This window comes from Streptomyces sp. NPDC059142, assembly GCF_042755665.1.
GTDB lineage: Bacteria > Actinomycetota > Actinomycetes > Streptomycetales > Streptomycetaceae > Streptomyces.
In genome coordinates this window covers 1-57671 of the sequence record NZ_JBHZDA010000009.1, presented here as the reverse complement: position 1 = coordinate 57671, position 57671 = coordinate 1, and the positions used below count along the sequence as shown (strand labels likewise).

At 73.9% G+C, this 57671-nt stretch carries 21 protein-coding genes (1 of these 21 running past the window's edge); all 21 read left to right on the top strand.

Going from position 1 to position 57671, the window contains the following annotated elements; translation table 11 throughout:
* Window positions 1–825, top strand: partial view of a crotonyl-CoA carboxylase/reductase gene (ccrA, locus tag ACFXPK_RS05620; protein ID WP_385071971.1) — the 3' portion only. Its footprint begins 549 nt before the window's first position; only the last 825 of its 1374 coding nucleotides appear in the window; its start codon lies off the left edge, out of view; the stop codon is at window positions 823–825.
* A 5-nt stretch (window positions 826–830) separates the two neighbouring features.
* Window positions 831–1841 carry a 3-oxoacyl-ACP synthase III family protein gene (locus ACFXPK_RS05615; protein WP_385071969.1) on the top strand — a complete coding sequence of 337 codons (1011 nt, stop codon included), beginning with the start codon at window positions 831–833 and terminating at the stop codon, window positions 1839–1841.
* Window positions 1838–2698 carry a 3-hydroxybutyryl-CoA dehydrogenase gene (locus ACFXPK_RS05610; protein WP_385071967.1) on the top strand — a complete coding sequence of 287 codons (861 nt, stop codon included), beginning with the start codon at window positions 1838–1840 and terminating at the stop codon, window positions 2696–2698. Before ACFXPK_RS05615 ends, ACFXPK_RS05610 begins: the two co-directional genes overlap by 4 nt.
* A gap of 161 nt (window positions 2699–2859) precedes the next feature.
* Complete coding sequence (locus ACFXPK_RS05605) at window positions 2860–4566, top strand: LuxR C-terminal-related transcriptional regulator (RefSeq protein WP_385071965.1); 1707 nt, start codon at window positions 2860–2862, stop codon at window positions 4564–4566.
* Window positions 4567–4657: 91 nt separating this feature from the next.
* Window positions 4658–4831, top strand: coding sequence for a hypothetical protein (locus ACFXPK_RS05600; RefSeq protein ID WP_385071962.1), 174 nt, complete (start codon window positions 4658–4660; stop codon window positions 4829–4831).
* A 152-nt stretch (window positions 4832–4983) separates the two neighbouring features.
* Window positions 4984–5556, top strand: a complete 573-nt coding sequence (locus ACFXPK_RS05595) for a response regulator transcription factor (protein WP_385002588.1) — start codon at window positions 4984–4986, stop codon at window positions 5554–5556.
* Between the two features lie 365 nt (window positions 5557–5921).
* Window positions 5922–15866 carry a type I polyketide synthase gene (locus tag ACFXPK_RS05590; RefSeq protein WP_385071959.1) on the top strand — a complete coding sequence of 3315 codons (9945 nt, stop codon included), beginning with the start codon at window positions 5922–5924 and terminating at the stop codon, window positions 15864–15866.
* A 24-nt stretch (window positions 15867–15890) separates the two neighbouring features.
* The gene (locus ACFXPK_RS05585) at window positions 15891–21473 is read left to right on the top strand and encodes an SDR family NAD(P)-dependent oxidoreductase (RefSeq protein ID WP_385072062.1); all 5583 of its coding nucleotides are present in this window, start codon (window positions 15891–15893) and stop codon (window positions 21471–21473) included.
* 43 nt (window positions 21474–21516) lie between these two features.
* Window positions 21517–32658 carry an SDR family NAD(P)-dependent oxidoreductase gene (locus ACFXPK_RS05580; protein ID WP_385072059.1) on the top strand — a complete coding sequence of 3714 codons (11142 nt, stop codon included), beginning with the start codon at window positions 21517–21519 and terminating at the stop codon, window positions 32656–32658.
* A complete protein-coding gene (locus ACFXPK_RS05575; RefSeq protein ID WP_385071956.1) occupies window positions 32655–42338 on the top strand; it encodes a beta-ketoacyl synthase N-terminal-like domain-containing protein in 9684 nt (3227 codons plus the stop codon). Before ACFXPK_RS05580 ends, ACFXPK_RS05575 begins: the two co-directional genes overlap by 4 nt.
* On the top strand, window positions 42335–46078 hold the full coding sequence (locus ACFXPK_RS05570; RefSeq protein ID WP_385071953.1) for an SDR family NAD(P)-dependent oxidoreductase: 3744 nt from the start codon (window positions 42335–42337) through the stop codon (window positions 46076–46078). Before ACFXPK_RS05575 ends, ACFXPK_RS05570 begins: the two co-directional genes overlap by 4 nt.
* A 59-nt stretch (window positions 46079–46137) precedes the next feature.
* Complete coding sequence (locus ACFXPK_RS05565; RefSeq protein WP_384996469.1) at window positions 46138–47010, top strand: 3-hydroxyacyl-CoA dehydrogenase family protein; 873 nt, start codon at window positions 46138–46140, stop codon at window positions 47008–47010.
* Window positions 47011–47098: 88 nt separating this feature from the next.
* A complete protein-coding gene (locus ACFXPK_RS05560; protein WP_384996466.1) occupies window positions 47099–47359 on the top strand; it encodes an acyl carrier protein in 261 nt (86 codons plus the stop codon).
* Between the two features lie 12 nt (window positions 47360–47371).
* Window positions 47372–48517: an acyl-CoA dehydrogenase family protein gene (locus tag ACFXPK_RS05555; protein ID WP_384996463.1), complete on the top strand. Its 1146-nt coding sequence runs from the start codon at window positions 47372–47374 to the stop codon at window positions 48515–48517.
* Window positions 48514–49584, top strand: a complete 1071-nt coding sequence (locus ACFXPK_RS05550; protein ID WP_384996460.1) for an HAD-IIIC family phosphatase — start codon at window positions 48514–48516, stop codon at window positions 49582–49584. The genes ACFXPK_RS05555 and ACFXPK_RS05550 overlap by 4 nt, the downstream gene beginning before the upstream one ends.
* A 31-nt stretch (window positions 49585–49615) precedes the next feature.
* A complete protein-coding gene (locus ACFXPK_RS05545) occupies window positions 49616–50374 on the top strand; it encodes a thioesterase II family protein (RefSeq protein ID WP_384996457.1) in 759 nt (252 codons plus the stop codon).
* A 229-nt stretch (window positions 50375–50603) separates the two neighbouring features.
* Complete coding sequence (locus tag ACFXPK_RS05540; RefSeq protein ID WP_384996454.1) at window positions 50604–51980, top strand: MFS transporter; 1377 nt, start codon at window positions 50604–50606, stop codon at window positions 51978–51980.
* Window positions 51973–53232 carry a hypothetical protein gene (locus ACFXPK_RS05535; protein ID WP_384996451.1) on the top strand — a complete coding sequence of 420 codons (1260 nt, stop codon included), beginning with the start codon at window positions 51973–51975 and terminating at the stop codon, window positions 53230–53232. Before ACFXPK_RS05540 ends, ACFXPK_RS05535 begins: the two co-directional genes overlap by 8 nt.
* A 304-nt stretch (window positions 53233–53536) precedes the next feature.
* Window positions 53537–54304: a DUF4097 family beta strand repeat-containing protein gene (locus ACFXPK_RS05530; RefSeq protein WP_385071947.1), complete on the top strand. Its 768-nt coding sequence runs from the start codon at window positions 53537–53539 to the stop codon at window positions 54302–54304.
* 75 nt (window positions 54305–54379) lie between these two features.
* Window positions 54380–55243: a TetR/AcrR family transcriptional regulator gene (locus ACFXPK_RS05525; RefSeq protein WP_385071945.1), complete on the top strand. Its 864-nt coding sequence runs from the start codon at window positions 54380–54382 to the stop codon at window positions 55241–55243.
* 12 nt (window positions 55244–55255) lie between these two features.
* Entirely contained in the window at window positions 55256–57460 is a 2205-nt protein-coding gene (locus tag ACFXPK_RS05520) for an MMPL family transporter (RefSeq protein ID WP_384996443.1), read from the top strand.
* The last annotated feature ends 211 nt before the right edge of the window (window positions 57461–57671 follow it).

The window sequence follows — 57671 nt, the reverse complement described above, 5'->3', positions numbered from 1 at the left end:
CAACTCATCCCCAAACCAGGCCACTTGACCTGGGAGGAGGCCGCCTGCAACACCCTGTGCGCCGGGACGGCCTACCGGATGCTCGTCGGGGAGCACGGCGCCAGGATCAAGCAGGGGGACGCCGTACTGATCTGGGGCGCCGCGGGCGGACTCGGCGCGTACGCCGTGCAGTTCGTCAAGAACGGCGGCGGCATTCCGATCGGCGTGGTCAGCTCGCCGGCCAAGGCGGAAGCCGTGCGCAAGCTCGGCTGCGACATCGTCATCGAGCGTTCCGAGATCGGCCTCGACGACGATCCGTCCGACGACCCGGCCCGGGTGATCGAGACGGGCAAACGGCTCGGCGCGATCATCCGCGGCCACATCGGGCGCGATCCGGACGTCGTCTTCGAGCATGTGGGACGCGCCACCTTCGGGATCTCGGTCTTCGTCGTACGGCGTGGCGGCACCGTCGTGACCTGCGGATCGAGCACCGGCTACCACCACGTCTTCGACAACCGCTACCTCTGGATGAAGCTGAAGCGGGTCATCGGCAGCCATATCGCCAACCTCCAGGAGCAGTGGGAGTGCGGCCGGCTCATCGACGCGGGACGCGTCGTGCCCACGATGTCCGCGCTCTACCCGCTGGCAGAGGTGGGCGAGGCGACCCGGCTCGTCCAGACCAACGCGCACCGGGGGAAGGTCGCCGTCCTGTGCATGGCGCCGGAACCGGGCCTGGGCGTCACCCGCCCCGAACTCCGCGCCCGGATCGGCGCGGAACGGCTCAACCCGCTGTGGATCCAGGGAAGTTCCGAGGTCTCGACCGACGCCGCGGCAGAGGAGAGGTGAGGGCGATGACACCACGTGCCATCGGGTTCCTGGGCACCGGCTCGTACGTACCCGAGCGTGAGGTGACCAACGACGAGATCGTCGCGATGGTCCCGGACATCACCGCCGAGTGGATCGAGCGGAAGACCGCCATCCGCTGCCGGCGGTACGCCGCCGAGGACGAGGCCACCTCCGACCTGGCGGCCAAGGCGGCGCTCGACGCGCTGGACCGGGCCGCTCTGACCGCCGACGACATCGACTACATCATCCTGTCGACCTCGACCGGAGACTTCCCGCAGCCCCCCACGGCCAGCATCGTCCAGCACCTCATCGGCGCCCACGACGCCGCCTGCTTCGACATCAACGCGGTGTGCGCCGGGTTCGTGTACGGCGTCGAGCTGGCCCGTGGGCTGGTGACCGCGCGCCCCGGCAGCCGCGCCCTGGTGGTCGGCGCCGACGTCTACTCCCGCATCCTGGACTACGACGACCGGCGCACCGCCGTACTGCTGGGCGACGGGGCCGGGGCCGTCGTCGTCGGCGAGGTCGCCGAGGGGTACGGGGTCCTCGCGCTCGACCTGAGCACCCACGGGGAGGCACAGGACCTCATCAAGGTGCACGCGGGCGGCAGCCGGACACCGACCTCCGAGCGGACCCTCGCGGAGGGCGGGCACTTCTTCACCATGCAGGGCCGGGGCGTCCGCGACTTCGTGATGGACAACGTGCCGCCCATGCTGGAGCGGCTGCTCGGCCGCGCCGGGGTCGGTGTCGACGAGGTCAACTGCTTCGTACCGCACCAGGCGAACGGCGTACTGCTCGGCGAACTCGTCAAGCGCAGCGGTCTGACGGGCGCGCACACCCATCTGATCGTCGAGAAGTACGGCAACGTGGGCAGCGCCTCCGTACCGGTGGCCCTGGACGACGCCGTCAGGTCGGGGGAGATCATCGACGGTGATCTGGTGCTGCTGTCGGCGTTCGGGGGCGGCATGTCCGCGGGCGCCTGCCTGCTGCGCTGGTCGCCCGCAGGGGGGCCGGCATGAGCGGTTTCGAGCGGATCGGCGTCGTCGGATGCGGGCTGATGGGCTCGGGGTTCGCCGAGGTCTGCGCCCGCGCGGGGCTGGGCGTGACCGTCGTGGTCCGCGGCGAGGACGCCGTGGACCGGGGCAGGGGACGGCTGGTGAACTCCCTCGAACGGGCCCGGCGCAGAGGGCGGATCGGCGAGAGCGAACGGGACGCCGCCCTGGAGCGGGTCTCCTTCTCCACCTCCCTCAAGGACCTGCGGGACCACGACTTCGTCCTCGAATCGGTCAGTGAACGCCTCCAGGACAAGCTGGAGGTCTTCGCGGAGCTGGACGAGATCGTCGAGAACCGGGACGCCGTCCTCGCGTCGAACACCTCCTCCATCCCCATCATGAAACTCGGGCGCGCCACCCGGGACCCGGGCCGGGTGGCCGGCGCGCACTTCTTCAACCCCGTCCCGATGATGCCGCTGGTGGAGCTGATCGGCTCGCTGCGGACCAGGCCGGAGACCCTGGAGCGGGTGGACGCCTTCGTCACCGGGCCGCTCGGCAAGGAAGTGGTACGGGGCCAGGACCAGCCGGGCTTCGTCGTCAACGCGCTGCTCGTGCCGTACCTCCTGTCGGCCGTCCGGATGCTCGAATCGGGCGCGGCCACCGCCGAGGCGATCGACCGGGGCATGGTGCTCGGCTGCGGCCACCCGATGGGGCCGCTGGCACTGATCGATCTGATCGGACTCGACACGATCGCGTCCATCGGTGAGTCCCTGCACGAGGAGCTGAAGGAGCCGCTGTACGCGCCCCCGCCGCTGCTGCTGCGGATGATCGAAGGCGGGTTCCTGGGCAAGAAGAGCGGCGAGGGCTTCCACCCCTACGCCTGAGACGGGCCGGTCCGCCCCAGGTCCGCCGCATCCCGTCCATGGACGGTTCGGCAACGGGGCGGGTACGAACGGGCAGTCGTCGTGCGGCGTGGTTGCCCCCGCGCACCCGGTGTGTTTCTCTGGCGGACGTTCCGGTCCGACGGGGGAGTGGGAGTTCACCGGTGCCCGAGGTGCGGCGCGCGTGCGTCACGACCGACCTGGACAGCCCCGGGGAACGCCTCGCCCGGCTGGGAGCGGCCCTCCGCCAGGGACACGATCCGTGGACCGTGCTCCGCCTCGCCGAACGGCTGATCACGGCGGGGCACGGAACGCGGACGCTCGCCGTCCTGGAGGAGTGGGAGAAGAGGCCGCCCGGAACACCGGGCGGCGCCCCGGGCGGTGGCCGGACGCGGGAGGACCTGCGCGCCGTACACGCCCTGATGCGCTGCGACCACCCGGGAATCGACGGGGCCCCGCCGCCACCCGCGCCCGGGGCGTGGGAGGAGGTCCGGGCCGCCGGGCCCGCCACGGCCGCCACCGCCGCACTGTCCGGCGCGCTGGCGGGGCTGCCCGCGTACGAGATCGCCCCGCGCGCCGAACACGCCCTCTCCGCGACGGAGTGGGGACGCCGATCCGCGCCCGCGGCCCTGCTGGCGATCCGGGCGCTGCTCCACGCGGACCGGCTCGCCACCGCCGCCACCTGGAGTCTGCGGCTGGCCCGCGAGGCCGACCGGGGCAACGCCCACGCCTGGCAGGCGGAGTTCCTGGTCCTGCTGGCCGTCGCCGAGTACCGGCAGGGCCAACTGCCCTCGGCCAGGGCCCACATCACCGCGGCCCTCGACACGGTACCGGCCGGGGAGGGCCGGCCGTGGCGACGGTCCGCGCTGCTGATGAGGAGCGGGATCGACGCGCTGATCGCCGGAGACGGAGCGGCCGGACACGGTGACGGGACCGCAGGCGTGGACGGGGACGGGAACGACTCCGGCCCGGGCGCCGATGACGGCGTCGGTGACGCCCGCGACGGCGTCGGCGACGCACGCGACGGCGCACCGGAGGGCGCGTCGCCCCCGACCGGTCTGCTCTGGGCCGATCAGCTCGCGCTCCGGGGCCAGTTGAGGCTGGCACGCGGCAGCACCGGTGCCGCGCTCGCCGACTTCCTGCGCTGCGGACGCGCCCTGCGCGCCTGGGACGTCGACCGTCCTACGGTGATCCGCTGGCGCTCGGGCGCCGCCCGCGCCCACGCCGCCCGCGCCGGGTTCGACGGCCTCTCCGCTCACGACGGCCTCTCCGTTTACGACGGCCTCCCCGGCCCCGGCCCGGCGGACGCGCTCGCCCTCGCGCTGGAGGAGGTGCGGCTCGCCCGCGCCTGTGCCGCGCCCCGGGCCCTGGGGATCAGTCTGCGCAGGGCCGCGTCCCTCGCCGACGCCCCCTTCCGGCTCGATCTGCTCCACGAGTCCGCCCGGTCGCACGAGATCGCCGGCGCCCGGCTGGAGTGGGCGCGCACCCTGTACGCCACCGGTACGGCGCTGCTGGCGGCGCGGGACAGGGGCGCCGCGCGCAAGGCGCTGGACCAGGCGGCCGAGGCGGCGGGGGAGTGCCGGGCGACGGCGCTGGCCGAGCGGATCCGTGTCACGCTCGGGGCGGCCGGTGGCGGGGGCCCGGGCGGCGGGGCGCCGGTCCCCGCCCGGCCGGACCCGCGTCCGCCGGACCCGCTGACGGTCAGTCAGCGGCGGGTGGCGCGACTGGCGGCGGCGGGCCGCAGCAACCGGCTGATCGCCGAGGAGCTGTCGCTCACGGTCTCCACGGTGGAGCAGCATCTCACCCGGATCTACCGGAAGCTCGGAATCAGGAACCGGGCCGAACTGGTCCGGTCCGGCTGCCCGCGGTGATCCCGTAACCGGAACCGTCGGCACGTTCCGCCGGCCGGACCGCCCGGAGGACCGCCCACCGGAACCGCACGACGACGGAACAATGTATTCCGTGGCCCCCGCGCCGGTGAATATCGTGGAGGAGGCGGGGGAGATCGCATTCGGTAACCTGTTTGGAAAATTGCTGTCGCAGTCGGTTCACATGGGGGAAGGTCCGCTGGTCGGCCGTGTGCGCGGGGGCATGGCCACGCCCCTCGGGATTCGCGTGATTTTTCCCTACAACTAGCCCTCGGCCGGGGCGGAGTCGAAAATTCCTGCGGTGAGCGTGCAAGCATATCGATGCGTGTAACGGTGCGTGCGGTGGAAGGACCATTCGACCTGGGGGGAACGTTGGGGTTAATACGAGTGGCGGTCCATGCGGAAGATCCCATCACATGCATGGGGCTGGTCGGTCCGATCGAGGCCAATCCGCATCTGGCTCTGAGCCAGTCGGAACCGGGGGTGGAGGCCGACGTCATGGTGGTGGCGGTGGAGACCGTAAATGCCGCCACCATGGACCTGCTGAGGAAGCTGTACACTACATCGAGCCGCTTCTGTCTGGTGGTCGACAATAGCTGGCACGCCGATTATTCGATGGCGGCAGAATATGGGGTGAGGGCGGTGCTCTGGCGCTCCGATTTCACTCCTGACAGGTTTGTTCATGTGATCCGTCTGGTCAATGAGGGATGGGCAGACTTTCCTTCGTCTTTACAGGGCGGATTGGTCGATCACGTGCGTCGCGTTCAATGCGACGTGCTCACTCCGAGAGGGCTCACCGCCTCCGGCCTTTCCGCCAGGGAGATCGATGTGCTGCGACTGGCGGCCGAAGGCCACGCCATCGCCGAGATCTCCCAGGAACTGTCCTACTCGGAGCGGACGATCAAGAACATCTTCTACGGTCTGATGAAACAGCTCAATCTCAGGAATCGGACCCATGTGGTGTCGTACGCCATCAGGGCCGGTCTGATCTGATCCGACCTGGTCCGGAGCCGACCTGATCCCGTGACGCACGGCTGAATCGCCTGCCCGCACCACTGCGGCGATTCAGCCGTTCCGGCATGCCCGGACCCCCGCCGAGCGGTGGGACATGGCCGGCGCGCCGGCCATGTGAAGGACGGACGAACGGTTCCGGGCCCGGCCCGCGATACATGGGCAACGTTGAGGTACGAACAGGCAGTCACCCCCGGCCGAGGTTGCCGCGCCGTCTCCCGTGGTGCTTGCCTGAGGGCCCGAACCGGGACCGCCCGTCATGGCGCGCACCGAACCGGTCGGCTGCCGAGGGGATCGGCATTCGCACACTCACGATCGGCGTTCACCCAGAACTGTCTGGAGCTGCGATGTCTGAGACACACCTGCCGCACGACGAGGCGATAGCCGTCGTCGGGCTCTCCTGCCGGCTGCCCGGAGCGGGCCGCCCCCGGGAGTTCTGGTCGTTGCTCCGCAGCGGGACGAGCGCCATCACACAGGTTCCGTCCGGACGGTGGAGCACGGCCCGCCACAGCGCGGGGGAGGGGCGGACGGAGGGGTTCGACCCGGACACACTGCCGGCGCCGCTGGCCGACGCGCGCTGGGGCGGATTCCTCGACGACGTCGCCGGCTTCGACGCGCGCTTCTTCGGGATCTCGCCCCGCGAGGCCGCCGCCATGGACCCGCAGCAGCGGCTTATGCTGGAGCTGGGCTGGGAGGCGCTGGAGGACGCGGGCCGGATACCGGCCGAGCTGCGCGGCAGCAGCACCGCGGTCTTCGTCGGGGCGATCTGGGACGACTACGCGCTCCTCAACGACCGCCATGGCCGGGACACTTCGGACCACCGCACGCTCACCGGGCTGCACCGGGGCCTCATCGCCAACCGGCTCTCCTACGTGCTCGGCGCGCACGGCCCGAGCCTCACGGTCGACTCCGGCCAGTCCTCCTCGCTCGTCGCCGTGCACCTCGCCTGTGCCAGCCTGCGCGCGGGGGAGTCCACGCTCGCGCTCGTGGGCGGTGTGAACCTCAACCTCGTGGCGGAGAGCGCGTTCACCGTCGCGCGGCTCGGCGCGCTCTCCCCGGACGGCCGGTGCTACACCTTCGACGCCCGCGCCAACGGGTTCGTACGCGGTGAGGGCGGCGCCATGGCCGTCCTCAAGCCCCTCTCCCGCGCGCTCGCCGACGACGACCGTGTCTACTGCGTCATCCGCGGCAGCGCCGTGAACAACGACGGACCCAGCACCACCCTGACCACGCCCAGCGCACAGGCCCAGAGCGCCGTGCTGCGCAGCGCGTACCGGCGCGCCGGAGTGGATCCGCGCGCGGTGCGGTACGTCGAGCTGCACGGCACCGGGACCAAGGTCGGCGACCCGGTCGAGGCGTCCGCCGTCGCCGCCGTGCTCGGCGCGGCGCGCACCGAGAGCGATCCGCCGGTGCTGCTGGGGTCGGCGAAGACCAACGTCGGCCATCTGGAGGGCGCCGCGGGCATCGTCGGCTTCCTCAAGACGGCGCTGGCGCTCAGCGAGGGCGAGATACCGCCCACGCTCAACTTCGCCGAGCCCTCGCCCGCGATCCCGCTCACCGAGTGGAAGCTGCGGATGGCACAGCACCTCACGCCCTGGCCGGACGGGGCGGAGGACGGTCAACGGCTCGCGGGCGTCTCGTCGTTCGGGGTCGGCGGCACCAACTGCCATCTCGTACTGGCCTCCGCACCGGCGGCCGGTGCGGCCCCCGTTCCCGTCGCCGCCCGGACACCCGACTCCGCCCCCGACTCCGACTCCGACGCCGAGTGCGGTGTGCTCCCGTGGGTGGTGTCGGCGCGCAGCGCGGCCGGCGTGGCCGCGCAGGCCGCCCGCCTCGCGGAGTTCGTGAAGGACCGTACGGAGAACGGTACGGCGCCGCGGCCCGCGGACATCGGGCTCTCCCTCACCACCACGCGCTCCGTGTTCGAGCACCGCGCGGTCGTCCTCGGGGAGAACCGCGACGACCTACTGGCCGCGCTCGACACCCTCGCGCGCGGGGGGCCCGGAGCCATGGAGTCCGGCCAGGTGATGACCGGGCGGGCCGGTACCGGCCGTACGGTCTTCGTCTTCCCCGGCCAGGGCAGCCAGTGGACCGGCATGGCGGACGAACTGCTGCGCTCCTCACCCGCGTTCCGCGCCCGGCTGGAGGAGTGCGCGGACGCGCTCGCCCCCCACACCGGCTGGTCCGTGCTGGACGTGCTGCGCGGCGCCGAGGGAGCGCCGTCGTACGACCGGGTCGATGTCGTGCAGCCCGTGCTCTTCGCCATGATGGTGTCGCTGGCCGCCGCCTGGAGCGCGCTGGGCGTGGAGCCCGACGCGGTGGTCGGGCACTCGCAGGGCGAGATCGCCGCCGCCTACGTGTGCGGCGCGCTCTCACTGGACGACGCCGCCCGCGTCGTGGCCCAACGCGCCGACGCCGTCCGTGTGCTGAGCGGTTCCGGCGGTATGGCGACGGTCCCGCTCCCCGCCGACGCGGTACGCGCGGACCTGGCCGCGTACGGCGACCGCCTCGGCATCGCGGGGATCAACAGCCCCGCGCGGACGACCGTCTCCGGGGAACCCGCGGCGACCGAGGAACTGGTGGCCGCCTACCGGGCCAAGGGGATCAGGGCCAGGACCATCCCCTCCGTGGACTACGCCTCGCACACCCCCAGGGTCGGGCCCGTCCGCGAGGAGCTGCTGGCCCGGCTCGCGCCGATCGAGCCCCGCGGCTCCGACATCCCCTTCTACTCGACGCTGACCGGCGGCCTGTTCGACACCGCCGGGCTCGACGCCGCCTACTGGTACGCGAATCTGTCCCGCACCGTACGGTTCGAGGACGCCACCCGCGCGCTGGCCGCCGACGGATACACCGTGTTCGTCGAGAGCAGCCCCCATCCGCTGCTGACCTTCAGCGTCGAGGAGACCCTGGGCGACACGGCGCTCGCGGTCGGCTCCCTCCACCGGGAGCAGTCCGGCCGCACCCGGATGCTGATGTCCCTGGCGCGGGCCCACGCGCACGGTACGCCGGTGGACTGGACGGCGTACTGGGCGGGCCGCGGCGCGCGCCGGGTCGACCTGCCCACGTACGCCTTCCAGCGCGAACGCCACTGGCTGGACACCACCACCACGGCGGTGGACACCCTGGTCGCGCCGGGCGCCCCCGCCCCGGACACACCGGTGGACAGCGGCACCACGCGCGGCACGGTGGACCGTACGCCCGCCTCCCTGGCCGGTCTCGTGCAGGGGGCGACCGCCGCGGTACTCGGCCATCTGCGCCCCGGATCGGTCGAGTTGGACCGTACGTTCAAGGATCTCGGACTGGACTCCGTGAGCGGAGCCGAACTCGGCCGCCGGCTCTCCACGGCCACCGGGCTGAACCTCCCCGCCGGCCTCATCTTCGACTGCCCCACCCCCGACCAGGTCGTCGCCCATCTGCGCGGCGCGCTCGGCGCGGCGGAGGGAGCGGCGGACACCGCGTCGTCGGACAGCGCTCCGGACACCCGGAAGGCGTACGCCGAACGGCCGGAGAGCGCAGCGCCGGACACCGACGAGCCCATCGCCATCGTCTCGATGGGCTGCCGCTACCCGGGGGACGTCCGCACCCCCGAACAGCTCTGGGAGCTGATCGCGGCGGGCGGCGAAGGACTGTCGGACTTCCCCTCCGACCGGGAGTGGGACCTCGACGGGCTCTACCATCCCGACCCCGCCCACGCGGGCACCTCGTACACCCGCAAGGGCGGCTTCCTGCACGACGCCACCCGGTTCGACGCCGGATTCTTCGGCATCTCGCCGCGCGAGGCGGCCTCCCTCGACCCGCAGCAGCGCCTGCTGCTGGAGGTGGCGTGGGAGACGGTCGAACGGGGCGGGATGGACCCGCGTGCGCTGCGCGGTGGACAGGTCGGTGTGTTCGTCGGCGCGATGGCCCAGGACTACGGGCCACGGATGCACGAGACGTCCGAGGGCACCGAGGGCGGCTTCATCCTGACGGGCACCACCTCCAGTGTGCTCTCGGGCCGCATCGCCTACGTCCTCGGCCTCGAAGGTCCCGCCGTGACCGTGGACACCGCCTGCTCGTCCTCGCTGGTGGCGCTGCACCTCGCGAGCCGCGCCCTGCGCTCGGGCGAGTGCGCGATGGCGCTGGCCGGCGGGGTCACGGTGATGTCGACCCCGGGGATCTTCGTCGAGTTCAGCCGGCAGCGCGGGCTCTCGGAGGACGGCCGCTGCAAGGCGTTCGCCGAGGGCGCCGACGGCACCGGATGGGGCGAGGGCGTCGGACTGGTGCTGCTGGAGCGGCTGTCGGACGCCCGGCGCCTGGGCCACCGGGTGCTCGGAGTGGTACGCGGCTCCGCCGTCAACCAGGACGGCGCGTCCAACGGACTGACGGCGCCCAACGGGCCCTCGCAGCGCCGGGTGATCCGGCAGGCGCTGGCGGACGCCCGGGTAGCGGCGTCCGAGGTCGACGTCGTGGAGGCACACGGTACGGGGACACGGCTGGGCGACCCGATCGAGGCGCAGGCGCTGCTGGCCACGTACGGGCAGGACCGCCCGGCGGACCGGCCGCTGCTGCTGGGCTCGGTGAAGTCGAACATCGGCCACACCCAGGCCGCCGCCGGGATCGCGGGCGTCATCAAGATGGTCCAGGCGATGCGCCACGGCGTCGTACCGCCCACGCTCCACGTCGACACCCCGTCCTCCCGCATCGACTGGTCGGCGGGCGCGGTGGCGCTGGCGACGGAGGAGACGGCCTGGCCCGCCACCGGACGCCCGCGCCGCGCCGCGGTCTCCTCCTTCGGCATCAGCGGCACCAACGCGCATCTGGTGCTGGAGGAGGCCCCCGACGCCGGGCCCGTGGCGCCGGGCCCGGCGGATCCCGGCCCCGGGGCCACCACCCGCGTATGGTCCGAGGAGGCCGGCCCGGCGACGGCGTGGGTGGTCTCGGGACGCGCCCCGGAGGCGCTGGCAGCCCGGAGCGGTCAACTGGCCTCCTGGGTACGGTCCCGACCCGATGCGGGCCCGGACACGGAGCCGACGGGCACCGAACCCGGGGAGGTGGCCCTCGCCCTGGCGACCGGCCGGTCCCACTTCGAGCACCGCGCGGTCGTCCTCGGCCAGGACACCGCGAGCCTGACGGCCGGCCTGGACGCCCTCACCGACGCGGCGGCGGCCCCCGGCGTGATCACCGGTGTCGCCGCGGGCGCCGGCACCGCCAGGACCGTGTTCGTCTTCCCCGGCCAGGGCCCCCAGTGGGCCGGCATGGCCGCCGGACTGCTGCGCGACTCACCGCTCTTCGCCGAACGGATGGACGCCTGCGCCCGGGCCCTGGAGCCCTACACCGACTGGCGGTTGCTCGACGTGCTGCGCGGGCGGCCCGGTGCGCCGGGGCTGGACCGGGTCGATGTCGTCCAGCCCGCGCTGTTCGCGGTCATGGTCGGCCTGGCCGCCCTCTGGCGCGCCCACGGCGTCGAACCCGACGCGGTGATCGGACACTCCCAGGGCGAGATCGCCGCCGCCCATGTCGCCGGCGCCCTCACCCTGGACGACGCCGCCCGGATCGTCGCCCTGCGCTCCAAGTCCCTCTCCCGGGTGGCCGGAACGGGCGGGATGGCGTCCGTACCGGTCTCCGCCGACCGGGCACGCGCCCTGATCGCCGGCCGGCCGGGGCTGCACCTGGCGGCGGTCAACGGTCCGGCCACCACGGTCGTCGCCGGTGACACCGACGCGCTCGCCGAACTCCTCGCCCACTGCGCGGCCCACGACATCGACGCCAAGGCGATCCCCGTCGACTACGCCTCCCACACCCCCCATATGGCGGTGCTGCGCGAGGAGTTGGCCGGGCTTCTGGAACCGGTGCGCCCCACCGCGGCCGACGTGCCCTTCTACTCGACCGTCACCGGCGGCCTGCTCGACACCACCGCGCTCACCGGCGCGTACTGGTACGAGAACCTGACCAGCCCGGTCCTCTTCCACTCCACCCTGCGCCAACTGGTCGACGACGGGCACGGCCTGTACGTCGAGACCAGCCCGCACCCCGTACTGATCCCCAGCATCCAGCACATCCTGCACGCCGCCGGTACCGACGGCGCCACCGACGGCCCCGGCGCGGTCGCCGTCGCGAGCCTGCGCCGGGACGCGGGCCGGTGGCCGCAGTTCCTGAACTCCCTGGCCACGGCGTACGCACACGGCGCGCCGGTGGAGTGGCGCCAGGCGCTCACCCGGCCCGGCGAGCCCGCCGCGCACCCGTCCGTGACGCCCGACCTGCCCACGTACCCCTTCCAGCGACAGCGCCACTGGCTCACCTCCGCGCCCGTCCTCACCGACGCGACCGGGCTCGGGCTCCAGAGCGCCGAACATCCCCTGCTGGCGAGCGCAAGCCATCTGCCCGACGGCACCTGGCACGCCACCGGCGTCCTGAGCACCGGCGCCACGCCCTGGCTGGCCGACCACGCCGTCACCCGCACCCCGCTGCTGCCCGCCACCGCGTACCTCGATCTCGCCCTCCACGCGGGCACCGCCACCGGCTGCCCGGCGCTGGAGGAACTGACCCTGCACGCACCGCTGATCCTCGACGGCGAGGCGCCCGTCCACCTCCACCTCACCGTGACACCGCCCGATCGGGACGCCGCCACGGAGGGCGGCGAGCGGCGGCGCGTCGAGATCCACTCCCGGCCGCGGACCACCGACCCGGGACGGCCCTGGACCCACCACGCCACCGGCACCCTCACCACCGCCGCCGGGGCGCCCGCCCCGGCCGGGACCGAGACGGAGGGCGAGGCGTGGCCGCCCGCCGGGGCCGAGCCGGTACCGGTCGACGGCCTCTACCCGGGGCTCGCGGAGCGCGGCTACGACTACGGTCCCGCCTTCCGCAACCTGCGGACCGCGTGGCGCCGGGGCACCACCCTGTACGCCGACGTACGCCTCGGGGCCGAAGCCGCCATCGGCGGCTTCGGGATCCACCCCGCGCTGCTGGACGCGGCCCTCCACGCGCTCTTCCTCACCCCCGGACACACCGGAGCGGCCGAGGGCGCCGGGGACGCCACGGGCGGGATCGAACTGCCCTTCTCCTGGGACGGCGTTCAGCTGCACGCCACCGACGCCGACACCCTCCGCGTCCATCTCACACCGACGGGCGACCACACCGTCCGGCTCACGGCGAGCGACCCGGCCGGCCGGCCCGTCGTCACCGTGGACACCCTCACCCTGCGGCACCTGGACACCGGCGGGCTGACCGCCGAACACGACATCCGGCGCTCCCTGTTCCAGCTCGACTGGCATCCGCTGCCGCTGGACGGACCGTCCCCGGCCACCGGGATACGGCACCTCGCGCTGCTCGGCGCCCCGGGCCCCGGCCTCGACACCGGCCCCGGCCCGTACGCGAACCTCCCCAGGACCTCCGGTCCCACCCTCACCCGCCACACGGACCTCGCCGCTCTCACGGCCGCACTCGACGCGGGCGTGGCGGAAGGTTCCCCGGAATCCGGCGCGGCCGTCCCCGACGTGGTGATCGCTTTCCTGCCCGCGCCCGAACCGGACGCGGAGAACGGCGAAGCGCCGAATGGCGAGGCGGAGAACAGCGCGGACGGGGACGGGAGCGGCGCGGGCCGGGGCCTGCCCGCCCGTACCGCGGGCCGCACCACCACCGTTCTGCGCCTGCTCCAGCATTGGCAGGCCACACCCCACTACGAGGCCGCCACCCTGGTCCTCGTCACCACCCACGCCGTCTCCACCTCTGTCGCGGGCGCCCCACCCGCCCACCTGGCCGACGCCGCCGTCTGGGGTCTGGTCCGGTGCGCGCAGACGGAGAACTCCGGCCAGTTCCTGCTGCTCGACACCGACCACCACCCCCTGTCCGCCGAGGCGCTGCCCACCGCGGTCGCCGCCGCCCTCGCCGCCGGGGAGAACCAACTCGCCCTGCGCGAAGGCCAGGCCGCCGTGGCCCGGCTCACCCCGGCGACCGCGGACGGCGCCCTCGTCCCGCCCACGGGCACCGACGACTGGCACCTTGAGGCGTCCGGCCGCGGCGGCACCCTCGACCAGGTGGTCCTGGCCGCTTCCGAGGAGCGCACCGGACCGCTGGGACCCCGGGAGATACGGATCGCCGTACGCGCCGCCGGACTCAACTTCCGTGACGTCATGGTGTCGTTGGGCCTCGTCCCGATCAAGGTGCCGATCGGCGGCGAAGAGGCGGGCACCGTCACCGAGGTCGGCGCCGAGGTCACCGCACTGGCCCCGGGGGACCGGGTGATGGGCATGTCCACCGTCGGCGGCATCGGCCCGGTCCGCGTCACCGACCACCGGCTGGTCACCCGTATCCCCGACGGCTGGTCCTTCACCCAGGCCGCCACCGTCCCCGCCGCCTTCCTCACCGCCTACCACGCCCTGACCGACCTCGCCCGGATCCGGCCCGGGGACAAGATCCTGATCCACACCGCCACCGGCGGCGTCGGCATGGCCGCCGTCCAGCTCGCCCGGCACTTCGGCGCCGAGATCTACGCCACCGCGTCCCCCACGAAGTGGGACACCCTGCGCGCCCTCGGGCTGGACGACGACCACATCGCCTCCTCGCGCACCCTCGACTTCGAGCAGGACTTCCTCGCCCACGCCCCCGAGGGGCTGGACATCGTCCTCAACTCCCTGGCCCACGAGGCCGTCGACGCCTCCCTGCGACTGCTCGCGCCCCACGGCCGGTTCATCGAGATGGGCAAGACCGACATCCGTGACGCGGACGAGGTCACCGCCGGCCACCCCGGCCTCCTCTACCGCTCCTTCGACCTGCTGGACCTCGGTCCCGACCGGATCGGCGCCCTCTTCGCCGACCTCGCGCGTCTCTTCGCCGACGGCACGCTGCGCCCCCTGCCGGTCACGACCTGGCCGCTCTCCCAAGCACGCCACGCCCTGCGCCACTTCAGCCTGGCCCGGCACATCGGCAAGATCACCCTCACCCTGCCGCCCGCGCTCGATCCGGCCGGCACCGTACTGATCACCGGAGGCACCGGCACCCTCGGCGGACTCGTCGCCCGCCACCTCGTCACCCGGCACGGTGTCCGCCACCTCCTGCTGACCAGCCGCAGCGGCCCGGACGCCGCCGGTGCGGACGGACTCCGTACCGAACTGACCGCGCTCGGAGCCCAGGTCACCATCTCCGCCTGCGACGCCGCCGACGCGGACGCCCTCGCGTCCCTGCTCGACGCGGTGCCCGCCGGCCATCCCCTCACCGCGGTCGTCCACGCGGCGGGCACACTCGACGACAGCACCCTGGCGAACCTCACCCCGCGCCAGGTCGACACGGTCTTCCGGCCCAAGGTCGACGCCGCCTGGAACCTGCACCGGGCCACCGAGGGGCTCGACCTGGCCGCGTTCGTCCTGTTCTCCTCGGCCACCGCCACCCTGGGCAGCGCCGGACAGGCCAACTACGCGGCGGCCAACGCCTTCCTCGATGCCCTCGCCGCCCACCGGCGCACCGCCGGGCTCCCCGCCGCCTCGCTCGCCTGGGGGCTGTGGGAGGAGGCCAGCGGCATGACCGGCCATCTCGACACCGGCCAGCGGCGGCGCGTCATCAGCCACGCCGGGATCACCCCGCTCGCCACCGACCACGCCCTCGCCCTCCTCGACACCGCGCTCCGGCTCGACCAGCCCTTCCTGCTGCCGTCACCGCTCACACCGCCCGACGACCCCGCCGCCGTCCCGGCCCTGCTGCGCGCCCTGCCGGGCGTCCACACCCGGCGTACGGCGGCCACCACCGGCAACGGGAACGGCAACAGCAACGGAAACGGTGCCGGAAGCAGCGGTCGCGACGGGCTCGCCGACGAGCTGGTCAGGCTCTCGTCCGAGGAACAGCACCACTACCTCCTCGGTCTGGTACGGAGCCACGCCGCCACCGTCCTCGGCCACCCGACGCCCGACACCATCACCCCGGCGCACGCCTTCAAGGAGATCGGCTTCGACTCCCTCACCGCCGTCGAACTGCGCAACCGGCTCACCGCGGCGACCCGGCTGCGGCTCTCCCCCACCCTGGTCTTCGACCACCCCACACCCACCGCGCTCGCCACCCACCTGCACACCCAGCTCAGCCCGCGCGCCGCCGACGTCGCACAGAACGTACTCCGGGACATCGACCGCCTCGACCAGGCGCTGTCCGCGCTCTCCGCGGACACCGCACGCGGCGGCGCGATCGCGAAACGCCTCGAAGGTCTGCTGTGGAAATGGCGCGGGACGACGGAGAACGGTTCGCCGGACGGATCCGACGACGATCTCAGCTCCGCGACGGACGACGAGATATTCGACGTCATCGAGAACGAGTTCGGAATCTCCTGACCTTCAACGTGAGGATGGTCGTTTCTGATGTCGGACGAAGAGAAACTCCGGGATTATCTGCGCCGCGTGACCGCCGACCTGCGCCGTGCCCGTCAGCGGCTGCGCGAGGTCGAGTCGGACCGTTTCGAACCGGTCGCGATCGTCGGCATGGGCTGCCGCTACCCCGGGGGAGTCGAGTCGCCGGACGACCTGTGGCGGCTGGTCAGCGAGGAGCGGGACGTGATCTCCGGCTACCCCACCGACCGCGGCTGGGACCTGGAGACGCTCTACGACCCGGACCCGGACGCCCAGGGCAAGAGCTACGGCCGTCAGGGCGGATTCCTCCACGACGCCGGTGATTTCGACGCCGCCTTCTTCAACATCAGCCCGCGCGAGGCCATCGCCACCGACCCGCAGCAACGCCTTGTCCTGGAAACCGCGTGGGAGACCCTGGAACGGGCCGGAATCGATCCGGCCGCATTGCGCGCCACCTCGACCGGCGTCTTCACGGGAAGTTACGAACACGACTACAGCACCCTGCTCACGGCGCATTCCTCCGCCGAGGTCGAGGGATACATTCCCACCGGCGGATTCTCCTCGGTGATCTCGGGCCGGGTCGCGTACGCGCTGGGCCTGGAGGGGCCCGCGGTGACCGTGGACACGGCGTGCTCGTCCTCGCTGGTGGCGATGCACCTCGCGTGCCAGTCGCTGCGCGCGGGCGACTGCACCCTCGCCCTGGCGGGCGGTGTCACGATCATGGCGACCCCCACCCCGTTCATCGCCTTCAGCCGGCAGCGCGGTCTGGCCCGTGACGGCCGGTGCAAGGCGTTCGCGGCGGCGGCCGACGGGACGAACTTCTCGGAGGGTGTGGGGCTGGTCCTGCTGGAGCGGCTGTCCGACGCGGAGCGCAACGGACACGAGGTGCTGGCGGTGATCCGGGGAAGCGCGGTGAACCAGGACGGCGCCTCGAACGGGCTGACCGCGCCCAACGGCCCTTCCCAGCAACGGGTGATCGAGCGCGCGCTCGCCAACGCCCGGCTCACCCCCGACCAAGTGGACGCCGTCGAGGCCCACGGTACGGGCACCACACTGGGCGACCCGATCGAGGCGCAGGCGCTGCTGGCCACCTACGGCCAGGACCGCCCCGCGGACCGGCCGCTCTGGCTCGGCTCGCTCAAGTCGAACATGGGTCACACCCAGGCGGCGGCCGGGGTGGCGGGCGTGATCAAGATGGTGCTGGCGATGCGCCACGGCCTGCTCCCGAAAACACTGCATGTCGACGCGCCCAGCCCGCACGTCGACTGGTCGGCGGGTGCGGTCTCCCTGCTGACGGAGGAGCGGGCATGGCCGGTGGTGGACCGGCCGAGGCGGGCGGCGGTGTCGTCGTTCGGTGTGAGCGGCACCAACGCGCATGTGGTGGTGGAGCAGGCCCCGGCGCCCACCGAGGCGCCCACCACGGCCGAGGACCCGGACGTGGTGCCGTGGGTGGTGTCGGGCGGTTCGGCGGCGGGTCTGCGGGCGCAGGCGGAGCGGTTGGAGCGGTACGTACGGGAGCGGCCAGAGCTGGGCCCGGGTGAGGTGGGCCGGTCGCTGGCGGTCGGCCGGGCCAGGCTCGACCACCGTGCGGTGGTGGTGGGCCGTGACCGGGAGGCGTTGCTGTCGGGGCTGGCCGCACTCGGACGAGGGGAACCGGCCGCCGGTGTGGTGACCACGGAGGAGTCCCCGGTGACGGTCGACGGCGGCCGGGTGGTCTTCGTCTTCCCCGGTCAGGGCTCTCAGTGGGGCGGCATGGCACTGGAGTTGGCCGAGTCGTCCGAGGTCTTCCGGAACCGGCTGCTGGAGTGCGAGGAGGCGCTGCGGCCCCTGGTGGGCTGGTCGGTGCTCGATGTGCTGCGCGGGGTGGCCGGCGCCCCGGACCTCACCCGGGACGATGTCGTGCAGCCGGTGCTGTTCGCGGTGATGGTGTCGTTGGCGGCGCAGTGGCGGGCGGCGGGGGTGGAGCCCGAGATGGTGGTGGGCCACTCCCAGGGCGAGATCGCCGCCGCCTGTGTGGCGGGTGTGCTGTCGCTGGAGGACGCCGCGCGGGTGGTCGCCCTGCGGAGCGGGCTGCTGATGCGGCTCGCGGGACGCGGCGGCCTGGTGTCGGTCGCGCTGCCCGTCGCCGAGGCGGAGGAAGGGCTCGCGCGCTGGGACGGCCGGCTGACCGTCGCGGCGGTCAACGGCCCCTCCGCCGTGGTGATCGCGGGCGACGCGGACGCCCTGCCCGAACTGCTCGCCTGGTGCGCGGAGTCCTCCGTACGCGCCCGACAGATCCCCGTCTCCTTCGCCTCCCACTCCGCCCATGTCGAGGAGATCCAGAAGGAGCTGCTGGACGTGCTCGCGCCGGTGGTGCCGCGGTCGGGCGGGGTGCCGTTCTTCTCGACGGTGACGGGTGAGCTGGTCGACGGCTCCGAGCTGGACGCGGCGTACTGGTACCGGAATCTGCGGGAGCCGGTGCGGTTCGAGCCGGTGGTGCGGTCGTTGATGGAGCGGGGCTTCGACACGTTCGTCGAGGTCAGCCCGCACCCGGTGATCACGGCGGCCGTGGAGGACATCGCCGCGGGAACGGGCGCCACCGCCGTGACCGGTGGCACCCTGCGCCGGGACGAAGGGGGCCTGGACCGCTTCCTGCTGTCGGCGGGGCATCTGTCGGTGTGCGGGGTGCGGGTGGACTGGGGCGCGCTGTTCGCCGGGCGCGGACTGCGGACGGTGGCGCTCCCGACGTACGCCTTCCAGCGCGAGCGGTACTGGCTGTCCGGCGGCGGCGCCACGGGCGACGTGGCGGCGTACGGACTGACCGCGACGGGCGCCCACCCGCTGTTGGGCGCCGTGGTCGAACTCCCGGACTCCGGTGGGGTGGTGGTCAGCGGACGGCTCTCCGTACAGGACCAGCCCTGGCTGGCCGGGCACCGGGTGCTCGGTGAGGTGGTGGTGCCCGGGGCGGCGCTGGTCGAGATGGCCATCCGGGCCGGTGACGAGGCCGGCTGCCCGGACCTGGAGGAGCTGGTCATCCAGGTGCCGCTCGTGCTGGCCGGGACGGGGGCGTCGTTCGTACGGATCACCGTGGGCGAGCCCGAGGAGACCGGCAGCAGGCCGCTGACCCTGTACGCGCGGGCCCAGCGGGACGACGGCCCCTGGACCACCCACGCCACCGGCCTTCTGGCCCGGCCCGGCACCGCTCCCGCGGACACCGTGGACGTATGGCCTCCGGCGGGTGCGGAAGCGGTTCCGGTGGGCGGTGTGTACGAGGACTTCGCGGCCCGCGGTCTGGAGTACGGGCCGGTCTTCCGCGGCCTGGAGGCGGTGTGGCGCCGCGGCGAGGAGACCTTCGCCGAGGTCGCCCTGAACGAGGAGGGCCGTACCGGGGCCGCCGGGTTCGGGGTGCACCCGGCGCTGCTGGACGCCGTACTCCACGCGGTGGTGCTCAGCGGCGCCGTGCCCGGCATCGAGTCCGGCGTGCCCTGGCTCCCCTTCGTCTGGTCGGGGGTGCGGCTGCACGCGGTGGGCGCGGCCCGGGTCCGCGTCACGATCACCGCCGCCGAACCGGGGGTCCTGCGGGTCGAGGTCGCCGACCCGGCCGGCGGCCCGGTCCTCTCCGTGGCCGGACTGACGCTACGGCCGCTGCCCACCGGTGAGTTGACGACCCGGCCCCGGCACGCGGACGACCTGTTCCGGCTGGACTGGGTACCCGTGGCGACCGCGCCACCCGGGGCCGGGACACCGGAACCCGGCGCGACGGAGCCGGACGGAGCCTGGGTGCTGCTGGGCGAGGACCGCCACGGCCTGGGACTCACGGCCTTCGCCGCACCGGCCGAACTGGCGGGCAGGGAGCCCGAAGTGGTGGTGTGGTGCGCCCCGGGCGGCGCCGACCCGGCGGGTGCGCGGGCGAGCGCGTGTGCGGCGCTGGAGACGGTGCAGGGCTGGCTGGCCGAGAAGGCGTGCGCCGACTCCCGGCTCCTCGTGGTGACCTCCGGCGGGGTGGCGGCGGACCCCGGCGCGCCGGTGGACGCGGGCGCCGCCGCCGTCTGGGGTCTGGTGCGCTCCGCACACTCCGAGAACCCCGGCCGGATCACCCTCCTGGACCTCGACCCGGACGCCGGGGCGACCGTACCCCTGCTGGCCGGGGCACTGGCCACCGGAGAACCCCAACTCGCCCTCCGTGACGGAGGTTTACGGGCCGCCCGTCTCGCCCGTGTCACGGCGGGGCCCACGGGCAGCGTCGCCCTCGACCCGGCCGGGACCGTACTGGTCACCGGCGGAACGGGCGATCTGGGCTCCCTGGTGGCCCGGCATCTCGTGGAACGGTACGGCGTACGGAACCTGGTGCTGGCCGGCCGGCGCGGCCCGGCCGCCGAAGGAGCCGAGGCGCTACGGGCCGAACTGGCGGCCCTCGGCGCCGGTACGGAGATCCGCGCCTGCGATGTGACCGACCGCGAGGCGCTGGCGGAACTGCTGGCGGCCGTCCCCGCCGACCGTCCGCTCACCGGCGTCGTGCACTGCGCGGGCGCCCTGGACGACGGGGTCGTCCCGGCCCTGGACGCCGAGCGGATACGGCGGGTGTTCGCCCCGAAGACGGACGCGCTCGGCCATCTCGACGCCCTCACCCGCCACGCCGACCTGAGGATGTTCGCGGTCTTCTCCTCGGCGGCCGGAGTCCTCGGCACCCCGGGGCAGGCCAACTACGCGGCGGCCAACGCCGCCGTCGACGCCCTGGTGACCTCGCGCCGGGCGGCCGGGCTGCCCGGTGTCTCCCTGGCGTGGGGCTGGTGGGGCAAGGGCAGCGGGCTGACCGGCGACCTGACCGAGACGGACCGGGAACGGTTCGCACGGGGCGGCGTGACCGCCATGACGGCCGACGAGGGCCTGGCGCTGTTCGACGCGGCCCTGGCGCACGACCTGCCGGTGGTGGTGCCGGTGAAACTGGACCTCGCCAGGCTGACGGAGGCGGCGGGCTCCGGACCGGGCACGGGCACCGGCCCCGGCGCGGTCCCGCCGCTGCTCAGCTCCCTGGTCACCACGGGAACCGCGACCCGCAGGACCGCGCACGGCGGCACGGCCCAGAGCGGCGCCGACGCCCTGCGCCGTCGGCTCGACACCCTGCCCGAAGGGGAACAGACCCGTGAGCTGGTCGAGTTGGTGACCGGACAGGTCGCCACCGTCCTCGGCCACGCCCGCGCGGCCGGACTGGAGGTGACCAAGCCGTTCAGCGCGCTCGGCTTCGACTCGCTCACCGCCGTGGAGCTGCGCAACCGGCTCTCGCAGGTCACCGGGTTGCGCCTGCCCGCCACCCTCACCTTCGACCATCCCACCCCGCTCGCCCTCGCCCACCATCTGCGCGGCGCACTGGTGCAGACCGAGGCGGAGACGCTCGAAAGGGTGCTGGGAGACCTCGACAAGGTGGCGGACATCCTGTCGCGGCTCGATCCGGACGACGCGGTACGCGCACGGGTCACCGAGCGGATCAGGGCGCTCCTCGCCCCCGGGGGAGAAGCCCCGGCGGAGACGTCCGGGGACGAAGTGACGGAGCAACTGCAACTTTCCTCCACCGAAGAGCTGTTCCAGTTCGTCGACAAGCAATTGGGAGCCTGAACCGATGGATGAGAACGCCAAACTCCGCGACTATCTCGCACGGGTGAGCGGGGAACTCCAGAACGCCCGGCTCCAACTGCGCGACCAGGACGAGAAGAACGCGGAGCCGATCGCGATCGTCGGAATGGCGTGCCGTTTCCCGGACGGGGTGGACTCCCCCGAGGACCTGTGGCGGCTGGTCGCCGAGGGGCGGGACGCCATCGCGCCGTTCCCCGAGAACCGCGGATGGGACGTCGAGGGGCTGTACGACCCCGACCCCGACGCGGCGGGCAAGACCTACTCGCTCACCGGCGGATTCCTCTACGACGCGGACGAGTTCGACGCCGGTCTCTTCGGGATCAACCCCCGCGAGGCCCAGTCGATGGACCCCCAGCAGCGGCTGCTGCTCGAATCCGCCTGGGAGACCTTCGAACGGGCCGGCATCGCACCGGAGTCCATCCGCGGCAGCCGGACCGGAGTGTTCGCCGGGGTCATCCAGCACGACTACAGCTCCTGGTCGAGCGCCGCCCTCGAAGCCATGGACGGCTACCAGGGCACCGGGAGCGCCGGTGGCGTGGCCTCGGGCCGTATCTCCTATGTCTTCGGGCTGGAGGGCCCGGCCGTGACGATCGACACGGCGTGCTCGTCCTCCCTGGTGGCGATGCACCTCGCGTGCCAGTCGCTGCGCGCGGGGGAGTGCTCGATGGCGCTCGCCGGGGGCGCCTCCGTCATGGCCACTCCGAGCATGTTCGTGGACTTCAGCCGCCAGCGCGGTCTGGCCCGCGACGGCCGGTGCAAATCGTTCGCCGACTCCGCCGACGGGACGAACTTCTCCGAGGGTGTGGGGCTGGTCCTGCTGGAGCGGCTGTCCGACGCGGAGCGAAACGGGCACGAGGTGCTGGCGGTGATCCGGGGAAGCGCGGTGAACCAGGACGGCGCGTCCAACGGGCTGACCGCGCCCAACGGCCCCTCCCAGCAACGGGTGATCCGCCAGGCGCTGACCAACGCGCGGCTGTCGGCGGCCGACATCGATGTGGTCGAGGCGCACGGTACGGGCACCACGCTGGGCGACCCGATCGAGGCGCAGGCGCTGCTGGCCACCTACGGTCTGGACCGGCCCGCGGACCGGCCGCTCTGGCTCGGCTCCGTGAAGTCGAACATCGGTCACACCCAGGCGGCGGCCGGGGTGGCGGGTGTCATCAAGATGGTGCTGGCGATGCGCCACGGCATCGTCCCGCGCACCCTCCATGTCGACACACCCTCCACCCACGTCGACTGGTCGGCGGGTGCGGTCTCCCTCGCGACGGAGGAGCGGGCGTGGCCGGTGGTGGACCGGCCGAGGCGGGCGGCGGTGTCGTCGTTCGGTGTGAGTGGCACCAACGCGCATGTGGTGGTGGAGCAGGCCCCGGCGCCCACCGAGGCGCCCACCGGGGCCGAGGCGCCCGGCGCGGTGCCGTGGGTGGTGTCGGGGGCCGGCGCGGCGGGTCTGCGGGCGCAGGCGGAGCGGTTGGAGCGGTACGTACGGGAGCGGCCCGAGCTGGGCCCGGGGGAGGTGGGCCGGTCGCTGGCGGTCGGCCGGGCGCGGCTCGACCACCGTGCGGTGGTGGTGGGCGGTGACCGGGAGGAGTTGCTGTCGGGGCTGGCCGCGGTGGCACAGGGCGCTCCGGCCGCCGGTGTGGTGACCACGGGGGAGTCCCCGGTGACGGTCGACGGCGGCCGGGTGGTCTTCGTCTTCCCCGGTCAGGGCTCCCAGTGGGCCGGCATGGCGCTGGAGCTGATGGCGTCGTCCGAGGTCTTCCGGAACCGGCTGCTGGAGTGCGAGGAGGCGCTGCGCCCGCTGGTGGGCTGGTCCGTACAGGACGCCCTGCGCGGCGGCGAGGGCGCCCCCGACCTGGCCGAACTGGACGTCGTGCAGCCCGTGTTGTTCTCGGTGATGGTGTCCCTGGCGGCGCTCTGGCGCTCGGCGGGGGTGGAGCCCGAGGCGGTGGTGGGCCACTCCCAGGGCGAGATCGTCGCGGCCTGTGTCGCGGGCGCGCTCTCCCTGGAGGACGCGGCGCGGATCGTCGCCCTGCGCAGCCGGCTGCTCCTGAGGCTCATGGGCCGCGGCGCACTCGTGTCGCTGGCCCTGCCGCACGCGGAGGCGGAGAAACGGCTCGCGCGCTGGGGCGACCGGCTGACCGTCGCGGCGGTCAACGGCCCCTCCGCCGTGGTGATCGCGGGCGACACCGAGGCCCTGGACGAACTGCTCGCGCTCTGCGCGACGGAGTCGGTACGGGCCCGCAAGCTCGCCTCGTCCGTCCCCTCCCACTCCGCCCATGTGGAGTTCCTGGAGGACGAGGTACACGAGGTGCTCGCGTCGGTGGTGCCGCGGTCGGGCGGGGTGCCGTTCTTCTCGACGGTGACCGGTGAGCTGGTCGACGGCTCCGAGCTGGACGCCGGTTACTGGTACCGGAATCTGCGGGAGCCGGTGCGGTTCGAGCCGGTGGTGCGGTCGTTGATGGAGCGGGGCTTCGACACGTTCGTCGAGGTCAGCCCCCACCCGGTGATCACCGCCAGTGTGGAGGACATCGCCGAGGCCACCGGTTCGGACGCGGTGGCCGGTGGCACCCTGCGCCGGGACGAGGGCGGTCTCGACCGCTTCCTGCTGTCGGCGGGACATCTGTCGGTGTGCGGGGTGCGGGTGGACTGGGGCGCGGTGTGCGCCGGGGCCGGTCCGCGGCCCGTCGCCCTGCCGACGTACGCCTTCCAGCGCGAGCGGTACTGGATGACCGGCGCCGGGAGCACCGGTGATGTGGGCACGTACGGACTGACCACGACCGGCGGCCACTGCCTGCTCGGCGCCGTGGTCGAACTCCCGGACTCCGGTGGGGTGGTGGTCAGCGGACGGCTCTCCGTACGGGACCAGCCCTGGCTGACCGGGCACCGGGTGCTCGGTGAGGTGGTGGTGCCCGGGGCGGCGCTGGTCGAGATGGCGATCCGGGCCGGTGACGAGGCCGGCTGCCCCGACCTGGACGAACTGGTCATCCAGGTACCGCTCGTCCTGACCGGGACCGGCGCCGCCGTGGTACGGATCGTGGTCGACGAGGCCGACGGTTCCGGGCGGCGCGCCGTCACGGTCCACGCACGGCCCGAGGACGGCGACGGCGCCTGGATCCGCCACGCCACCGGGGTGCTGGCGAGCGCGGCGGAAGGTTCCCGCCCCGCCACCGGGGAGCCGGCGCCCTGGCCACCTACGGGCGCGGAACCCGTACCCGTGGGCGAGGTGTACGAGGGGTTCGCGGCCCGTGGTCTGGAGTACGGCCCGGTCTTCCGCGGCCTGGAGGCGGTCTGGCGCCGGGGCGACGAGACGTTCTCGGAGGTCGGACTGCCGGAGGAGGGCCGCGCCGAGCTCGGCGGGTTCGGGGTGCACCCGGCGCTGCTGGACGCCGTGCTCCACGCGGTGGTGCTCAGCGGCGCCGTGCCCGGCATCGAGTCCGGTGTGCCGTGGATGCCCTTCGTCTGGTCGGGGGTGCGGCTGCACGCGGTGGGCGCGGCCCGGGTCCGTGTGAGGATCACCGCCGCCGAGCCGGGCGCGATGCGGCTGGACGTCACCGACGCGGCCGGCGGCCCGGTGCTCACGGTGGACTCGCTGACCCTGCGCCCGCTGCCGGAGGGCGGACTGACGCCCCCGGTCCGTACGGACGACCTGTTCCGGCTGGACTGGGCCCCGCTCACCGCCGAACCGGTCGACCCCGCCCCGGACGAGAACTGGACGGTGGCGGACGAGGACCCCCACGGCCTGGGCCTGCCGCCCTGCCGCACACTGACCGCGTCCACCGGCACCGACGGCACGGACGGCACCGCCGGACCGTCCGGGGAGACCCCGCCCACCGTCGTGGTGTGGTCGGCCCCCCACGGCCCCCGCCCCGGCTCCGGGCCCGACGCGGACGCCAACTCCGGCTCCCACGCCAACTCCGGCTCCCACGCCAACTCCGGCTCCCACGCCAACTCCGGCTCCGGCTCCGACCTCGTACGCTCGGTGACCTGCCAGGCCCTGGACGTCCTCCAGCGGTGGCTGGCCGACGAGGCGTGTGCCGGCGCCCGGCTCGTGGTGGTGACCTCGGGCGCCGCCGGTGCCGGTCCCGGCAGCCCGGTCGACACCGGGGCCGCCGCCGTGTGGGGCCTCGTGCGCTCCGCGCAGGCGGAGAACCCCGGCCGGATCACCCTCCTCGACCTCGCCCCCGGCAGCGCGCCGACCGTACCGCTGCTGGCCGGTGCGCTGGCCACCGGAGAGCCCCAACTCGCGCTGCACGCGGACGGGTTACGGGCACCGCGGCTGGTCCGGATGGTGAGCGGCGGGGCCGGGGTTCCGCTGGCCCTCGCGCCCCAGCGGCTCGCCGTACCGGAACCGGCCGACGGACACACCGCCACCCCGGACGCGGTACGGATCGGGATGCGGGCCGCCGGATCGGCCGAGAACATGGAGTGGCTCCCCGCCGACGACGCCCGGCGGGAACTGGCGCCCGGCGAGATCCGGGTCGCGGTGCGGGCCGCCGGGCTCAACTTCCGGGACGTGGTCGCCGGACTCGGCATGATCGGCGGCGATGTGGGCCTGCTGGGCACCGAGGCCGCCGGTGTGGTGCTCGACATCGGGGCCGGGGTCACGGATCTGGCGCCCGGCGACCGGGTCGCCGGGCTCGCCCTCGGCTCCTTCGCCACCGTGGTGGTCAGCGACCGGCGCGGCTGGGTGCGGATGCCCGCCACCTGGTCGTTCGCGCAGGCCGCGACGGTCCCCGTGGTGTTCCTGACCGCCTACTACGGGCTGAACCGGCTGGCCGGGCTGCGGGCGGGGGAGACCCTGCTCGTGCACGCCGCGTCCGGCGGCGTGGGCATGGCCGCGATCCAGCTCGCGCGGCATATCGGCGCGGAGGTGTTCACCACCGCGAGCCCGCCCAAGTGGCCCACCGTGGAAGGGCTGGGGATCCCGTCCGACCGGATCGCCAACTCCCGGACCCTGGACTTCGAGGAGACGTTCCGCGCCGCGACCGGCGGCCGGGGCGTGGACGTGGTGCTCAACTCCCTCGCCGCGGAGTACGTGGACGCCTCGCTGCGGCTGCTCGCCCCGGGCGGACGGTTCCTGGAGATGGGCAAGACCGACATCCGCGACCCCGAGCAGGTGGCCGCGGTCCGCACCGACATCGCCTACCAGGCGTACGACGGTCTGGACGCCGGGCTCGACCGGGTCGCCGAGATGCTCGCCGAAGTGATGGAGCTGTTCGAGCGCGGGGTGCTCTCCCCGCTGCCCACCACCCTCTTCGACGTACGGCGGGCGCCCGAGGCGTTCCGCCTCATGGCCCAGGCCCGGCACACCGGGAAGATCGTCCTCACGGTGGACCGCGCCCCCGACCCGGCCGGTTCGGTCGTGGTGACCGGCGGCACCGGCGATCTGGGCGGCCTCGTCGCCCGCCACCTCGTGGAGCGGTACGGCGTACGGCGCGTGGTCCTCGCCAGCCGGAGCGGCGAACGGGCCGAAGGGGCGCCGGAGTTGCGCAGGCAACTGGAGGACGCAGGCGCCGAGGTCGATGTGGTGTCCTGCGATGTGACGGACCGCCGGTCGGTGGCGGAGCTGCTGGCCGGGATCCCGGCCGACCGCCCGCTGACCGGCGTGGTGCACTGTGCCGCCACCCTGGACGACGGGGTGATCCCCGCCCTCGACCCCGAGCGGATACGCCGGGCCTTCGCCCCGAAGGTGGACGCCGTACGCCACTTCGACGAGCTGACCCGCGGCGCCGACCTGAGCCTCTTCGCGGTGTTCTCCTCGGCGGCCGGTGTGCTCGGCAGTCCCGGACAGGGCAACTACGCGGCGGCCAACGCGGCCGTCGACGCCCTGATGGCCGGACGCCGGGCCGCCGGGCTGCCCGGTGCCTCGCTGGCCTGGGGCTGGTGGGGCCAGGGCAAGGGCCAGACCAGCGGACTCGGCCGGGCCGACCGTGAGCGGTTCGCCCGCGGCGGTGTGGCGCCGATGAGCCCCGACGAGGGACTGGCGCTGTTCGACGCCGCGCTCGCGCACAACCTGCCGCTGACCGTGCCGGTGAAGCTCGACCTCGCCAGGCTCGCCCGCTCAGGACCGCTGCCTCCGCTGCTCAGCGCCCTCGCGCCCGCCTCGGCCCCCGGCCGGCGCACCGCGCTCGGCGGCGCGGAGCGGGACGGCGACGACGGGGCCGAGGGGCTGCGCCGCAGGCTCGCCGCCCTGTCCGCCGTCGAGCAGGACCGCCATCTGGTGGACCTGGTCGCCCGTCAGGTCTCCACCGTCCTCGGGCACGCGCCCTCCGTCGTCCTCGATGTGAGCAAGGAGTTCACGGCGCTCGGCTTCGACTCGCTGACCGCCGTCGAGCTGCGGAACCGGCTCTCCCGCTCCACCGGGCTGCGGCTGCCCGCCACCCTCACCTTCGACCACCCCACCCCGCTCGCGCTCGCCCACCACCTCCAGAGCGAACTGGTCGACGGGCCTGCGGAGTTGCCGGCGGCGCCGGACTCCGCCGGGCAGCGGCCGGGATCCGTACGGCCGGCCGGCGACATGGCCCTGCCCGCCGGGGGCCGGGCCGAGCCCGCCTCCCCGCCCCCGTCCGACGCGCCCGTCGCGATCGTCGGCATGGGCTGCCGCTTCCCCGGCGGCGCCGCCGACCCGGAGCTGTTCTGGCAGAACCTGCTCGACGGTGTCGACGCCGCCTCCGAAGTGCCCCCGGACCGCTGGGACATGGACGCCTACTACCACCCCCGCAAGGGAGTGCCGGGCAAGGCGTACACCAGGAAGGCGTCCTTCGTCCCCGATCTCGCCGACTGGGACGCCGAGTTCTTCGGCTGCACCCCGCAGGAGGCGTACCGGCTCGACCCGCAGCACCGGCTCCTCCTGGAGATGGTGTGGACCGCCATGGAGGACGCCGGGATCCCCGCGGAGCGGCTGCGCGGCAGCAGGACCGGGGTCTTCCTCGGGCTGAGCGACTCCAGCCAGTACTCGCGGCGGCAGGTGGAGACGGAGGGCCTGGCCTGCTTCGACGACCCGAGCTTCTTCCTCGGCCTCTCCTCCAGCGCCGCCGCCGGCCGGATCGCGTACCACCTGGACCTGCGCGGCCCGAGCATGACCGTGGACACCGCCTGCTCCTCCGCGCTCACCGCCACGCATCTGGCCGTACAGAGTCTGCGGCGCGGCGAATGCGACCTGGCGATCATCGCCGCCGCCTCCGCGCTCATCGACCCGAGCGCCCTCGTCCAGGCGTGCAAGATGAGCATGCTCGCGGCGGACGGCCGGTGCAAAACCTTCGACGAGGCCGCCGACGGCTTCGTCGCGGGCGAGGGCAGCGCCGCCATCGTCCTTCAGCGCGCCGAGGACGCCGAGGCGGAGCGCCGTCCCGCCCACGCCGTCATCCGCGGTTCCGCCATGACCCAGGACGGGCGGAGCAACGGGCTGACCGCCCCCAGCAGGCCCGCGCAGGCGGCCGTGGTGCGCGCCGCGCTCTCCGACGCGGGGCTGCGCCCCGACGACATCGGCTTCGTCGAGGCGCACGGCTCCGGTACCAGCCTGGGCGACGCCATCGAGTTCAGCGCCCTCCAGGAGGTGTTCGGCGACCGGGGGGTCGACCACCCGCTGCTGATCGGCGCGGTCAAGACCCATGTGGGGCATCTGCTGACGACCGCGGGAATGGCGGGCCTGATCAAGTCGGTGCTCGCGCTGCGCAGCGGTGAACTCCCCGCCAACCTGCACCTGGAGCGGCCCAACGCGGACGTGTCCCTCGACGGCCCCGTCCGCCCGGCGCAGACCCGGCAGCCGTTCCCCGCCGCGCCCGGCGCCCCGCGCCGCGCCGGGGTCAGCTCCTTCGGCTGGTCCGGCACCAACATCCACCTGGTGGTCGAGGAGGCCCCACCGGCGCCCCGGCGCGAGGAACCGGCCGGGGAGGGCGCCGCGACCCCCACCGGGGCCGAGGCCGCGCCGCGCCAGCTCGTCACCCTCTCCGCGACCAACGCCGCGAGTCTGCGCGAGGCCGCCACCGCCCTCGCCGCCCATCTGGAGCGGGAGCCCCGACCCGGCCTGGCGGACGTGGCGTTCACCACCCAGACCGGGCGCACGGCCTTCCCGGTCCGCCGGGCCCTGCTCTGCCGGGACCTCCCCGACGCGATCGAGCGGCTGCGCGACCCGGCCGGCGCCGACGGCACCGTGTCCCCGGCGCGCAAGCACCGCGTGGGCCTGCTGCTGCCCGGCGACGGGGCACCGTCCGGTGCCACGGGCGGGCTCTACGGTACGGAGCCGGCGTTCCGCGCGGCGGTCGACGCGTGCGCCGAGCTGGCCGCCGAACGGTTCGGCACCGACCTGGGCCATCTGCGCGATCCCCACCGCGCTCCGGAACGGGACGCCGGGACACCGGACTCCGCCGTCCTGTCCGCCTTCACCGTGCAGTACGCGCTCGTCGCGCTGCTGGAGGCGTACGGCGTACGGCCTGCCGTCCTCCTGGGCCACGGCGTCGGCGCGTACGTCGCGGCCTGCGCGGCCGGGGTGTTCGCGCTGCCCGACGCGATGAGCGTGGCCCTGGATCCGGACCTGGCCGGGTCGGTGACGCTCCACGAGCCCCGCGCCGGACTGTTCTCCGCCGCGACCGGCCTGCCCCTCACACCGCAGGAGTGCGCCGACCCGGCCTACTGGGCCGCGCTGCCCGGCCGTCCCGTCGCGGACGCCGACAGCGCGCGGGGCCTCGCGCAGTACGCCACCGTGCTGGTCGAGGCGGGCTGGGGCACCACCCTGGACGCGGCGGGGCCCGGGTCCACGGACGCCGCCGGGGAGGCCGTACCGCCGGTGACCGTACGGCTGCTGCCCGTGCCCGGCGGCGACGCCGACCGCGCGACCTGGCTGGCCGGGATCGGCCGGCTCTGGGAGCTGGGCGTCACCGTCGACTGGGGCGCGGGCCACACCGTCCGGCGGGAGCTGCTGCGGCTGCCGGGCTACCGGTTCCAGCGCGCCCGCTACTGGCCGATGCCGGTGGCGCGGCCCGCCGCCCCGGCGGGATCCGCCTCCGCGAACGGCGGGACTCCCGCGGCCGACGCCCGGGGCACCCGCTTCCTCGCCTCGGCCTGGCGCCGGCAGGACGCCCTGCCGCCCGCGTCCGCACCGGCCGCGCCCGCGACCGTACTGGTCCTGGCCGACCGGGCCGGGCTCGGCCGCCGGGTGGCCGAGCGGGCCGGAGCCGCCGGGGACGAGGTGGTGCTGGTCGAGGCGGGCGACGGATATCTGCGGACCGGGGGAGGCGTGACGATCGACCCCCGGAGCGCGGAGGACTACGAGCGGCTGCTGACGGAGCTGCCCCCGCCCCCGCCGCCCGGCACCAACGGCACCCATAGCCGGAGCGGCGCGCACGGCACCAACGGAGCGCACGGCGCGGGCGGTTCCGTCGCCCCGGCCGGCCCGCTCCGTGTCGTCCACGCCTTCGGCCACCACCCCGATCCGGCGGCCGGGCACGAACACGCCCTGGACCACGGCTTCTACAGCGTGCTCCGGCTGATCCAGGCGATCGGCCGGGTCCTGCCCGGCCGCGACGTCGAACTCGTCGTCGCGCTCTCCGGGACCTTCGACGTCCTCGGCGGCGAGCGCGTGCACCCGCTCTCCGCGCCGGTCGTCGGCCTCGCCCGCTCCATCGGCGTGGAGTACCCGCGGATCCGCACCCGCTGCGTCGACCTCGACCCGGAGGCGGGACCGGACCGGGCGGCCGGTCAACTCCTGCGCGAGTTCGACCTGTTGACCGCCGACGGCACCCGCCCCGGCGCCACCGGATCCGACTCCTCGCCGAGCGCCTGGCGGCGCGGACGCCGCTGGCTCCCCGGCCTGGAGGAGGTGGGGCTGCCCGCCGTCGCCGACGACCAGGTCTGGCGGCCCGACGGGGTGTACGCGATCACCGGCGGCCTGGGCGGGCTCGGTATGGCGCTCGCCCGCAGGCTCGCCCCGATGGGCGCCAGGCTCGCCCTGATCGGCAGGACCGAACTGCCCGAACCCGCCCTGTGGGACTGGTGGATCAGCAGCCACCGCGCCGACGACCGGATCAGTTCCGTCCTCCTGGCGATCAGGCAGCTCCGCGCGGCCGGCGCCGAGGTGCTGCCCGTCCGGGCGGACATCAGCAGGCCCGACGAGGCCGCCGAGGCCTTCCGTACCGTACGCGCGCACTTCGGCGAGGTGTACGGGGTGATCCACACCGCGGGCGTACCGGGCGAGGGGCTGCTCCAGTACAAGACCAAGGAGCAGGCCGCCGCCGTACTGGCCCCCAAGATCGCCGGAACGCTCGCCGTCGCGGAGGCTCTGCGCGAGGCGCCGCCCGAACTGCTCGTGCTGTACTCCTCCACCGTCACCGCGGTCGGCGGACACGGCGAGGGCGACTACGGCGCGGCCAACGCCTTCCTCGACGCCTTCGCCGCCGCCGAGGACGGGGCGGGGACGGTGGCCAACCGGGTCGTCTCCGTCGGCTGGGGGGCGTGGCAGCACGACAGCTGGCAGACCAAGGCGTACGCGGCGGCCCCCGCCCTGCGGGACCGCGCCCGCCGGATCCGGGAGGAGTACGGCTTCACCGACGAGGAGGGGACCGCGGCGCTCGGCCGGATCATCGCGGCGGGACCGTCCCATCTCTACGCGCTCAACCAGCCGCTCGACGATCTCGTCGACGCCATGCGGATGCTCTCCGACCCGGAGGCGCTGGCGGGCAACGGCACCGGACCGGGTGCGGGGGCGACCGCGCCCGAACGCCGCTACCCCAGGCCCGATCTGCGGGTCTCGTACATCGCCCCGCGCGACGACACCGAACGCCGGGTCGCCGACACCTGGGGCGAACTGCTCGGGATGGAGCGGGTCGGTGTGCACGACCCCTTCTTCGAGCTGGGCGGTACCTCGCTCGTGGGGCTGGCCCTGGTGAACCGGCTCGCCGCCGAGTTCGGGGTCGAGCTGGCCGCGGCGAGCCTGTTCGAACATCCCACCGTCGCCCAGCTCGCGGAGCTGCTCGACAGCCTCGGTGCCGGCGGTGCCGGCGGTGCCGGCGGTTCCGGTACGGCCGGCCCCGGTACGGGCGGCGCGGGCGGCGACGCCGACGACCCCGCGTCCCCCGCACCGGGCCGGGAGGACGGCAGTGCGGCACGTGGACAGCGGCGCAGGACCCAGGCCGGTGCCTCGACCATCAAGCGCAGGAGGACAGGCAAGTGAGCTGGCAGACGAGCGAGGACGACCCGCAGAGCGGCGCCGAGGGCACGGACATCGCCCTGGTCGGCATGGCGGGACGGTTCCCCGGCGCCGACGGCGTCCGGCAACTGTGGCACAACATCAGGGCGGGCAAGGACACCATCACCCGCTTCACCGAGGAGGAGCTGCGGGCCGAGGGCGTGCCCGAGGAGCTGCTCGCCGACCCGTCGTACGTACGCGCCGGATCGGTGCTCGACGGCATCGACCTGTTCGACGCGGGCTTCTTCGGCCACACCCCCAAGGAGGCCCAGCTCCTCGACCCGCAGCAGCGGCTGTTCCTGGAGACCGCCTGGCACACGCTGGAGGACGCGGGCACCGACCCGGCGCGCTTCGCCGGATCGATCGGGGTGGTCGCCGGGACCGGCATCAGCTGGTACATGATGAACAACCTGTCCACCCGGCCCGACCTCGCCGAGTCCGTCGGCGAGGTGCAGATCGGCCTCGGCAACGACAAGGACTCCCTCGCCACCCGGGCGGCGTACGCCTTCGACCTCACCGGGCCCTGCTACAGCGTCCAGAGCTACTGCTCCACCTCGCTGGTCGCCGTGTCGCTCGCCTGCTCCGCGCTGGTCAGCGGCGAGGCCGACATGATGCTGGCCGGCGGGGTCTCCGTGCTCGTGCCCCACCGGGTGGGCTACCTCTACCAGGAAGCCGGGATGTCCTCCCCGGACGGCCGCTGCCGGGCCTTCGACGCCGCCGCCCAGGGCACCCCGGTCGGCAGCGGCGTCGGCGTCGTCGCCCTGCGCAGGCTGGAGGACGCGCTCGCTGACGGGGACCGCGTCTACGCGGTCATCCGGGGCTGGGCGGTCACCAACGACGGCGCCAACCGGGCCGGGTTCACCGCTCCCGGCGTACGGGGCCAGTCCGGTGTGATGGCGGAGGCCCTGGCCAGTGCCGGGCTGACCGCGCCCGACATCGACTACGTGGAGGCCCACGGCACCGGCACCGGACTCGGCGACGCCATCGAGATCGCCGCCCTCCAGCGCGTCTTCGACGTCGACGGGGTCACCCGCTGCGCGATCGGCTCGGTCAAGACCAACCTCGGCCACCTCGACCGGGCCGCGGGCGTCACCGGTCTGATGAAGACCGCGCTCGCCCTGCACCACGAGGAGATCCCGCCCACCCTCCACTTCGACCGCCCCAACCCCCAGCTCGCCCGCTCGGCAGGCCGCCTGGAGGTCGTGACCGACCTGCGGCCCTGGCCCCGGGGCGAACGGCCGCGCCGCGCCGGTGTCAGCGCCTTCGGGATGGGCGGCACCAACGCCCATGTCGTCCTGGAGGAGACCGCCGCACCCGCGCCCGACCCCCGCCCGGCCCCCCGCGACCACCAGGTCCTCGTGTGGTCCGCGCGGACGGCGGACGCGGCCGACGAGACGACCGGACGGCTGCGCGCACTCCTCGCCGACCAGGGCGAGGGCCGCGCCTGGGAGCCGGAGGCCACCGGGGCGCGCGGCGTCGCCGATGTCGCCTACACCCTCCAGACCGGCCGGGCCGTCTTCGACCACCGGCGCGCGCTGGTCACCTCCTCCGGCGCCGCCGGTACGGACGGGGGCGCCGTCGCCGACGCGCTGCGCGCCCTCGGCGAGGACGCCGACCACCGCGTCCTCGCCCGCCACGACGCCGTCACCCGCAGGCCGGTCGGCTTCCTGCTCGCCGGGGTCGGCGAGCACTACCAGGGCATGGTCGGCGGCCTCTACCGCACGGAACCCGTCTTCCGCGCCGCGATCGACGCCTGCGCCGACCTCTTCCGCGACCAGCTCGGCGTCAACCCCGTGGAGACCTTCCTCGACCGGCGGCGCTCCGGCGCCCCCGATCTGGCGGGGCTCCTCGGCCGTACGGACACGGAGGCGACGGAGTCCGCGGAGCCCGTCGCCACCGAGATCATCCAGCCCGCGATGTTCGCCGCGGACTACGCGCTCGGCACGCTCCTGATGTCCTGGGGCGTCCGGCCCCGGCTGCTGCTGGGGTACAGCGTCGGGGAGTTCGCCGCCGCCTGCCTGGCCGGCGCGCTCACCCTGCCCGAGGCGACCGCGCTGACCGCCCAACGCGCCCGGCTCATCGCGGAGCTGCCCGCCGGCGCCATGACGGCCGTACCGCTCTCCGTCCCCGACCTCACCGATCTGATCGGCCCGTTGGCCGGTACCGGGGTGGATGTCGCGGCGGTCAACGGGCCCGGCTTCACGGTGCTCTCCGGGCCCGTCGACGCCGTGGCCGAGCTCTCCGACCGGCTCGCCGCCGCCGACGTACCCAGCCGCGGCCTCCGTACCACGCACGCCTTCCACTCCGCGGCGCTCCGGCCGGCCGCGCCCGCCCTCACCGCGTGGGCCCGCTCCGAACTGAAGCCGCGGGCCCCGAAGATCCCGTACCTCTCCAACGTGACCGGCGCGCCCGTCACCGAGCAGCAGCTCCGCGACCCCGGCTACTGGGCCGAACACATGTGCAGGACCGTGCGGTTCTCGGACATGCTCGCCCACACCTTCGCCCAGGGCGACGACATCCTGCTGGAGCTGGGCCCCGGCCAGTCCCTCGGCGCGATGGCCCGCAACCACCCCGGCTGCCCGCCCGAGCGCTGGCCGCTGCTGCTGCCGACGCTGCCCGCCCAGGCCGATCCGTCGAGCGACGGCGAGGTGCTGGCCGGCTCGCTCGCGCGGATGTGGCTGGCGGGCGTCGACGTCGACTGGCAGGCGTACCACGACGGCAGGAACCCCCGTAAGGTCTCCGTGCCCGACTACCCCTTCCAGCACGAGCGTTACTGGATCGACGCGGCCACCCCCGCCGCCCCGCCGGCCCTCACGGAGCCCGTCGCGGCGTCCCCCGTGACCGCGCCGGCGGACGCGGCGGACCCGCTCGCCGCGCAGGGGCTGTTCGTCCCGCGCTGGACCGAACGCCCGCTGCCCGCCACGCCGGCGGCCACCCCGGCCGACGGCCCCGTCTGGCTCTTCGCCGACGACCGGGGCGTCGCCGACGCGCTCGCCGCCCGGCTCACCGCCGACGGCCGCGCGACCGTGCTCGTACGCCCGGCCGACGCCGCCGACAACGCCGACAACGACGCCGCCGCGGCGGGCCGGACCGTGCGCCCCGCCGAACAGGACGACTACCAGGCCCTGTGGGAGAGCGCCGGAGCGCCGCGCACCGTCGTCCACCTCTGGGGGCTCGACCACGCCACCACCGGCACCCGCGCCCGCGAACGGGGCTTCGACAGCCTGCGCGCGCTCACCGCCACCCTCGGCGACGCCACACCCGGCGGACCGGTCTCCCTGCTGGTGGTGACCGAGTCCGCGCGCGCCGTCCGCGCCGACGACTCGCCGGTGGTCCCCGAACGCGCCACCGTGTTCGGACCCTGCCTGGTCGCCCCGCAGGAGTACCCCGCCCTCGACGTCCGCACCCTGGACGTGACGCTCCGCGCCGACACGGACGCCCCGGACTCCCCGGGAGCCGTGGCGGCGGCCCTCCACCGCGAACTGGCGGGCGACGGCGCGGGCCGGGTGGCCGCCCTGCGCGCCGGGACCCGGCTGGCCCTCGACCACGTACCGGCCCCGGACCCCGCCCCCGGACCGGCGCCGGAGGACAACGGCGCGCCCCGGGACGCCGCGGTGACGCCGGGCCCCGGCGACGTCTGCCTGATCACCGGCGGACTCGGCCCCGTGGGCCTGCTCCTCGCCGAACACCTGGGGCGTACCTACGGCGCGAAGCTCGTGCTCACCGGGCGGCGCGGCCTGCCGCCGCGCGAGGAGTGGGGCCGTATCGCCGCCGACGACACCGCGGAACCCGCCCTGCGCACCCGCGTCACCACGCTGCTGCGCCTCGCGGACCAGGGCCTCTCCGTGGAGGTGGTCGCCGCCGACGCCACCGACGAGGACGCGCTGCGCGAGGTCGTCTCCTCGGTCGTCGCCCGCCACGGCGCGCTGCACGGCGTGATCCATCTCGCCGCCGTCACCGACGCCGAGAGCCTCTCCCCGATCTCCGGGCTCGCCCCCGAGCAGCGCGACGCGCACTTCCACGCGAAGACCGGCGGCGCGCTGGCACTGGAACGGGTGCTCCAGGACGTGCCCGCCGCGTTCTGCCTGCTGTTCTCCTCCATGTCCGCGGTGCTCGGCGGGATCGGCTTCGCCGGCTACACGGCGGCCAACTCCTTCCTGGACGCCGTCGTCGACCGCCACCGCGCGGACACCACCCGCTGGCTCGCCGTCAACTGGGACACCTGGCCGTCCACCGCGGCCGGCCTCGGCGGCCAGTCGTTCGGCGCCTCCCTCGTGCAGTACTCGCTGACCGAGCGCCAGGCACTGGACGCCGTCGACCGGGTACTGGCCGCACCCCGGCCGCGTACCCTCGTCTGCGCCGGTGACCTGCCCGCCCGGCTCGTCCAGTGGGTGGAGCGGCCCGCGGCCGCGGCGGCGCCCGCCCCGGCCAGGCCCGCGGGCGAGCGCTTCCCCCGGCCCGAACTCGCCCAGCAGTACGTGCCCCCGAACGGCGAGCGCCAGCGCAGGCTGGCCGAGCTCTGGGCCGACCTGCTGGGGATCGACCGGGTCGGGGCCCGCGACAACTTCTCCGACCTCGGCGGCACCTCGCTGATGGCGCTCCAGCTCGTCAAGCGCATCCGGCAGGCGTTCGGCGTCGCGGTCTCCCCGATCACCCTGTTCGAGGCGCCCACCGTGCACGCCCTGATCCAGCAGATCGACAGCCTCGGTGGCGAGAGCGGCCCCGCCGCCGTACCGAGGCCCACGCAGGCGCCGCGCGCCACGGCCGTACGCGAGCCCGCGCGCGGCGACACGACGGGCACGGCGGAGACCGGCACCGTCCCCATCGCCGTCATCGGGCTGACCGGCCGCTTCCCCGGGGCCTCCGACATCGCCGCCTTCTGGCACAACCTCAGCCACGGCCTGGAGTCCGTCACCCGGTTCTCCGAGGAGGAACTGGTCGCCGCCGGACTCTCCCTGGACCAGATCCGCGACCCCGACTACGTCCCGGCCCGCCCGGTCCTCGACGACATCCGCACCTTCGACGCCGGATTCTTCGGCTACAGCCCGCGCGACGCGGCCCTCGCCGACCCGCAGCACCGGCTCTTCCTCGAATGCTGCTGGGAGGCGCTGGAGCACGGCGGTTACGGGGCGGCCCGCGGCCGGGGCCGGGTCGGGGTGTTCGCCGGGTCCAACCTCAGTACGTATCTGATGCTCCAGGCCGCGGGCCTGGCCACGGCCGGAGAGGCGGACCTCTACTCCACGGTCATCGGCAACGACAAGGACTCGCTCGCCACCGGTGTCTCCTACAAGCTGGGGCTCACCGGGCCCAGCCTCTCCGTGCAGACCTTCTGCTCCACCGCCCTGGTCGCCACCCATCTCGCCTGCCAGAGCCTGCGCGCCGGGGAGTGCGAGATGGCCATGGCGGGCGGCGTCGGCATCCATGTGCCCGACCGGGTCGGCCATCTCTACACCCCCGGCGGCATGGAGTCGCCCGACGGCCGGGTCCGCACCTTCGACGCCCGTGCCAAGGGCACCCTCTTCGGCGACGGCGTCGGGGTGCTGCTGCTCAAGCGGCTCGACGCCGCGCTCGCCGACGGCGACACCGTGCACGCGGTCATCCGGGGCTCCGCCGTCAACAACGACGGCTCCCTGAAGGTCGGTTACACCGCGCCCAGCGTCGTCGGCCAGGCCACCGTGGTCGCCGACGCGATGGCATCGGCCGGCGTCGGACCCGACGACATCGGCTACGTGGAGGCGCACGGCACCGCCACCGAACTCGGCGACCCCATCGAAGTCACCGCGCTCACCCGGGCGTTCGGCGCCACCGACCGCAAGCAGTACTGCGCGATCGGCTCGGTGAAGACCAACATCGGCCATCTCGGCGCCGCCGCCGGGGCCAGCGGACTGATCAAGACGGTCCTCTCGCTGAAGAACCGCCAGATCCCGCCGAGCCTCCACTTCGAGGAACCCAACCCCGAGATCGACTTCCCGGGCAGCCCGTTCTTCGTCAACACCGCCCTGACCCCCTGGCGGGTCGAGGAGGGCCGCCGCCGCATCGCCGGCGTCAACTCCCTCGGCATGGGCGGCACCAACGTCCATGTCGTCGTGGAGGAGCCCCCCGAGCAGCCCGGCGCACGCCCGGCCGACGCCGCTGGACCCGACCGGCGCTACGAGATCCTGCCCGTCTCCGCCCGGAGCGAGAAGGCCGCCGACGAGGCCGTCACCCGGCTCCGCGCCCGGCTCCGCGAGGAGACCGGCGCGGCCGCCCTGGACGTGGCGTACACCCTCCAGGCGGGACGCGAACGGTTCGAGCACCGCAGGATCCTGGTCGCGGACTCGCTGGACGCGCTGCGCGCGGCCCCCGACGGCGAGGAGGCGCCCGCGCCGGTGGCGGGGATGATGCGCCGCACCGACGCCGTCCTCGACCGGCCCGTGGACTTCCTGCTCGCCGGAGTGGGCGAGCAGTACCCGGGGATGATCGGCGAACTCTACCGGCGCGAACCGGAGTTCCGCACCGCCGTCGACGAGTGCGCCGCACTGCTCGGCGACACCCTCGGCGACGGCGTCGACCTCGTCCGCCTGCTCACCGCCCACCGCGACCGGCCGGCCGGCGACGGCGACACCCTGTCGGCCATGCTCGGCCGGGGCCCCGCCCCCGACGCCGACGCGCAGGCCGCGGCGGCGGAGCTGGCCAGGACCGAGATCGCCCAGCCCGCCGCGTTCGTCACCGACTACGCCCTCGCCCGGCTGCTGGCGAGCTGGGGCGTGCGCCCCGGCCGGCTGCTCGGCTACAGCCTCGGGGAGTACGTCGCCGCCTGCCTGGCCGGAGTCCTCACCCTCTCCGACGCGCTGCGCCTGGTCGCCTTCCGGGCCCGGCTCATCGCCCGGCTGCCCGCCGGGGCGATGCTGGCCCTGCCGCTCTCGCCCGCACAGCTCGGCGCCCGGTTCGGCGACCTCGCCGGCCAGGGCATCGACATCGCCGTCGTCAACGGACCCGAACTGACCGTCGTCGGCGGGGCGTCGGACGTCATCGACGCCTTCGCCGACCGGCTCGCCGCCGCCGGAGTCCCCGGGCGGAAACTCGCGACCACCCACGCCTTCCACACCCGGATGCTCGAACCCGTACGCGACGAACTCACCGCCTGGGCCGCCGCCCATCTGCGGCCGCGGGCACCCGAACTGCCCTACCTGTCCAACGTCACCGGCGAGCCCGTCACGGCCGAGCTGGTCGCCGACCCCGGCTACTGGGCCCGCCACATGTGCTCGACCGTACGGTTCTCCGACGGCCTGGCCCACCTCCTCGCCGACCCCGACCCGGTCCTGCTGGAGATCGGCCCCGGCCAGTCCCTCGGCGCCATGGCCCGGGTCCACCCCGACTGCTCCCGCGACCGGTGGCCGCTGATCGTGCCGACCCTGCCCGCCGCCGCCGACCCCCGCCCCGACGACCTCGTGGCCGCCGAGACCCTGGCCCGCCTCTGGCTCGCCGGCGCCGACATCGACTGGAGCGCCTACCAGCACGGCCGGGCGCCGCGCCGGATCCCGCTGCCCACCTACCCCTTCCAGCGCGCCGAGTACTGGCTCGCCCCGGCCGCGCCCCGGCCCACCGGCGCCGCCGCGCCCGTCCTCGAAGTCACCGACCTGGACGACGTACGGCGCTCCCCGCTGCCGCTGCTCCCCGAGGAGGAGTGGCTGCACGCCCTGGTGTGGCGGCAGACCGCGCCCCGCGGCGGACGGCTGCCGCTGGGCCGCTGGCTGATCCTCACCGACACCGGCGCCGCCGACGAGGTGAGCGGGCCACTGGTCCGCCGCCTCACCGACGCGGGCGGCAGCGTCGTCCTCGTACGCCCGGCCACCGGGTCCGAGGGGTTCGAGGGGCCCGACGAGAGGGGCGACTACCGGGTACGGCCCGGCGACGGCCCGCGGATCCGCGAGCTGATGCGCCGCCTCAGGGACGAGGGCGGACTGCCCGAGCGGATCGTCCACCTGTGGACGCTCTCCCTCCCGGAGTCCGAAGGCGCCACACCCACCGCCGAGGAGGTCGAGACCGCGCTGGTGCGCGGCACCGACACCCTCGTCGCGCTCGCCACCGGAGCCGGCGACGTCGGCGCCGAGAAGTGGTCGCTCGACGTGGTCACCTGCGGCACCCGCTCCGTGACCGGCGCCGAACGGATCCGCCCCGAACTGACCACCGTCACCGGCCCCGTGCGCGGCATCCCGCTGGAGTACCCGGAAGTCTCCTGCCGGCTCATCGACATCGACCCCGTGCACCCCGCCACCGCCGAGCGGCTGGCCGGGCAGATCGCCGCCGAACTCGGCGACGGCGACGGCGAACCGGTCGTCGCGCTGCGCCACGGCCGGCGCTGGCTGCCCGACTACGAGACCCTGCCCGACCACACACCGCAGCCCGCCGACGCCGAGGCGGCCCGCCCGGTACCGGGGCCGCTGCGCGAGGGCGGCGTCTACCTCGTCACCGGCGGCCTCGGCGGCATCGGCCTTGCCATGGCCGAGCGCCTGGCCCGCGACTGCCGCGCCAGGCTCGTGCTGTTCGGCCGGACCGGGCTGCCGCCCCGCGACACCTGGGAGACCGCGCTCGCCGACCCGGCCGTCAGCGACGAGGTACGGCGCCGGCTCACCGGGGTCCTGCGGCTGGAGGAGTACGGCGCCGAGGTGGCCGTCGTCACCGGCGACGTGGCCGACCCGGCCGACACCGGACGCGCCGTCACCACCGCCCTGGAGCGGTTCGGCGCCCTGCACGGCGTCCTGCACGCGGCGGGACTCCCCGGCATCGGGCTCATGCAGTTCAAGACCACCGCCGAGATGCGCAAGGTGATGGCGCCCAAGATCCGCGGCACCCTCGCCCTGGAGGACGCCCTCGACGGCGTACCGCTCGACTTCCTCGTGCTGTTCTCCTCCATCACCTCCGCGACCGGCGGCGGCCCGGGACAGGTCGACTACAGCGCCGCAAACGCCTTCCTCGACGCGTACGGGGAGGCGGCCCCCGCGGGCCGGGACGGCGCCGGACGCCGGACCCTGACCATCGGCTGGGGCGAGTGGCAGTGGAACGCCTGGGAGGCCGGACTCGCCGGGTACGACGTGGAGATCCAGGAGTTCTTCCGCACCAACCGGCAGAAGTTCGGCATCGGCTTCGACGCCGGCTGGCGCGCCCTGCTCCGGGCGGTCTCCCAGGACCTGCCCTACGTCGTGGTGAACAGCCAGGAGTTCTCCCAGATGGAGCGGATGAGCCGGCACTTCACCATCGAACTGGTCGGCGGCGGCAAGAGCGCCCAGCGGCAGGAGGGCACCCGCCATCCGCGCCCCGACCTGGTCACCGAGTTCGTGCCGCCCTCCGGGGAGGTGGAGAGCGCGATCGCCGACGTCTGGTGCGACCTGCTCGGACTGAACGAGATCGGCGCCGACGACAGCTTCTTCGACCTCGGCGGCTCCTCCCTCATCGGCATGGAGGTGATGGCGCGCATCCGGCGCCGCCTCGCCGTCGACGAACTCGCCCCGCACATCCTCTACGAGGCGCCGACCGTCGCCCGGCTGGCGCGGCTCCTGGCCGCACGCACCGCCGGGACCCCCGGGGACGGCGCCGCGGACACCACGGCCGAGGACCAGGCCCGCAGCGACCTGCGCAGGCGCAGCCTGCGCCGTACCAAGAACCGGGAGGCGGAAGGCGCATGAGCGACACCAACGAGTCCGCGCTGGCCATCGTCGGAATGGCCGGGCGCTTCCCCGGCGCGGCGAGCGCGGACGCGCTGTGGGCCAACCTCACCCGGGGAGCGGGCGGCATCCGCGAGATCACCCAGGACGAGCTGACCGCCGCCCGGGTGCCGCCCGCCGCGCAGGCCGACCCCCGGTACGTACGGCGCGGCGCGCCCGTCGCGGACACCGAGCTGTTCGACGCCGCGTTCTTCGGCTACAGCCCGCGCGAGGCGGAAGTGGCCGACCCGCAGCACCGGATGTTCCTGGAGTGCGCCTGGGAGGCGCTGGAGAGCGCCGGTTACCGGCCCAACGCCGTGCCGGGCCAGGTCGGTGTCTTCGGCGGCGTCGCCCCGAGCCAGTACGGCATGCGCCATGTGCTGATCCGCCCCGAGGTGATGGCCACCATCACCCTGGAGCAGTACGGCATGGGCACCACCGCCGACTCGCTGTGCGCGCTGGTCGCCTACAAACTCGGCCTGACCGGTCCTGTGGTGGGCGTCCAGACCAACTGCTCCACCTCGCTGGTCGCGGTGCACCTGGCCGCGCAGTCCCTGCTCACGTACGACTGCGACGTCGCCCTGGCGGGCGGCGCCGCGATCCCCGACCCGCTGCCGACGGGCTACCAGTTCGAGGAGGGCTCGATCACCTCGCCCGACGGGGTGGTCCGCAGCCTCGACGCCGACGCGGGCGGCACCGTCATGGGCAACGGCGTGGGCGTCGTGGCGCTGAAGCGGCTCGCGGACGCCCGCCGGGACGGCGACCACATCTGGGCCGTTCTGCTGGGCAGTGCCATCAACAACGACGGTGCGGCGCGGGCCGGTTACTCGGCTCCCGGTGTCGACGGCCAGAGCGCGGTGATCGGTTACGGGCTGGCCGTGGCCGATGTCGACCCCGGCACCATCGGCTACGTCGAGTGCCACGCCACCGGTACCCGGCTCGGCGACTCCATCGAACTCGCCGCCATGGACCGGGCGTTCCCCCAGGTGCCCGCCGAGCCCCGGGTGCTCTCCACCCTCAAGCCCGACATCGGCCATCTGGACCGGGCCTCCGGAGTGGCCGGGCTGATGAAGGCGGCGCTGGCGCTGCACCACCGCGTCCTGCCCGCCACCCGGGGGTTCCGTACCCCCAACGCGGCCCTCGCCACGGCGGGGGACCGCTTCACCGTACTGACCGAGGACCGGCCCTGGCCGCGCACGGCGCACCCGCGCCGGGCCGGCGTCAACTCCTTCGGAGCGGGAGGCACCAATGTCCACGTCGTCCTCGAAGAAGCCCCCGGGCGAAGCACGGGAGCGGCCGGACAGGCCCCGCCGGGCCCGCAGTTGCTGGTGCTGTCCGCCCGTACCCCGGCCGCTCTGGACACGGCCGTACGGCGCCTGCGCGGCCATCTGCGCGACACCCTGGGGGAGGGGCGGCCCGGGGACGGCGGCCGGGCTCAGGACGGCGGGACCCTGGCCGGCGGGGAGCTGGACCGGGACCGGCTCCTGGCAGACGTGGCGTACACCCTCCAGGCCAGCCGCACCGGGTTCGCCCACCGGATGGCCGTCGTCTGCGACGGCGCCGAGGACGCCGTACGGGCCCTCGGGGACCCGGCACGCGCGGTCACCTCGGGACCCGTGACCGCCACCGGCGCCCCGCGCCGGACCGCCGATCCGCACGAGGCCGCCGCGCGGTGGCTGACCGGCACCGACATCGACTGGACGGCGCTGCACGACGGGCCGCGCCGGCGCGTCCCGCTGCCCACCTACCCCTTCGAGCGGCAGCGCTACTTCCTCGACCCGGCGGACCTCCCGGCCGGGTTCCCCGGCCTCGCCGCCGCCCAGGAGGGCCAGGGACCGGCCGCGGGCGCCGCCCAGGACCCGGCCGGGGGACGGCTGCCCGACATGGCCGACTGGTTCTCCCACCCCGTGTGGCGCTCCGTACCCCTGCTGCGCGGCGCGGACGCCGCGACGCTGCGGGAGAAGGGCCCGTGGTGGGTGGTGGCCGGGGAGGGAACCGGGCTCGCCGCCGCCCACCGGCTCACCGAACTCGGCGCCGACGTCGTCGTGTTGTGCCCGGTGGACCGGCCGGGCGGCAGGCCGACCGACATCGCGGGGCTGCGGGTGCGCGACATCGACCCCGCCTCACGGGAGGACTTCGCCGCCGCCCTCGCCGAACTGGGGCGCCCGCGCGGCGTCCTGCACACCCTGGGTCTGGAGTCCACGGGAACCGGCGCCGGGGCGGTGGCGGGTGAGAGCGGCGACGCCGCGTTCGCCGAGGCCCAGCGGTACGGCTTCTACTCCGTGCTCGCGCTCGTCGGCGCCCTCTCGCAGGACGCCCAGCCGGGCGAGGTCGACCTGCTCCTGTGCACCGACGGCGCCGTCGAGGCCACCGGCGGCGATCTGCGCCGGCCGCAGCAGGCCACCCTGGCCGGGCTCCAGCCCGTGATCAACCAGGAGTTCGGCGACCTCACGTGCCGGCTCGTCGACATCGACACCGACGGCTGCGCCCGCGCGCGCGGCTCCGTCGACGCGCTCGCCGCCGAACTCCTCGCCGAGGCGGCGGAAGCGACCACCACGGAGCCGGTGGCGCTGCGCTCCACCGACCGCTGGGTCCGCTCCTTCGCGCCCGTACGGGTCGGTCCCGTCCCCGCGGACCGGCCGGTGATCCCGCAGGGCGCCACCGCGCTGATCACCGGCGGCCTCGGCACGGTCGGCTCCGCGCTCGCCGCGCACCTCGCCACCGCGTACGGCTGCCGTCTGGTCCTCACCGCGCGGACCCCGCTGCCCCCCGAGGACGCGTGGGACGCCTGGCTCGCGGACCACCCCGGCGCGGACCGGACCGCGGAGCGGATCCGTACCGTACGGGAGCTGCGGGCGGGCGGCGCCGCCGTCCTGGTGGCCGGCGCGGACGTCGCCGACCGCGCCCGGATGGCCGAGGTGCTGGACCTGGCCAGGGACCACTTCGGCCCGGTCGACGTGGTCGTCCACGCGGCGGGCGCCCAGGGCCGGGAGTACTTCGGCTTCGCCCCCGGGCTGAGCCGGGCGGTCTGCGAGACCCATCTGCGCTCCAAGGTGACCGGCCTGCGCGTGCTGGACTCCCTGCTCGGCCGGGACGAGGCGCCCGTCAGGATGACGATGTCCTCCCTGGCCTCGGTGCTCGGCGGCGTCGCCTACGGACCGTACGCCGCGGCCAACGCCGCGATGGACGCCTACGCCCGCACGCTCGGCGACGGCCCCGAGGGCCGGTGGCTGCCCGTCAACTGGGACACCTGGAACCTGGGCGAGGACCCGCACGGCGACTTCGGCGTCACCATGAAGGAGTACTTCCTCGACGCCGCCGAAGGGTGCGAGGTCTTCGAACGGGCGCTCTCCGTCGCGGACCGGGTCCGCCAGCTCACCCTCTCCACGGGCCCCCTGGAGCGCCGTTTCGACCAGTGGACGCGGCTGGACCGTACGGCGCCCGAACCGCCCCGCACCCGCTACCCGCGGCCGGACCTCCCGGTCCCCTACGAACCCCCGGCGTCCCACGAGGAGGCCGCGCTCGCCGAGATCTGGAGCGAGATCCTCGGCGTGGACGGCGTCGGGGCCAACGACAGCTTCTTCGAGCTGGGCGGCCACTCGCTGGCCGCCGTCCGGATGATGGCCCAGGTCAGGGCCCGGTTCGGCGGATTCCCCGGCGATGTGCTGATCGAGAACCCGACGGTACGCAGCTTCTGCAAGGTCCTCGCCGCGCGGAACTGACCCGCACCGCACACACGCAAGCGACGCAACGGAAGCGACAACGAGAGAAGGAGCACCCCGTGACACACGTGGGAGTCGTCGGCGCCGGAGTCATGGGCGCCGGGGTGGCACAGAACCTCGCCCACTCCGGCCACACCGTCGCGCTGGTGGACACCAGCCCCGACGCCGTCGAGCAGGCGCTGAACACCGTCGAGACCAACTGCCGGATGAGCCGGCTGCTGGGCGGGCCCGAGATCGACGCGGACGAGGTGCTGAAGCGGATCGAGGGCGGCACCGAACTCTCGCTGCTCACCGACGCCGAGATCGTCATCGAGAACATCACCGAGAACTGGGAGCTCAAGCGCTCCCTCTACCAGGAGATGGACCCGCTGGTCCGGCCCGACGCCGTGTTCGTCGCCAACACCTCCGCGATCCCCATCACCCGGCTGGCCTCGCTCACCGGACGCCCCCGGCAGTTCGTCGGCGTGCACTTCATGAACCCCGTGCCGATGAAGCCCGCCGTCGAGCTGATCCCCGGCCACCACACCTCCCCGGAGGCGCTGGAGGCGGTACGCGAACTCCTCGCGTCCATGGGCAAGAAGGCGATCCCGGTCAACGACGCCTGCGGCTTCGTCTCCAACCGGGTGCTCATGCTCACCGTCAACGAGGCGGCCTGCCTGGTGTACGAGAACGTGGCCACCGCCGAGACCGTCGACGAGGTGTTCCGGAGCTGCTTCGGACACCCCATGGGACCGCTGGAGACCGCCGACCTCATCGGCGTCGACACGATCCTCTACAGCATCGAGGTGCTGTACGAGCACTTCGCGGACAGCAAGTACCGGCCCTGCCCGCTGCTCAAGAAGATGACCGACGCGGGGCTGCACGGCCGGAAGTCCGGCGAGGGCTTCTACCGGTACGGCCCGGCCGGCGCCACGGCGCCCGCCCGCACATGACCGCCACCGGCGCCCGCACCCCCGCCCCCACCCGTCACGGCACCACCGACACACCCGTACCCACGGCCGACCGAGGAGTCCACTGACCATGTCCGACGACGCACGCACCCCGATCCGTGAGTTCATCTCCGCCAAGTTCCCGCAGATCTCCCTCAAGGACGACGAGGACATCTTCGCCCTGGGCTTCGTCAACTCGCTCTTCGCCATGGAACTGGTCATGTTCGTCGAGAAGACCTTCGGCGTCCGGGTGCCCAACGACGAACTGCGGATCGACAACTTCCGCACCCTCGACTCCATGGCCGCGCTGGTGGGACGGGTCTCCGGCGACGCCCGGATCTCGGCCGGCTGAACGGGGGAGACCATGACCGTCCCCCTCACCGCCGCAGGCGCGGCCCTGGCGAGCCCCGAAGAGGTCCGCGCCTTCGTCGACACCGAGATCGTCCCGTACGCCGACACCTGGGACCAGGAGGAGCGCCTGCCCGCCCCGCTGCTGGCCCGGATGGGCGAACTGGGCCTGTGGGCCCCGTTCCTGCCGCCCGAGGCGGGCGGCAGCGGCACCTCGTGGAGCGAACTGGGCCGGCTCCACGAGGAGATCGGCCGGGGCTGCTCCTCGGTCCGCTCCTTCCTGACCGTGCACACCATGGTCACCTGGACGGTCCACCGCTGGGGCAGCGACGCCCAGCGCGAGCGCTGGCTCCCCCGGCTCGCCACCGGGGAACTCCTCGGCGCCTTCTGCCTCACCGAGCCGGGCAGCGGCAGCGACGCCGACGCGCCCGGCACGGTGGCCACCCCCGACGGATCCGGCTGGGTCGTCAACGGCGAGAAGAAGTGGATGACCGCCGGGCAGGTCGCCGGACTGCTGCTGGTGTTCGGCCGGACCGGGACCGGGATGAGCGCCTTCCTGGTGGACGCCCGGGCCCCCGGTGTGGAGATCACCCCCATCCGGGGCGTGATGGGCACCCGCGCCAGCATGCTCGCGGGCATCACGCTGAAGGATGTACGACTCGGGCCCGACGCGCTGATCGGCCCGCCCGGCTGGGCGGCCGGCACGGTGATGACCGGCGCCCTCGACCTGGGCCGCTACAGCGTGGCCTGCGGCTGCGTGGGCATCGTCCAGGCCTGCCTGGACGCCTGCGTCGCCTACACCTCGGGGCGCCGCGTCCGCGACGGACAGCTCTCCGAACTCCAGCTCATCCGGCGGAAGATCAGCGACATGGTGGTCGGCGTCCGGGCGGCGCGGCTGCTCTGCGCCGAGGCGGGCCGTCTCAAGGACGCCGACGACCCCGCCACCATCATGGCGACCTGGGTGGCCAAGTACCACGCCTCCACCACGGCCACCGCCGCCGCCGGCGACGCCGTACAGATCCACGGGGCCAACGGCTTCACCGCCGACCATCCGGCCGCGCGGCTCTTCCGCGACTCCAAGGTCGCGGAAATCATCGAAGGGTCAACCGAGTTGCAGCAGATCACCATTGCGGGCGAGGCCTACCGGGAGGTGGCACGGTGAACGCCGGCCGGACCGTACCGAACGACACCGGCACCGAGCCGGGGCGCGGCAGGATCAAGTGTGTGGTGTGGGACCTGGACAACACCCTGTGGGACGGCGTCCTCCTGGAGGACGCCGGGGTCACCGTGAAGCCCGAGGTCGTCGCGGAGATCCGCCGCCTCGACGAACTGGGCGTCCTGCACTCCATCGCCAGCCGCAACGACCACGACGCCGCGATGCGGCGCCTGGAGGAGGAGAACCTGGCCGAGTACTTCCTCTACCCCCAGATCAACTGGAACCCCAAGTCCGGCTCCGTCGAGCAGATCGCCAAGTCCATCAACATCGGTCTGGACGCCGTCGCGTTCGTCGACGACCAGCCCTTCGAGCGCGCCGAGGTGGAGCACAACCTGCCGGCCGTCCTCACCGTGGACGTCCACGGACTCGCCGAGACCCTGCGCACCCCGGAGTTCCGGCCGAAGTTCGTCACCGACGAGTCCCGCAAGCGCCGCGAGATGTACCGCAGCGCCGTCGACCGCGACCGGGTGGAGGAGGAGTACACCGGCACCAGCGAGGAGTTCCTCGCCACGCTCGGCATGCGGTTCACCATCTCCGAGGCACAGCGCGAGGACCTCCAGCGCGCCGAGGAACTGACCGTGCGCACCAACCAGCTCAACTCCACCGGCCGCACCTACTCGTACGACGAACTCGACCACCTGCGCCAGGACCCGGACCATCTCCTGCTGGTCGCCGAACTGACCGACCGGTACGGCAGCTACGGCAAGATCGGACTCGCCCTCGTGGAGCGGGCCCGGCCCGCCTGGCATCTGCACATGATGCTGATGTCCTGCCGGGTGATGGCCCGCGGCGTCGGCACCGTCCTGCTCAACCATGTGATGTCGCTGGCCAAGGAGGACGGCGCCGTCCTGCGCGCGGACTTCGTGGAGACCGGCCGCAACCGGGTCATGTACGTCACCTACGCGTTCGCCGGCTTCCACGAGGCCGAGCGCGACGGCAACCGGGTGCTCCTCCAGTCCGACCTGGAGCGCATCCAGCCGCCGCCCGGATATCTGACCGTCACCGTCCGGTGAGCGCCACGACAGCGAGGAGCCGTAACCGGCCATGAACCCGACCACCACGCAGTCGGCCGCACGGGCCTGGCTGCCCTTCGGCGAGGCGCCGCCCTCCGGACCACGGCTCTTCTGCTTCCCCAACGCCGGCGCGGGCGCCGCGAGCTTCGCCCCCTGGCGCGGGCTCGCACCCCCCGGGACCACCGTCTGCCCGGTGCAGCCGCCCGGCCGGGCCGAGCGGTTCAGGGAGACACCGTACGACCGGCTCGACACGCTCCTCGACGCCCTGACCGAGGCGCTGCGCACCCAGTTCACCGGGGTGTACGCCCTGTACGGCCACAGCGTCGGCGCGCTCGTCGCCTTCGAGCTGGCCCGGCGGCTGCGCCTGGCCGGCGCGGAACCTCCCGTACACCTCTTCGTCTCCGGCCGCGCCGCGCCCCAACTCCCGGACGGCCGGAAACAGTTGCGGAACCTGCCGGACGGCGAGCTGCTCGACGAGGTCGCCGCCCTGGGCGGCACCCCGCCGGAGGTGCTGCGCGAGAAGTCCCTCATGGCGGCGCTGCTGCCCCTGCTGCGCGCCGACTTCGCGGTCAACGAGACCTACGTCCACCGCGAGGAACCGCCGCTCGACCTCCCGCTGACCGTCTTCGGCGGACGGGACGACCCGCGGGCCGAGGAGGCGGAGCTGCTCGCCTGGGAAAGCCTCACCACCGCCGAGTTCGACATTCGGCTATTTCCGGGCGGCCACTTCTTCCACCATGACACCGCGAATGTATTGCTCCAAAGAATGGCGAAATCACTACGCGCCTGACACGGTGTCGTACCAGGTGCCCCCGGCCGCCCGCCGGGGGCATGCCCATGTGGCCAGAAATGTACTCCACATCGGTGAATCTCCGATGGCTCAGTCCAATAAAAGGGCCTGTCGTGGCCGGGGGTTAGCCCCACCAACAATTCGGGGGCGGGCCGGATCGGTGAACCAGTCGACCCTCCGTAATGTGAGAAGTCCGGAACGGCACTTCTCGAAACTCGGAGGACCCCCCATGGCCGCTCCACAGCAAACACGCGTGGCAGAGGACGGTGAAGCCGTCTGGCGCTCAGGACGTCGCGGGCGCGTGGGCTGGTATTGCTATGACGGTGCGAATTCGGTGTTCGCCACCACCGTGATCTCCATCTTCTTCGGCCCGTTCATCACCGATGTGTGCGAACGGGCCGCCGATGGCGAGGGATATCTCCACCCCCTGGGTATTCCGGTGCTGGCCAGCTCATTCTTCCCCTTTCTGGTGGGATTGTCCGTCCTTCTCCAGATCTTCGTGCTGCCGACGGCCGCCGCCCTGACCGAACGATTCGACAAGGGCGTACTCCTCGGCACCCTGGGCTTCTGCGGCGCGGGCGCCGGAATGGGCATGTACACCATCGGCGACACCGACTATCTGCTCGGCGGAACCCTTTTCGCGGTCGCCACCATGGCGCTGGGCGCCGCGAACACGGTCTCCAACACCTATCTGCCGGCCCTCGCGCCACCGGAGCGCCGCGACCGTACCTCCACCCAGGCGTCCGCCACCGGATTCCTCTGCGGCGGCGTCGTCCTGATGGCCGCCCTGCTGGTGTACGCCCGCCACGAGGCGTGGGGGATGGAGGAGAACGAGGCGGTACGCCTCATCATGCTGGGCGCCGGCGTGTGGTGGCTGGTCTTCGGCGCCGTGTCGGTACGGCTGCTGCGCGGCTACGGCGCGCCCCCGGAGCCGACGGCGGACACCGTGGGACCGTCGGGCCGGGCGGGCACCTACCGCGCCCTGTTCGCGGCGGTACGGCAGATGCGCTCCTACCCCGGCGCGATCTGGTTCCTGGTGGCGTTCCTGCTCTACAACAACGGCATGCAGAGCGTCACCTCACTGGTGGGCACCTTCGCCGTGGAGGAGCTGGGACTGAAGCAGGACGACGTGGTCACCGCGGTGCTGGCGGTCCAGTTCGTGGCCTTCGCGGGCGCGATCGCGGGCGGGCGGCTCGCGGAGCGGTACGGCGGACGGAACGTCCTGCTGGGGTTCGTGGTGGTGTGGTTCGCGGCGGTGGTCGCGGGCGCCACCATCCCCGAACGGTCGGCCGCCGCGTTCACGGCGCTCTGCGTCGGCGCGGGGTTCGTGGTCGGCGGGACGTACGCGCTCTCGCGTTCGGTCTTCGTCAGCCTGGTGCCCCGGGAACGCGCGGCGGAGTACTTCGGAATCTTCGAGACGGTCAACCGGTGCCTGGCCTTCCTCGGCCCGGCCGCCTTCGGCTTCGTACTCCAGTGGACGGGCAGCTACCGCGTCGCCTGGCTCTCCATCCTGGTGTTCTTCCTGGCGGGCGCACTGGCCCTGGGTCTCGGTTCCGTGACGGGTAAGGGAAGGGAACGGCGACAGAAGGAGATGACTCATGGCTGACCCCGCGGCGGACGCCCGTCGCTACCGCGTGCTGCTCACCGAGGTGTCCAGCGCCTCGGCCCGGGAGGTGCTCACCGTCCTGGGCCGGGCCGGACACGAGGTGGGCGTCATGGACAGCGGCGGGATCTCCTTCACCGCGCTCTCGCGGTGGGTGAAGCGCCGCCACCGCGGTCCCCGGTTCGCGGACGACCCGCTGGTCTACCTCGACGCGCTGCGCGAGGTCCTGGCGCACCACGCGTACGACATCCTCTTACCCACCCACGAACAGCTCGTGGCGCTCTCCCGGCACCGCGAGGAGTTCGGAGCGCTGGTCACCGGACTCGCGGTGCCCGACTTCGCCGCCGTACGCAAGGTCCAGGACAAGGCCGCCTGCATCCGGCTCTTCGAGGAGCTGGGGCTCCCGCAGCCCGACACCGCGCTGGTCGCCGACGAGGCCGCGCTGCTCGCCCGCGCCGACGCCCTGCCCGCCTACGTCAAACTGCCCGTGGCCACGTCGAGCCGGGGGGTGTGGCAGGCCGAGGACGCCGCCGCGCTCGCCAGGATCGCCGCCGAGCCCGCCGTACGGGACACCTTCGCGACCGGCGGCGAGGTGCTGGTGCAGCGATCCCTGCCGGGCCCCGTCGTGATGGTGCAGGCCATGTTCGACCAGGGCGCCCTGGTCGGGGTGCACACCGTCCTGCGCCGGCGCGAGGGCGTGCAGGGCAGCTCCTCGGCGAAGGAGTCGATCGTCCTGCCCGACATCACCCCGCACCTCACCCGGCTCGGCGCGGCGCTGGGCTGGCACGGCCCGATGTCCCTGGACGCGGTCCTCGACGAGGACTTCGGCCTCGTCCACTACATCGACGTCAACCCGCGCCTGGTCGAACCCGTCAACGCCGAACTGGCCGGCGCCGATCTGGTCGGGCGCTGGCTGGCGGTCTCCCTCGGCGAGCGGACCGGACCGCTGCCGCCGCCCCGCGCCGGGGTACGCAGCCACATGCTGCTGATGGCCCTCGTCCGCCATGTGGAGGTGGGCCGGGGCCGCGGGGCCGTCCTGCGGGAGCTGGCCGGAGCGATGACCCGCAGAGGCTGGTACGCGGGCAGCAAGGAGGAACTGCTGCCGATCCGCTCCGACCCGGCCGTCGCCCTGCCCCTGGGCGCCGTCAGCGCCCTCCTGCTGGTCGCTCCGCGCCTCTGGCAGCGGGTGGCGGGCACCGGGGCCCCCGCGCACGCCCTGAGCGCCGAGGGGTGGCGCCAACTGCTCAAGGAATAGCCGGGAGAACGGCCGGAGAAGGCGCGCGGACGCCTGACGAGAACGCGGACGAGCCCGGTCGGGGGACCCTCCCGACCGGGCTCGTACACGTTCCCGGATTCGCACAACACCCTTTTCAGGCAGGGCCGTTGCCGGTTTGACGCTCGTCGCTGCCCGAACGCACCCGAGGGAGGCGGACCGTACGGCGGGACCGGGGGGTAGCCCCCCAGAATCTGGGGGGCGGACCGGATCGATGGCACGTCGATTCCTCCGTAGCGTCATAAGTCCACCCGGTCGGTACGACCCCAGACTTCGGAGGCACCCCGTGGCCACGCTCAACCGCATCTCCCGCACCTCGATCCTGGCCGGCGGCGCGCTGCTCGCACTGGTGGCCGTCACCGGATGCAGTGAGTCGGCGGGCGACGAGAACACCCCCGAGAAGCGCTCCTTCGGACCGGTCGGGGACCAGCTCACCATCGCCCGCAGCAACGGCGACCTCACGGTCAAGCCCGCCGACGTCGACGAGGTCGAGGTCACCCGCTGGTTCTCCGGCTGGTCGGCCGTCGGCGACAAGCCGAAGGCGTCGTGGAAGCTCGACGGCGACAAGCTCAGCCTGACCACCGACTGCGGATCCGTCATCAGCAACTGCAGCGCGCGCTACGAGATCCTCGTACCGCGGAAGACCGCGCTCACCGTCGAGGGCGACAACGGCAGGACCACCGCGTCGGGGTTCACCACCGACCTGGACATCACCTCGGACAACGGGGCGGTCACCGTCGACGGAGCCTCCGGCGCCCTCACCGTGCGCAGCGGCAGCGGCGACGTACGGGCCACCGGTCTCAAGTCCACCCGCGTCGAAGCCGGTTCGGACAACGGGAAGGTGCATCTCGCCTTCGCCGGCGTCCCCGACCAGGTGGGCGTGAAGACGAACAACGGCGGTGTGACGGTCGAGGTCCCCGACGGCACGTACAAGGTCACCACCAAGACCGACAACGGCAAGGTGGACGTCGACCTGCCGAGCGACGCGGGCAGCGCGCACGCGATCACGGCCACCACCGACAACGGCGGGATCACCCTCCGTACCGCGGGCTGAGAATCCCGCGCACCAACGGCTGAGACTCTCCGTACCAGGCCCGGACAGCGGTCCCTCACACCAGGGAAATCCACCATGCGCTCCCCGTCCAGCGGTGTCACACCGCTTCACGGTACTCCGGGTATCGAGTACCCCGGGTATCCCGGCACCCCCGGACACCCCGCCCGTCACGACGGCCCCGTCCCGCGCGTCCCGCGGGACGAGGTACGCCGCCGGCTGCTGACGGCCGCCGCGCGCTCCTTCGCCGAACTCGGTTACGCCGACAGCCGGCTGGAGGACATCGCCAACGCCGCCGGTTTCACCAAGGGCGCCGTCTACTCGAACTTCGCCGGCAAGCGCGAGCTGTTCGGCGCCATCCTCGGCGACGGCGCCGACAGCGAGTTCGCCGCCGTCATGAAGGGGCTCGGTGACACCGACCGGCCGGCCGAGGCGGTCCGTCTGGCCGCCCGTACGGTGGCGCACCGCATCGTGGGCGACGCCGAACGCGGCAGCCTCGGACTGGAGTTCGCGGCCCGCGCCGCCCGCGACGAGCGGACCAGGGCCATCCTGGGCCCGCTGCGCCGGTCCCAGCGCGCCGCCGCGGCCCGCTCGATCGCCTCCGTCGCCGAACGCACCGGCGTCCGGCCGGCCGTCCGGCCCGAACTGGCGGCCCTGATCCTGCACTGCCTGTGCAACGGCCTGTCGAACGAGCGCATCGCCGATCCGGAGGCGATCGGCCCCGACACCGTCGAAGAGGCGCTCGCCGCGGTCCTGACCGCGCTGATCGACCCGCACACCCCCCAAGCCCCGCACGACCCGCACACCCCCCAAGCCCCGCACAGCAGCCACGACCCGCACGGCCGGCACGACGAGTACGGCCCGCACCCCGCGCACGACCCGCACCCCCCGTCCACCGGGCCCTGCGCACCCACCGATCATTCCGAACACTCCAACGGCTGAAGGAACATTTCGATGGCCACCCTGCTCTACTCGCTCGGCCGGACGGCCTTCCGTCACCGAGGCGGATTCCTCATCGGCTGGCTGCTCCTGATCGCGCTGACGATCGGCGGCTTAGCCACCTTCGGCTCGCATCTCGACAGCGAGGCGACCATCCCCGGCTCCCAGTCGCAGAAGGGCATCGACGTACTGGAGAAGTCGCAGCCCGCCGCCACCGGTGTCACGGCGCAACTCGTCTTCGTCGCCCCCGAGGGCTCGACCGTCAACGACCCGGCCTTCCGGGCCGTCATCCAGAAGACCGTACGGGAGGCCGCGAAGGCGCCCCAGGTCGAGACCGCCGTCGACCCCTTCGAGGCGAAGTCCGTCTCCGAGGACCAGCGCACGGCGCTCGCCCAGGTCCTCTACCCCATCAAGCGCGACGCGCTGGAGGACTCCAGCGTCACCGCCCTGGAGGAGATCGCCGGTTCGGCGCGCTCCAGCGGCCTCCAGGCCGAGGTCGGCGGCACGATCTACTCCACCGCCGGGCTGGCCGTCGGCATCGGTGAGGTGATCGGCCTCGGAGTGGCGATCATCGTGCTCATCCTCACCTTCGGCTCCCTGCTGGCCGCCGGACTGCCGCTGCTCACCGCGCTGATCGGGCTGGCCATCGGGCTCGTCGGACTGCTGCTGGTGTCCAACGTCGCCACCGTCTCCTCCACCGCGCCGAGCCTGGCGCTGATGGTCGGGCTCGCGGTGGGCATCGACTACGCCCTGCTCATCCTCTCCCGCCACCGTACCCAGTTGGCGAACGGCATGGACGCGGAGGAGTCCGCAGCCCGGGCCACCGGCACCGCGGGCAGCGCCGTGGTCTTCGCCGGGCTGACCGTGATCATCGCGCTCTCCGGGCTCTCCGTCGTCGGCATCCCGTTCCTGAGCGTCATGGGGCTGGCCGCCGCCGGCACCGTCCTGATGGCGGTGGCGGTCGCGATCACCCTGCTGCCGGCCCTGCTCGGCTTCGCCGGGACCCGGCTGCGGCCCAAGCCCGGCTCGCGGGCCGAGCGCCGTGAGCGCGCCTCCGGCGGCGGGCGGCGCCCGTCCGGCGGTGAGCGCTGGGCCCGGCTGGTCACCCGCAGGCCGCTCGCCACCGTGCTCGCCGTCGTCATCGCGCTGGGCGCCGTCGCGGTCCCCGCCTCCCAGCTCGCCCTGGCCATGCCCGACAACGGCACCGCCGCCCCCGAGTCCACCCAGCGCAAGGCGTACGACCTGATCTCCGACGCCTTCGGCCCCGGGCGCAACGGCCGGCTGCTCGTCCTCGTCCAGAGCGCGGACGGCGACCCGGCGCCCGCCGCCGCCGAGGTGGCGGCCGGACTGGGACGGCTCGACCTGCCCGAGGTCGTCTCCATCAGCGCGCCCCAGGTCAGCGAGGACGGCAGCACAGCGGTCCTCAGCGTGGTCCCGAAGGCCGGGCCGCGTGACGAGCGTACGGAGGGACTGGTCCGCGACATCCGCGCCGAGACCCCGGCACTGGCCGCTAAGGCGGACGCCGAGATCCTGGTCACCGGCTCGACCGCCGCGGCGATCGACGTCTCCGACAAGCTCAGCGCCTCCCTGCTGCCGTTCGCGTCGATCGTGGTCGGACTGGCGCTCGTCCTCCTGCTGCTGGTCTTCCGCTCGATCGTGGTCCCGATCAAGGCGGCCTTCGGGTTCCTGCTCTCGGTGGGCGCGGCGTTCGGCGCGGTCGTCGCCGTCTTCCAGTGGGGCTGGCTCGCCGATCTGATCGGTGTGCCGACCGCCGGTCCGGTGTTCAGCTTCATGCCGATCATCCTGATCGCGGTGCTCTTCGGACTGGCGATGGACTACGAGGTCTTCCTCGTCTCCCGGATGCGGGAGGACTTCGTCCACACCGGCAGGCACCACGAGTCGGTGATCGCCGGTTCGCGGCACGCCTCGCGGGTCGTCACCGCCGCGGCGCTGATCATGTTCGCGGTGTTCGCGAGCTTCGTGACCGCCGAGGACCTCACGCTCAAGCCGATCGCCTTCGGCCTGGCCGTCGGCATCATGGTCGACGCGTTCCTCGTCCGGATGACGCTGGTGCCGGCCGTCCTCGCGCTGGTGGGCAAGGGCGCCTGGTGGCTGCCCCGCTGGCTCGACCGGCTCCTGCCCGACCTGGACATCGAGGGCGCCAAGCTGGACAGGACCCGGCCCCAGGAGGACCGGAGCCTGCTGACAGCGGTCCGCTGACCCCCCGGTCCGGGCCGCGCAGCGCCCCGGACCGGGGCCCTCCCGGCCCTCTCCGCCCGCCCCTCGGAACCCTCCGCCCCACCCCTCCGGACCCTCCGTCCACCCCCCACAGGCCCCGGGGGGCGCCCCCCCCCCCGCCCGCCGCGCCCCGCCGAGCCGCGGCGCGGCGCGGGGCCCCGCCCCCCCCCCCGCGCCACGCGGGGGAGAGGGG

Coding starts and splice junctions, on each gene's coding strand:
- ACFXPK_RS05570 (WP_385071953.1), top strand. CDS start 42,335: ATGAGCGACACCAACGAGTCCGCGCTGGCCATCGTCGGAATGGCCGGG.
- ACFXPK_RS05595 (WP_385002588.1), top strand. CDS start 4,984: ATGGGGCTGGTCGGTCCGATCGAGGCCAATCCGCATCTGGCTCTGAGC.
- ACFXPK_RS05540 (WP_384996454.1), top strand. CDS start 50,604: ATGGCCGCTCCACAGCAAACACGCGTGGCAGAGGACGGTGAAGCCGTC.
- ACFXPK_RS05520 (WP_384996443.1), top strand. CDS start 55,256: ATGGCCACCCTGCTCTACTCGCTCGGCCGGACGGCCTTCCGTCACCGA.
- ACFXPK_RS05610 (WP_385071967.1), top strand. CDS start 1,838: ATGAGCGGTTTCGAGCGGATCGGCGTCGTCGGATGCGGGCTGATGGGC.
- ACFXPK_RS05590 (WP_385071959.1), top strand. CDS start 5,922: ATGTCTGAGACACACCTGCCGCACGACGAGGCGATAGCCGTCGTCGGG.
- ACFXPK_RS05535 (WP_384996451.1), top strand. CDS start 51,973: ATGGCTGACCCCGCGGCGGACGCCCGTCGCTACCGCGTGCTGCTCACC.
- ACFXPK_RS05615 (WP_385071969.1), top strand. CDS start 831: ATGACACCACGTGCCATCGGGTTCCTGGGCACCGGCTCGTACGTACCC.
- ACFXPK_RS05555 (WP_384996463.1), top strand. CDS start 47,372: ATGACCGTCCCCCTCACCGCCGCAGGCGCGGCCCTGGCGAGCCCCGAA.
- ACFXPK_RS05545 (WP_384996457.1), top strand. CDS start 49,616: ATGAACCCGACCACCACGCAGTCGGCCGCACGGGCCTGGCTGCCCTTC.
- ACFXPK_RS05560 (WP_384996466.1), top strand. CDS start 47,099: ATGTCCGACGACGCACGCACCCCGATCCGTGAGTTCATCTCCGCCAAG.
- ACFXPK_RS05525 (WP_385071945.1), top strand. CDS start 54,380: ATGCGCTCCCCGTCCAGCGGTGTCACACCGCTTCACGGTACTCCGGGT.